General features: G+C 73.0%; 43 protein-coding genes and 1 pseudogene (1 of these 44 running past the window's edge). 34 read left to right on the top strand and 10 right to left on the bottom strand.

The window, feature by feature from the left end:
• The 10 genes from ACIG36_RS30100 to ACIG36_RS30055 form a co-directional block, all read left to right on the top strand.
• Positions 1-12: the 3' portion of a PucR family transcriptional regulator gene (locus tag ACIG36_RS30100; RefSeq protein WP_399934647.1), read on the top strand. It extends 1584 nt beyond the left edge of the window; only the last 12 of its 1596 coding nucleotides appear in the window; its start codon lies off the left edge, out of view; its stop codon occupies positions 10-12.
• Positions 13-176: 164 nt separating this feature from the next.
• A complete protein-coding gene (locus ACIG36_RS30095; protein ID WP_399934644.1) occupies positions 177-1622 on the top strand; it encodes an aldehyde dehydrogenase family protein in 1446 nt (481 codons plus the stop codon).
• A gap of 155 nt (positions 1623-1777) precedes the next feature.
• Positions 1778-2521 (top strand): response regulator, encoded by a 744-nt coding sequence (locus tag ACIG36_RS30090; protein WP_399934641.1) that lies wholly within the window; start codon positions 1778-1780, stop codon positions 2519-2521.
• A gap of 141 nt (positions 2522-2662) precedes the next feature.
• Positions 2663-4597 (top strand): acyl-CoA dehydrogenase family protein, encoded by a 1935-nt coding sequence (locus ACIG36_RS30085; RefSeq protein ID WP_399934638.1) that lies wholly within the window; start codon positions 2663-2665, stop codon positions 4595-4597.
• Positions 4598-4670: 73 nt separating this feature from the next.
• Complete coding sequence (gene dxr, locus ACIG36_RS30080) at positions 4671-5945, top strand: 1-deoxy-D-xylulose-5-phosphate reductoisomerase (protein ID WP_399934635.1); 1275 nt, start codon at positions 4671-4673, stop codon at positions 5943-5945.
• Positions 5942-7243, top strand: coding sequence for a M50 family metallopeptidase (locus ACIG36_RS30075; protein ID WP_399934632.1), 1302 nt, complete (start codon positions 5942-5944; stop codon positions 7241-7243). Before dxr ends, ACIG36_RS30075 begins: the two co-directional genes overlap by 4 nt.
• A 164-nt stretch (positions 7244-7407) precedes the next feature.
• Positions 7408-8565: a flavodoxin-dependent (E)-4-hydroxy-3-methylbut-2-enyl-diphosphate synthase gene (gene ispG / locus ACIG36_RS30070; protein ID WP_399934629.1), complete on the top strand. Its 1158-nt coding sequence runs from the start codon at positions 7408-7410 to the stop codon at positions 8563-8565.
• Between the two features lie 447 nt (positions 8566-9012).
• Complete coding sequence (locus ACIG36_RS30065; protein WP_399934626.1) at positions 9013-9858, top strand: GNAT family N-acetyltransferase; 846 nt, start codon at positions 9013-9015, stop codon at positions 9856-9858.
• Positions 9859-9894: 36 nt separating this feature from the next.
• Positions 9895-10428: a GNAT family N-acetyltransferase gene (locus ACIG36_RS30060; protein WP_399934622.1), complete on the top strand. Its 534-nt coding sequence runs from the start codon at positions 9895-9897 to the stop codon at positions 10426-10428.
• Positions 10429-10527: 99 nt separating this feature from the next.
• Positions 10528-12222, top strand: a complete 1695-nt coding sequence (locus ACIG36_RS30055; protein ID WP_399934619.1) for a proline--tRNA ligase — start codon at positions 10528-10530, stop codon at positions 12220-12222.
• 196 nt (positions 12223-12418) lie between these two features.
• Here ACIG36_RS30055 and ACIG36_RS30050 read toward each other — a convergent pair whose 3' ends face one another.
• Genes ACIG36_RS30050 through ACIG36_RS30040 form a run of 3 tightly spaced genes read right to left on the bottom strand, consistent with a single transcriptional unit; the run spans position 12419 to position 14396 of the window.
• Positions 12419-13360 (bottom strand): aminoglycoside phosphotransferase family protein, encoded by a 942-nt coding sequence (locus ACIG36_RS30050; protein WP_399934616.1) that lies wholly within the window; start codon positions 13358-13360, stop codon positions 12419-12421.
• 47 nt (positions 13361-13407) lie between these two features.
• Complete coding sequence (locus ACIG36_RS30045; protein WP_399934613.1) at positions 13408-13854, bottom strand: ferritin-like domain-containing protein; 447 nt, start codon at positions 13852-13854, stop codon at positions 13408-13410.
• Positions 13851-14396 carry a hypothetical protein gene (locus ACIG36_RS30040; protein ID WP_399934611.1) on the bottom strand — a complete coding sequence of 182 codons (546 nt, stop codon included), beginning with the start codon at positions 14394-14396 and terminating at the stop codon, positions 13851-13853. The genes ACIG36_RS30045 and ACIG36_RS30040 overlap by 4 nt, the downstream gene beginning before the upstream one ends.
• A gap of 170 nt (positions 14397-14566) precedes the next feature.
• On the opposite strand from ACIG36_RS30040, the gene rimP reads away from it, so the two are divergent.
• The 9 genes and pseudogenes from rimP (at position 14567) to ACIG36_RS29995 (ending at position 28011) form a co-directional block, all read left to right on the top strand.
• Entirely contained in the window at positions 14567-15121 is a 555-nt protein-coding gene (gene rimP, locus ACIG36_RS30035; RefSeq protein ID WP_399934608.1) for a ribosome maturation factor RimP, read from the top strand.
• A 2-nt stretch (positions 15122-15123) separates the two neighbouring features.
• Positions 15124-16113, top strand: a complete 990-nt coding sequence (nusA, locus tag ACIG36_RS30030) for a transcription termination factor NusA (protein ID WP_399934605.1) — start codon at positions 15124-15126, stop codon at positions 16111-16113.
• Positions 16114-16314: 201 nt separating this feature from the next.
• Positions 16315-16593 carry a YlxR family protein gene (locus tag ACIG36_RS30025; RefSeq protein WP_399934603.1) on the top strand — a complete coding sequence of 93 codons (279 nt, stop codon included), beginning with the start codon at positions 16315-16317 and terminating at the stop codon, positions 16591-16593.
• A gap of 173 nt (positions 16594-16766) precedes the next feature.
• Positions 16767-19826 carry a translation initiation factor IF-2 gene (gene infB / locus ACIG36_RS30020; RefSeq protein WP_399934601.1) on the top strand — a complete coding sequence of 1020 codons (3060 nt, stop codon included), beginning with the start codon at positions 16767-16769 and terminating at the stop codon, positions 19824-19826.
• A 140-nt stretch (positions 19827-19966) separates the two neighbouring features.
• Positions 19967-20263, top strand: coding sequence for a DUF503 domain-containing protein (locus tag ACIG36_RS30015; protein ID WP_399934597.1), 297 nt, complete (start codon positions 19967-19969; stop codon positions 20261-20263).
• 54 nt (positions 20264-20317) lie between these two features.
• Positions 20318-20782: a 30S ribosome-binding factor RbfA gene (gene rbfA / locus ACIG36_RS30010; protein ID WP_399934594.1), complete on the top strand. Its 465-nt coding sequence runs from the start codon at positions 20318-20320 to the stop codon at positions 20780-20782.
• Positions 20779-21681: a tRNA pseudouridine(55) synthase TruB gene (gene truB, locus ACIG36_RS30005; RefSeq protein WP_399934591.1), complete on the top strand. Its 903-nt coding sequence runs from the start codon at positions 20779-20781 to the stop codon at positions 21679-21681. Before rbfA ends, truB begins: the two co-directional genes overlap by 4 nt.
• Positions 21682-22028: 347 nt before the next feature.
• Positions 22029-24356, top strand: a pseudogene (locus tag ACIG36_RS30000) (trypsin-like peptidase domain-containing protein); the annotation flags it as partial.
• A 2689-nt stretch (positions 24357-27045) separates the two neighbouring features.
• The gene (locus ACIG36_RS29995; RefSeq protein WP_399934588.1) at positions 27046-28011 is read left to right on the top strand and encodes a bifunctional riboflavin kinase/FAD synthetase; all 966 of its coding nucleotides are present in this window, start codon (positions 27046-27048) and stop codon (positions 28009-28011) included.
• Positions 28012-28072: 61 nt separating this feature from the next.
• On the opposite strand, the gene ACIG36_RS29990 is transcribed toward ACIG36_RS29995, so the two are convergent.
• The 3 genes from ACIG36_RS29990 to eccE all read right to left on the bottom strand — a co-directional run bounded on the left by ACIG36_RS29990 (position 28073) and on the right by eccE (position 33711).
• Positions 28073-31399 carry an SCO5717 family growth-regulating ATPase gene (locus ACIG36_RS29990; protein ID WP_399934586.1) on the bottom strand — a complete coding sequence of 1109 codons (3327 nt, stop codon included), beginning with the start codon at positions 31397-31399 and terminating at the stop codon, positions 28073-28075.
• A 213-nt stretch (positions 31400-31612) separates the two neighbouring features.
• On the bottom strand, positions 31613-32347 hold the full coding sequence (locus tag ACIG36_RS29985) for a hypothetical protein (RefSeq protein ID WP_399934583.1): 735 nt from the start codon (positions 32345-32347) through the stop codon (positions 31613-31615).
• Positions 32347-33711 carry a type VII secretion protein EccE gene (eccE, locus tag ACIG36_RS29980; RefSeq protein ID WP_399934580.1) on the bottom strand — a complete coding sequence of 455 codons (1365 nt, stop codon included), beginning with the start codon at positions 33709-33711 and terminating at the stop codon, positions 32347-32349. Before eccE ends, ACIG36_RS29985 begins: the two co-directional genes overlap by 1 nt.
• A gap of 217 nt (positions 33712-33928) precedes the next feature.
• Between eccE and eccB the strand changes: the two genes are divergently transcribed.
• From eccB to ACIG36_RS29960, 4 genes are read left to right on the top strand one after another with little or no spacing between them, the layout of a single operon-like run.
• Positions 33929-35494 (top strand): type VII secretion protein EccB, encoded by a 1566-nt coding sequence (eccB, locus tag ACIG36_RS29975; protein WP_399934577.1) that lies wholly within the window; start codon positions 33929-33931, stop codon positions 35492-35494.
• 10 nt (positions 35495-35504) lie between these two features.
• Positions 35505-36770: a type VII secretion-associated serine protease mycosin gene (gene mycP / locus ACIG36_RS29970; protein WP_399934575.1), complete on the top strand. Its 1266-nt coding sequence runs from the start codon at positions 35505-35507 to the stop codon at positions 36768-36770.
• Positions 36767-38302 (top strand): PQQ-binding-like beta-propeller repeat protein, encoded by a 1536-nt coding sequence (locus ACIG36_RS29965; RefSeq protein WP_399934572.1) that lies wholly within the window; start codon positions 36767-36769, stop codon positions 38300-38302. The genes mycP and ACIG36_RS29965 overlap by 4 nt, the downstream gene beginning before the upstream one ends.
• Before the next feature lie 56 nt (positions 38303-38358).
• Positions 38359-39849 carry a PQQ-binding-like beta-propeller repeat protein gene (locus ACIG36_RS29960; protein ID WP_399934569.1) on the top strand — a complete coding sequence of 497 codons (1491 nt, stop codon included), beginning with the start codon at positions 38359-38361 and terminating at the stop codon, positions 39847-39849.
• Between the two features lie 64 nt (positions 39850-39913).
• Here ACIG36_RS29960 and ACIG36_RS29955 read toward each other — a convergent pair whose 3' ends face one another.
• Complete coding sequence (locus tag ACIG36_RS29955; RefSeq protein WP_399934566.1) at positions 39914-40189, bottom strand: DUF397 domain-containing protein; 276 nt, start codon at positions 40187-40189, stop codon at positions 39914-39916.
• Positions 40190-40394: 205 nt separating this feature from the next.
• On the opposite strand from ACIG36_RS29955, the gene ACIG36_RS29950 reads away from it, so the two are divergent.
• Positions 40395-40799, top strand: coding sequence for a WXG100 family type VII secretion target (locus tag ACIG36_RS29950; RefSeq protein WP_399934563.1), 405 nt, complete (start codon positions 40395-40397; stop codon positions 40797-40799).
• Between the two features lie 38 nt (positions 40800-40837).
• Positions 40838-41146: a WXG100 family type VII secretion target gene (locus ACIG36_RS29945; protein ID WP_399934560.1), complete on the top strand. Its 309-nt coding sequence runs from the start codon at positions 40838-40840 to the stop codon at positions 41144-41146.
• Positions 41147-41185: 39 nt separating this feature from the next.
• Here ACIG36_RS29945 and eccCa read toward each other — a convergent pair whose 3' ends face one another.
• Positions 41186-45139: a type VII secretion protein EccCa gene (gene eccCa / locus ACIG36_RS29940; protein ID WP_399934557.1), complete on the bottom strand. Its 3954-nt coding sequence runs from the start codon at positions 45137-45139 to the stop codon at positions 41186-41188.
• 174 nt (positions 45140-45313) lie between these two features.
• On the opposite strand from eccCa, the gene eccD reads away from it, so the two are divergent.
• The 6 genes from eccD to ACIG36_RS29910 all read left to right on the top strand — a co-directional run bounded on the left by eccD (position 45314) and on the right by ACIG36_RS29910 (position 52495).
• The gene (eccD, locus tag ACIG36_RS29935; protein WP_399934555.1) at positions 45314-46753 is read left to right on the top strand and encodes a type VII secretion integral membrane protein EccD; all 1440 of its coding nucleotides are present in this window, start codon (positions 45314-45316) and stop codon (positions 46751-46753) included.
• A 238-nt stretch (positions 46754-46991) separates the two neighbouring features.
• Complete coding sequence (rpsO, locus tag ACIG36_RS29930) at positions 46992-47279, top strand: 30S ribosomal protein S15 (RefSeq protein ID WP_225664194.1); 288 nt, start codon at positions 46992-46994, stop codon at positions 47277-47279.
• A 335-nt stretch (positions 47280-47614) separates the two neighbouring features.
• On the top strand, positions 47615-49834 hold the full coding sequence (locus tag ACIG36_RS29925) for a polyribonucleotide nucleotidyltransferase (RefSeq protein ID WP_399934550.1): 2220 nt from the start codon (positions 47615-47617) through the stop codon (positions 49832-49834).
• Positions 49831-51210, top strand: coding sequence for a M16 family metallopeptidase (locus ACIG36_RS29920; RefSeq protein ID WP_399934547.1), 1380 nt, complete (start codon positions 49831-49833; stop codon positions 51208-51210). Before ACIG36_RS29925 ends, ACIG36_RS29920 begins: the two co-directional genes overlap by 4 nt.
• A 59-nt stretch (positions 51211-51269) precedes the next feature.
• Positions 51270-52025: a 4-hydroxy-tetrahydrodipicolinate reductase gene (gene dapB / locus ACIG36_RS29915; protein ID WP_399934544.1), complete on the top strand. Its 756-nt coding sequence runs from the start codon at positions 51270-51272 to the stop codon at positions 52023-52025.
• A 2-nt stretch (positions 52026-52027) separates the two neighbouring features.
• A complete protein-coding gene (locus ACIG36_RS29910; protein WP_399934541.1) occupies positions 52028-52495 on the top strand; it encodes a hypothetical protein in 468 nt (155 codons plus the stop codon).
• A gap of 6 nt (positions 52496-52501) precedes the next feature.
• Here ACIG36_RS29910 and ACIG36_RS29905 read toward each other — a convergent pair whose 3' ends face one another.
• Positions 52502-53113 (bottom strand): phage holin family protein, encoded by a 612-nt coding sequence (locus ACIG36_RS29905; protein ID WP_399934538.1) that lies wholly within the window; start codon positions 53111-53113, stop codon positions 52502-52504.
• Between the two features lie 77 nt (positions 53114-53190).
• Complete coding sequence (locus ACIG36_RS29900; RefSeq protein ID WP_399934535.1) at positions 53191-53433, bottom strand: hypothetical protein; 243 nt, start codon at positions 53431-53433, stop codon at positions 53191-53193.
• Positions 53434-53661: 228 nt separating this feature from the next.
• Between ACIG36_RS29900 and thyX the strand changes: the two genes are divergently transcribed.
• The 3 genes from thyX to ACIG36_RS29885 all read left to right on the top strand — a co-directional run bounded on the left by thyX (position 53662) and on the right by ACIG36_RS29885 (position 57363).
• Positions 53662-54411, top strand: a complete 750-nt coding sequence (gene thyX, locus ACIG36_RS29895; RefSeq protein WP_399934532.1) for an FAD-dependent thymidylate synthase — start codon at positions 53662-53664, stop codon at positions 54409-54411.
• Between the two features lie 232 nt (positions 54412-54643).
• Entirely contained in the window at positions 54644-55543 is a 900-nt protein-coding gene (gene dapA, locus ACIG36_RS29890; protein ID WP_399934529.1) for a 4-hydroxy-tetrahydrodipicolinate synthase, read from the top strand.
• A gap of 134 nt (positions 55544-55677) precedes the next feature.
• Positions 55678-57363, top strand: a complete 1686-nt coding sequence (locus tag ACIG36_RS29885; protein ID WP_399934526.1) for a ribonuclease J — start codon at positions 55678-55680, stop codon at positions 57361-57363.
• Positions 57364-57671: the final 308 nt, after the last annotated feature.

Raw genomic sequence — 57671 nt, 5'->3', positions numbered from 1 at the left:
CCCGCGGAGTAACGCCGGGCGGCCTCCGGCGCGGCCACGGGCGGCGAACGGCCGACCGTCCACGCCAATGCGGTGCACCCGTGCCGTTGCCCGCTCCATGACGGATAAACAGCCGGGGGCCGCCCCGCACCTACGGTGGGGGAGCCAATTTCGTCTGCACCCCCCGGAGGGAATCCGTGACTGCTCCCCACGCGTTCTGGCTGGCCGGCCGCGAGGCCACCGGCGAGGAGACCTTCGACGTCACGAACTCCTGGGACGGCCGTCTCGTCGGCACCGTGAGCGTGCCCACCGACGCGCAGGTCGAGGAGGCCGTCACGGCCGCCCACGCCGTGCGCGAGGAGTTCGCGGCGACGCCCGCGCACGTGCGCACCGCGGCCCTCGACCACGTCGCCAAGCGGCTCACCGAGCGCACCGAGGAGATCGCCCAGCTGATCTCCGCCGAGAACGGCAAGCCCATCAAGTGGGCCCGCGGCGAGGTCGGCCGTGCCGTCTCCGTCTTCCGCTGGGCCGCCGAGGAGGCCCGCCGCTTCAACGCCGGCGACGCCCAGCGCCTGGACACCGACCCCGGCTCCACCGGCCGCCTCGCGCTGACCCGCCGCGTCCCGCGCGGCACGGTCCTCGGCATCGCGCCCTTCAACTTCCCGCTCAACCTGAGCGCCCACAAGGTCGCCCCGGCCATCGCCGTCGGCGCGCCCATCATCCTCAAGCCCGCCCCGGCTACCCCCATCTCCTCCCTGGTGCTGGGCGAGATCCTCGCCGAGACGGACCTGCCGGCCGGCTCCTGGAGCGTGCTGCCGGTGCCCAACGACCGCATGCCCGCCCTCGTGCAGGACGAGCGGCTGCCCGTCATCTCCTTCACCGGCTCCGGCCCGGTCGGCTGGTCGATCCTCGACTCCGCCCCGCGCAAGCACGTCACCCTCGAGCTCGGCGGCAACGGCGCGGCCGTCGTCCTCGCCGACTGGTCCTCCGAGGCGGACCTGGACTGGGCGGCGCAGCGCATCGCCACCTTCTCCAACTACCAGGGCGGCCAGTCCTGCATCTCGGTGCAGCGCGTCATCGCCGACGCCTCGCTGTACGAGCGGCTGCTGCCCAAGGTCGTCGCGGCCGTCGAGGCGCAGGTGACGGGCGACCCGTCCGACGCCGCCACCGACGTCGGCCCGCTGGTCAGCGAGGACGCCGCCAAGCGCGTGGAGTCCTGGGTGGACGAGGCCGTCGCGGCCGGCGCGAAGCTGCTGACCGGCGGCAAGCGCGAGGGCGCCACCTACGCGCCCACCGTGCTGGCCGACGTCCCGGCCGGCGTGACCATCGCCTGCGAGGAGGTCTTCGGCCCGGTCCTGACCATCACCAGGGCCGAGGGCGAGGAGGCGGCGTTCGCGGCCGTCAACGACTCCCCGTACGGCCTGCAGGCCGGTGTCTTCACGCACGACCTGCAGACCGCCTTCCGCGCCCACCGCGCCCTGGAGGTCGGCGGCGTGGTCATCGGCGACGTGCCGTCCTACCGCGCCGACCAGATGCCCTACGGCGGCGCCAAGCAGTCGGGCGTGGGCCGCGAGGGCGTGCGCTACGCGATGGACGACTACACCTACGAGCGGGTGCTGGTCCTGACCGGCCTGGCGCTCTAGCCCCCGGGCCGGACCCGCGGCCCGGCCGGCTCCGCCTATTGGCGCGCGCGACAATATCGCGCACGCGTGCGCTCTGGCACCGTAACGGTGCCGGAGCGCACTGCTGTCCGCCGGGGAAACGTTTCCTCCGGTGTGCCGGGGAGGGGGCCGCGACGATGACGCAAGAGGCCGGGCAGTGGGGGCCCGCCGGGCCGGGTGACGGCGGCGACGGCGGCGGCGATGGCGCCGACGTCAGGGTTCTGGTCGTCGACGACCAGATCCTCATCCGCGCGGGCGTGGCCGCCCTGCTGCGGGCCGCCCCTGGCATGACGGTCGTCGGCGAGGCCGCCGACGGCGAGGAGGCCGTCGCGCTGGCCGCCCACCTCCGCCCCGACGTGGTCCTGATGGACATCCGCATGCCCGGCCTCAGCGGCATCGACGCCACCGAACGCATCCTCGCCCAGGCGTCCGGCCCGGCCCCCCGGGTGCTGGTGCTCACCACCTTCGACCTCGACGAGTACGTCTACGCCGCCCTGCGCGCGGGCGCCGCCGGCTTCCTGCTCAAGGACGTGGACCCGCGGCGGCTGCTGGCCGCCGTCGCCGCGGTGGCGGGCGGGGACGCCCTCTTCGCGCCCAGCGTCACCCGCCGCCTCGTCGAGACCTTCACCCGGCGCCCGGACGTCCCCGCCGCCGCGCCGCCCGACAGCCTGCGGACGCTCACCTGCCGCGAGCGGGAGGTGCTGCGGCTGACCGGGCGCGGCCTGTCCAACGCCGAGATCGCCGCCGAACTCGTCATCGGCGAGGCCACCGTCAAGACCCACCTCAACCGCGCCATGACCAAACTCAACCTCTGCAGCCGCGCCCAGGCCGTCGTCGTCGCCTACGAGAGCGGCCTGGTCACCCCCGGCGCACAGCACTGAGCCCGGCTCGGCCGCAAGAGCGCGAACCCTTGCCCGGGGGCTGGTAGAGGGCGTAAGGATCGGGTAGGTACATACGGACGAGTAGCACCGGTCGGTAGTCGACCGGGACAACCGCCCCGACTTCACACGGTGAGGTGCCTCATGACCGCACCATCCGTACGGCCGGTCTCCGAGCGCGAAGCGCGCCAGGTCGCCGAAGCGGCCCGGCAGCAGGACTGGCACAAGCCCAGCTTCGCCAAGGAGCTCTTCCTCGGCCGGTTCCGGCTGGACCTGCTCCACCCCCACCCGACCCCGGCGCCCGACGACGTGCGGCGCGGCGAGGAGTTCCTCGCCAAGCTGCGCGACTTCTGCGAGACCCGGATCGACAGCGCCCGCATCGAGCGCGAGGCGAGGATCCCGGACGAGACGGTCAACGGGCTCAAGGAGCTCGGCGCCTTCGGCATGAAGATCGACATCAAGTACGGCGGGCTCGGCCTCACCCAGGTCTACTACAACAAGGCCCTCTCCCTCATCGGCTCCGCCAGCCCCGTCGTCGGCGCGCTGCTGTCCGCCCACCAGTCCATCGGCGTGCCCCAGCCGCTCAAGCTCTTCGGCACCCAGGAGCAGAAGGACCGCTTCCTGCCGCGCTGCGCGCGCACCGACATCACCGCCTTCCTGCTCACCGAGCCCGACGTCGGCTCCGACCCCGCCCGCCTCGCCACGACCGCCGTGCCCGACGGCGACGACTACGTCCTCGACGGCGTCAAGCTGTGGACCACCAACGGCGTCGTCGCCGACCTGCTCGTCGTGATGGCCCGGGTCCCCCGGAGCGAGGGCCACAAGGGCGGCATCACCGCCTTCGTCGTCGAGGCGGCCGCCGAGGGCGTCACGGTCGAGAACCGCAACGCCTTCATGGGCCTGCGCGGCATCGAGAACGGCGTCACCCGCTTCCACCAGGTCCGCGTGCCCGCCGCCAACCGCATCGGGCCCGAGGGCGCCGGCCTGAAGATCGCGCTGACCACGCTCAACACCGGCCGGCTGTCCATCCCCGCCATGTGCGTCTCCGGCGGCAAATGGGCCCTGAAGATCTCCCGCGAGTGGTCCACCGCGCGCGAGCAGTGGGGCAAGCCCATCGCCCGCCACGAGGCCGTCGGCTCGAAGATCTCCTTCATCGCCGCGACCACCTTCGCCCTGGAGGCGATCCTCGACCTCTCCAGCCAGATGGCCGACGAGGACCGCAACGACATCCGCATCGAGGCCGCCCTCGCCAAGCTCTACGCCAGCGAGATGGCCTGGCTGATGACGGACGAGCTGGTCCAGATCCGCGGCGGCCGCGGCTACGAGAGCGCGGCCTCCCTCGCCGCCCGCGGCGAGCGCGCGGTACCGGCCGAGCAGATGCTGCGCGACTCGCGCATCAACCGCATCTTCGAGGGCTCCACCGAGATCATGCACCTGCTCATCGCCCGCGAGGCGGTCGACGCCCACCTCTCCGTGGCCGGCGACCTCATCGACCCCGACAAGTCCCTCGGCGACAAGGCCAGGGCAGGCGCCCGCGCCGGCGGCTTCTACGCCCGCTGGCTGCCCAAGCTGATGGCGGGCCCCGGACAGTTGCCGCGCACCTACTCCGAGTTCCACCCGGCCGGCCACCGCGACCTCTCCGGCCACCTGCGCTACGTCGAACGCGCCTCCCGCAGGCTCGCCCGCTCCACCTTCTACGCCATGTCCCGCTGGCAGGGCCGCATGGAGACCAAGCAGGGCTTCCTCGGCCGCATCGTCGACATCGGCGCCGAGCTGTTCGCCATGAGCGCCGCCTGCGTGCGCGCCGAGCACCTGCGCATCCGCGGCGACCACGGCAGCGAGGCCTACCAGCTCGCCGACGCCTTCTGCCGGCAGTCCCGCATCCGCGTCGAGGAGCTCTTCCGGCGGCTGTGGACCAACACCGACGACCTCGACCGCAAGGTCGTCTCCGGCGTGATGTCCGGCTCCTACGAGTGGCTGGAGAGCGGCATCGTCGACCCCAGCGGCGACGGACCCTGGATCGCCGACGCCACCCCCGGCCCCTCCAAGGCCGAGAACGTCCACCGCCCGATCCGCTGAACCCCTCCCGCCCGTGGCCGCCGCGCGGGACGCCCCTGTCGGGCGGCCGCGGCGCAGCGGCCACAATGGGGGAATGACGGACTCCCTTGCTGACCCGCACCTGCGCTACTCCGCCCCCGCCACCGCCGGCGGGGGACCGCGCGAGATCGTGATCCTCGGCTCGACCGGCTCGATCGGCACCCAGGCCATCGACCTCGTGCTGCGCAACCCCGACCGCTTCACGGTGACCGCCCTGTCGGCCGCCGGTGGCCGGGTGGAGCTGCTCGCCGAGCAGGCACGGCAGCTGCGGGTGCGCACGGTCGCCGTGGCGCAGGAGGACAAGGCCCCGGCGCTGCGCGAGGCGCTGGCCGCGCGCTACGGCACCGAGCCGCTGCCGGAGATCCTGGCCGGGCCCGACGCGGCCACCGAGTTGGCCCGCAGCCAGTGCCACACGGTCCTCAACGGCATCACCGGCTCCATCGGCCTGGCGCCCACCCTCGCCGCCCTGGAGGCCGGCCGGACGCTGGCCCTGGCCAACAAGGAGTCGCTGATCGTCGGCGGTCCGCTGGTGAAGGCGGTCGCCAAGCCGGGGCAGATCATCCCCGTCGACTCCGAGCACGCGGCCCTCTTCCAGGCCCTGCTGGGTGGCACCCGCGCCGAGGTCCGCAAGCTGGTCGTCACCGCCTCCGGCGGCCCGTTCCGCGGCCGTACCAAGGCGGAGCTGTCCTCCGTCACCCCGCGGGACGCCCTGGCCCACCCCACCTGGTCCATGGGCCCGGTGATCACGATCAACTCCGCCACCCTGGTCAACAAGGGGCTGGAGGTCATCGAGGCCCACCTGCTCTACGACATCCCCTTCGACCGCATCGAGGTCGTCGTCCACCCGCAGTCCTACGTCCACTCGATGGTGGAATTCACCGACGGCTCCACGCTCGCCCAGGCCACCCCGCCGGACATGCGCGGCCCCATCGCCATCGGCCTCGGCTGGCCCGAGCGGGTGCCCGACGCGGCCCCCGCCTTCGACTGGTCCAAGGCCTCCACCTGGGAGTTCTTCCCGCTCGACGACGAGGCCTTCCCCTCCGTCGGCCTCGCCCGGCACGTCGGCACCCTCGGCGGCACCGCGCCCGCCGTCTTCAACGCCGCCAATGAGGAGTGCGTCGACGCGTTCCTGAGCGGACAGCTGCCGTTCAATGGGATCGTGGACACCGTCGCCGAGGTGGTCGCGGAACACGGCATCCCCGCCGCGGGAACCCGCCTGACCGTCTCGGACGTCCTGCAAGCGGAGACCTGGGCACGCGCTCGGGCCCGTGAACTGGCGGCCCGTACGGGCGCCCGTACGGCGAAAGCGACCTCGGAGGCCCGCGCATGACGACACTGATGACCATCCTCGGGATAGTCGTCTTCGTGGTGGGCCTGCTCTTCTCCATCGCCTGGCACGAACTGGGCCACCTCTCCACCGCCAAGCTGTTCGGCATCCGGGTGCCGCAGTACATGGTCGGCTTCGGCCCGACGCTGTTCTCCCGCACCCGGGGCGAGACCGAGTACGGCATCAAGGCCATCCCGCTCGGCGGCTACATCCGCATGATCGGCATGTTCCCGCCCGGCGAGGACGGGAAGGTGAGCGCCCGCTCCACCTCCCCCTGGCGCGGCATGATCGAGGACGCCCGCTCGGCCGCCTACGAGGAGCTGCGGCCCGGCGACGAGACCCGGATGTTCTACACGCGCAAGCCCTGGAAGCGCGTGATCGTGATGTTCGCCGGGCCGTTCATGAACCTGGTCCTGGCGGTCGCGGTCTTCCTCGGCGTGATGATGTCGTTCGGCATCAACACCCAGACCACCACCGTCTCGGCCGTCTCGGACTGTGTGGTCTCCGCCAGCGCCGCCACCGACAAGTGCCCGGCGGGCGCCAAGGACTCCCCGGCCAAGGCGGCCGGCCTCCAGCCCAAGGACCGGATCGTCGCGTTCAACGGCCACAAGGCCACCGACTGGACGACGCTCCAGAAGGAGATCCGCAGGACCACCGGCCCCGCGACGATCACGGTCGTGCGCGACGGCGAGCAGAAGACCCTCAACGCGGACCTGATCTCCAACCAGGTCCAGAAGTACGACAGCAAGGGCGCCCCCATCAAGGGCGAGTACGTCACCGCCGGCTTCCTCGGCTTCACCCCCGCCACCGGCGTCGTCCAGCAGTCCTTCGGACAGTCCGTCGACCGTATGGGCGACATGGTGCAGTCCGGCGTGGAGTCGCTGATCGCGCTGCCCGGCAAGGTCCCCGACCTGTGGAACGCGGCCTTCGACGGCGGTGAGCGCAAGCCCGACTCGCCCATGGGCGTCGTCGGCGCCGCCCGCGTCGGCGGCGAGGTCTTCAACCTCGACATCCCGCCGTCGCAGCAGATCGCGACCATGCTCTTCCTGGTCGCCGGCTTCAACCTCTCGCTGTTCCTGTTCAACATGCTGCCGCTGCTGCCGCTGGACGGCGGGCACATCGCCGGCGCCCTGTGGGAGTCGGTCCGGCGGACCTTCGCCAAGGTCTTCCGGCGCCCCGACCCGGGCCCGTTCGACGTCGCCAAGCTGATGCCGGTCGCCTACGTGGTGGCGGGGATCTTCGTCTGCTTCACCCTGCTGGTGCTCATCGCGGACGTGGTCAACCCGGTGCGCATCACCTGAGCGGCATCCGATTGTGACGGCCGGGCACGCTTTGTGCCCGGCCGTCTGTGTTTGGGTGGTGTTCAGGCCGTGATGTGCTTCGGGTGGATCGCTTGCCGTAACCTCGGAGACCGGAGCCCGCCGATCTCGGGACCATGATTTAAGACCTTGGGGTTGCTCGCCAGATGACTGCGATTTCGCTTGGAATGCCTTCCGTTCCGACCAAGCTCGCCGACCGCAGGGTCAGCCGCAAGATCCAGGTCGGGTCCGTGGCCGTCGGCGGCGACGCGCCGGTCTCGGTGCAGTCCATGACGACCACGCGCACCTCGGACATCGGCGCGACGCTGCAGCAGATCGCCGAGCTCACCGCATCCGGCTGCCAGATCGTGCGCGTCGCCTGCCCGACCCAGGACGACGCCGATGCCCTGCCGATCATCGCGAAGAAGTCCCAGATCCCCGTAATCGCGGACATCCACTTCCAGCCGAAGTACGTCTTCGCCGCCATCGACGCCGGCTGCGCCGCGGTCCGGGTCAACCCGGGCAACATCAAGCAGTTCGACGACAAGGTCAAGGAGATCGCCAAGGCCGCCGGCGACGCCGGCACCCCGATCCGCATCGGCGTCAACGCCGGCTCCCTCGACCGCCGCCTGCTGCAGAAGTACGGCAAGGCCACCCCCGAGGCCCTCGTCGAGTCCGCCCTGTGGGAGGCCTCCCTCTTCGAGGAGCACGGCTTCCGGGACATCAAGATCTCGGTCAAGCACAACGACCCCGTCGTGATGGTCAACGCCTACCGGCAGCTGGCCGCCCAGTGCGACTACCCCCTCCACCTCGGCGTCACCGAGGCGGGCCCGGCCTTCCAGGGCACCATCAAGTCGGCCGTCGCCTTCGGCGCGCTGCTCTCCGAGGGCATCGGCGACACCATCAGGGTCTCCCTCTCCGCCCCGCCGGCCGAGGAGATCAAGGTCGGCATCCAGATCCTGGAGTCCCTCAACCTCCGCCAGCGCCGGCTGGAGATCGTCTCCTGCCCGTCCTGCGGCCGCGCCCAGGTCGACGTCTACAAGCTGGCCGAGGAGGTCACGGCGGGCCTGGAGGGCATGGAGGTGCCGTTGCGCGTGGCCGTCATGGGCTGCGTCGTCAACGGCCCCGGCGAGGCCCGCGAGGCCGACCTGGGCGTCGCCTCCGGCAACGGCAAGGGCCAGATCTTCGTCAAGGGCGAGGTCATCAAGACCGTCCCCGAGTCGAAGATCGTGGAGACCCTCATCGAAGAGGCCATGAAGATCGCCGAACAGATGGAAAAGGACGGCGTCGCCTCCGGCGAGCCTTCTGTAAGCGTCGCGGGCTGACCCAGCCGGTACCCGGCGACGGACGGCCGGCCCCACCGGCGGCCCGGTGCCTGAGGCCCAGTTCCGGGTGCGGGCCGGTGGTCGGGTTGTGCCCACCCTCCCCCAGCTACCGCTGGGAGGTGCCCCCAGCCCAGCGGAACGACTGCCCACAACCCGCGGCTGACAGGCGGCGGGAGGGGCCGGGGCGGGCTGGGACGGGCCCTGGCAGGGGCGTAAGGGTTATTTGCGGCGACCTGCCGGGTGAGCTCAACACGTAACCAGAGGCCGTAAATAATCCAGCCCCAGAAGGGCCCGGCCCAGACCGCCCCGGCCCCGCCCCACAACGCACCCGCACTCGCACCCAGCACGCACCCGGCACGAGGGAGCCCCCCGCGCACAGCGGAGAGGTACAGTGCCAGGACCAGTCCCCCATGGCCCCCGGCCCGCGACGGTGAGGCAATCCCACTCGTGCTGACGACGACCACCACCAGGGTCCTGGAGCCCGGCGACCTCGACGCGGCCCTCGCCGTCCTCGACCGCGACCCTGTCGCCAACGCCTTCGTCGCCGCGCGCGTCCAGGTCGCCGGCCTCGACCCCTGGCGGCTCGGCGGCGAGATGTGGGGCTGGTACGCGGGCGGCCGCCTGGAGTCGCTGTGCTACGCGGGCGCCAACCTCGTCCCCATCTGCGCCGGCCCGGAGGCCGTACGGGCCTTCGCGGACCGCGCCCGCCGCTCCGGCCGCCGCTGCTCCTCCATCGTCGGCCCGGCCGGGCCCACCGCCGAGCTGTGGTCCCTCCTCGAGCCGCACTGGGGCCCCGCCCGCGAGGTCCGCGCCCACCAGCCGCTGATGGTCACCCGCTCGCTGCCCGCCGGCATCGAGCCCGACCCGCTCGTGCGCCGCGTCCGCAAGGACGAGATGGACGTGATCATGCCGGCGTGCGTGGCCATGTTCACCGAGGAGGTCGGCGTCTCGCCGCTCGCCGGGGACGGCGGCCTGCTCTACCAGGCCCGTGTCGCCGAGCTCGTCGGCTCCGGGCGTTCCTTCGCCCGGATCGAGGACGGCCGGGTGGTCTTCAAGGCCGAGATCGGCGCCGCCACCGACCGGGCCTGCCAGATCCAGGGCGTCTGGGTCGCCCCCGAACACCGCGGCCGCGGCCTGTCGGTGACCGGCATGGCCGCCGTCCTGCGGCACGCCCTGAGCGAGGTCTCCCCGTTGGTGAGCCTGTACGTCAACGACTACAACACCGCCGCGCGGGCCACCTACCGGCGGGTGGGGTTCGAGGAGACCGGCGCGTTCATGAGCGTGCTGTTCTGAGCGCCCTTCGATGGCACGTACGGGTAGCCTCCCCGCATGAATGACATCGCGGTCGGACCGCTCGACCTCGCCGCGCGGGTGGACGAGGCGCTGGCCGTGCAGGCGGTCGCCTTCGGGCTCACCCCGGAGGAGATCGGCGTGCGGCGCCACATCGTGCTGCGGCACCTGGAGTGCCCGGGGGCGCGGGCGCTGGGCGCCACCACGCCCGAGGGGCGGCTGGTGGGCTTCGTCTACGGCATGCCCAACGACCGTACGCACTGGTGGTCCACGGTGGTCGAACCGTATCTGCGCGCGAACGGCAACGACGGCTGGCTGGACGACTCCTTCGTCATCACCGAACTGCACGTCCACCCCGGCTATCAGAACCGGCGGATCGGACGGACCCTGATCACCGCCATCACCGCCACCGCCGACGAGCCCCGCTCCATCCTCTCCGCCATCGACAAGGAGAGCCCGGCCCGCGCCCTCTACCGGAAGCTGGGATACCGGGACCTGGCCCGCAATGTGCACTTCCCCAGCGCCACCCGGCCCTACGCGGTGATGGGGGCGCCGCTCCCGCTGCCCGACTGACAAATCGCTACGCTCTGTCAGCGGCTGCCGCTAGTCTCCTGGCCATCGCACCACGCCCGCACACCCGTCCGCAGTTACGCACGTCCGCAGGAGACCGTCATGGCCCACGTCCAGCGCATGTCCACGATGATGATCAAGACACTGCGCGACGACCCGGCCGACGCCGAGACCGCCAGCCACCGGCTGCTGGTCCGCGCCGGCTACGTCCGCCGCTCCTCGGCGGGGGTGTGGACGTGGCTGCCGCTCGGCAAGAAGGTCCTCGACAACGTCTCGCGCGTGGTGCGCGAGGAGATGGACGCCATCGGCGGCCAGGAGGTCCTGCTGCCCGCGCTGCTGCCCAAGGAGCCGTACGAGACCAGCGGGCGCTGGGAGGAGTACGGGGACCTGCTCTTCCGGCTCCGCGACCGCAAGGGCGCCGACTACCTCCTCGGGCCCACGCACGAGGAGATCTTCACCCTCACCGTCAAGGACCAGTGCACGTCCTACAAGGACCTGCCGGTGATCCTCTATCAGATCCAGACCAAGTACCGGGACGAGGCCCGCCCCCGCTCGGGCGTGCTGCGCGGCCGCGAGTTCCAGATGAAGGACTCCTACTCCTTCGACACCACGGACGAGGGCCTGGCCGAGTCCTACCGGCTGCACCGCGCCGCCTACCGGCGGATCTTCGAACGCCTGGGCCTGGACCACCGCGTCGTCTCCGCCGTCTCGGGCGCGATGGGCGGCTCGGCGTCCGAGGAGTTCCTGGCACCGGCACAGGCCGGCGAGGACACCTTCGTCGACTGCCCGGCGTGCGACTACGCCGCCAACACCGAGGCGGTGACGACGGTCGTGGCCCCCGCCGACCCCTCGGGCCACGGCCCGGTGGAGGAGCTGGACACCCCGGACACCCCCACCATCGAGACCCTCGCCGAGCACCTGGGCGTGCCCGCGTCCGCCACGCTGAAGAACCTGCTCGTCAAGGTCGACGGCAAGATCACGGCCGTCGGCGTGCCCGGCGACCGCGAGGTGGACCTGGGCAAGCTGGGGGAGCACCTGGCGCCCGCCGTGGTGGAGCTGGTGACGGCCGACGACTTCACCGGCCGCCCCGAGCTCGTCCGTGGCTACGTCGGCCCGCAGGGACTGGACATCCCTTACATCGCCGACCCGCGCGTGGCGCCCGGCACCTCCTGGATCACCGGCGCCAACAAGCCGGACACGCACGCCCGCAACGTGGTCTGCGGCCGCGACTTCACCGTGGGCCGCTACCTCGACGTCGTCGTGGTCGAGCCCGGCGACCCCTGCCCCCGCTGCGGGGCCGGCCTGGAGATCGGCCGGGCCATCGAGATCGGCCATATCTTCCAGCTCGGCCGCAAGTACGCCGACGCCTTCGCCCTCGACGTGCTCGGCCCCCAGGGCAAGCCCGTCCGCGTCACCATGGGCTCGTACGGCATCGGCGTCTCCCGTGCCGTCGCCGCCCTCGCCGAGCAGACCCACGACGAGGCGGGCCTGTGCTGGCCGCGCGAGGTGGCCCCGGCGGACGTGCACCTCGTGGCCGCGGGCAAGGCCCTGCAGACCGATCTCGCCGCCGAACTCGCCGGCCGGCTCGCCGAGGCCGGGGTCCGCGTCCTGCTGGACGACCGGGCGGGCGTCTCGCCCGGCGTGAAGTTCACCGACGCGGAGCTGATCGGGGTGCCGTCGATCCTCGTCGTCGGGCGGCGCGCCGGCGAGGGCGTCGTCGAGCTGAAGAACCGTCGGACGGGGGAGAAGGAGGAGCTGACGGTGGACGCGGCGGTGGCCCGGCTGACGGCCCGTTGACGCGCCCGGGGCGCGCCGCCTCACAGGGCACGCCCTAGGGCGTGTCCGATGGGTCGGCACGGGCCCTGCGACGCCTGGCACGGCACCTCGCCGCGTTGTCGCATCACCCGAGTACGCCCAGTACGCGAGTAATGCTCCGCCTTGCGATGCACCGCACCAGACGCCGCAGGACCCGCACCGACCCATCGGACACGCCCTAGAGCAACCCGGCGAACTCCAGCAGCAGTTCGCCCTGCCCCCGCGCGCCCAGCGACAGCTGGTGCGCCCCGGCCAGCGCGGTGCGGAAGAGCGTCCAGCCGCGCAGCCGCTCGGCGTCCACGTCCAGCGACTCCGCCAGCTTCGACACCCGCCGGCGCGCGGCGGCCGCCGCGCCCGGCGAGGCCAGCAGCGTGTCGAGCCGGTCGCGCACCAGCCAGGCGAGGTCGTAGGCCCGCTCGCCGACCAGCGGGCGCGGCGCGACGGCCAGCCAGGGCGACCGGTCGGCCGCCAGGACGTTGCCCTGGTGGTACTCGCCGTGCAGCAGCACGGCCGGCTCCCCGGCGGGGGGCTCGGCCACCAGGGCGCCCTGGAGTTCGAGCGCCTCGTCGAGCAGGGCCCGCGCGTCGGCCGCCCAGGGCTGCTCGCGGTACTCGCGCAATACCCGGGCCGACGCGGTCGTGTGGTCGGTAACGGTCGGGAACGGATGCCCGTCGGCCGGTGGCGGCACCCACAGCCGCTGCAGTGTGGCAGCGGCCTCCAGTTGAGCCTTGGCCTCCGCCAGCGAGCGCAGGCTGACGTCGCCGTGCAGTCGCTCCAGCAGCAGCGCCCCGGCCGGGGCGTCCACGTCCAGCGCGCGCACGGCACTGCGGCCGTCCCAGTGGGCGAGCGCGGCGTGCTCGAGGGCGGCCGAGCCGTCGGGCAGGCAGAGCTTGAGGGCGGCGGGAGTGCCGTCCGGGCGCCGGACGAGGACCACCATGCTGGTGCGGCCGCCGGGCGTCTGCACCCGTTCGGGTGTCAGCTCCCAGCGGGCCAGGCACTCCCGCGCGGTGTGCTGCAGTTCCGCCAGCCAGCGGTGCGCCGCTTCGCCGTAGGCGGGGTCCGAGCTCAGGGTCCGAACCAGCCGCTGCGGCGGTTCGAGGCTGTCATGAGCAGTGGCCATCCCTGAGCTGTCCCTTTCGTCGTCCGCCGGTGGGGCGCCTTCGCTGGTCAGGCCCGTTCGCCGAGCCCAGGGAAGGCTACGCTGCCGCCGCTCCAGCGCACCGCCCGCACCGCCGCTTCGCGCAGTCCGGTCGCCGCCTCGCCGCGCAGCGCGCCGGTGGAGGCCCGCACCAGGTCGGCGTACACGGCCGACAGCCGCCGCTCGAGCTCGGCCGCGAGCCGCACCGCCGACGCGCCGTCGGTCACCGGGAACGGCAGCGTGTAGGCGGCCGCGGCCGCCTCCGGCTCGGCGCCCAGGTCGCGCACCGCACGGATCATGACGTCCCGTCGGGCGCGGTGCGCCTGGTACGCCTCGCGGGCCTCGGCGGCACGGTCCTCCTCGACACGCCCGCCGACGACGCCGTAGCCGTACACGGCGGCGTGTTCCGCCGCGAGGGCGGCCTGCGCGGCCGCGACGGTCGTGCTCTTCGTGCCGGAGCCGGGGGACGCCGTCATGAGTCACCTCCGGTGAGCAGATAGGCGTGCGCCGCGCCGGCGGCCGCCACGGAGGCGAGCAGCCGGGCGAGTTCGGGGGGAGCGGAGGCGAGGTCGGCGGTACGGGCACCGGCCGCGCGGCGCTCGGCGGCGGCGAGCGCGGCGAGCGCCGCGTCCTCGTCGCCGGGCACCTTCGGCCGTTCGGGTGAGGGCGATGCAGAAGCCGAACGAGAGGGTGAGGGGGACGGTGAGGCGGCCGGGTCCGTGCCGAACGCCTCGGCGTGCCGGGCCACTTCGGCCCGCAGCGGCCGCAGCCGCCCGGCCAGCGGCGCGTGGGCGGCGATCGTCGCGTCGTAGCGCTCGAGCAGCCCGGCCGCGTCCCGTGCGGCGTTCCGGCGCAGCCGTTCGGCGGCGGAGGAACGTTCGTCCGCTCCCGCGTCCCCGGCCGAGCAGCCGCCCAGCAGCGCGGCGGCGCCACCGGCCATGAGGGCCGCCGCGGCCCCTGCCAGTACCCTGCGTCTGCGCGGGCCGCCGGTGGCCCGCGTCGTCGTCGTGAGCGGCACGATCCTCTTTCCGCGTCGTCCGGGCATGATCACCGCACGCGAGCGTACCGGCGCGCGGCCGGATGGCCGTGGACCGGGCACCGAATCGTCAGTCGGCTGCCGGAACAGATAGGCTTTGACCTGACACGCGACTTTCCCACAACAGCACACGCGGCCGAGGAGTCACCCGGATGAGCACCACCCAGAGCGAGCGGCTGCGCGAGCTGCTGGCCCCTCTCGTGAGCGCGCGGGAGCTGGACCTGGAAGAGGTCGAGGTGACGCCGGCCGGTAAGCGGCGTGTGCTGCGCATCGTGGTCGACTCCGACGAGGGTGTCCAGCTGGACACCTGCGCGGACCTGAGCCGCGACATCTCCGCGAAGCTCGACGAGACGGACGTCATGGGCGGTACCCCGTACGTCCTCGAGGTCACCTCTCCGGGCGCGGACCGCCCCCTGACCCAGCACCGGCACTACGTCCGGGCCACCGGCCGGCTGATCAAGGCACAGCTGGCCGAGGGCGGCGAGCTCGTCGCGCGGATCGTCTCCGTGGACGACGAGGGCGTGGACCTGGAGGTTCCGGGCGTCAAGGGCCGCAAGCCCACCGCCCGCAGGCTGGCCTTCGGCGAGATCGCCAAGGCGCGCGTGGAAATCGAGTTCAACCGCAAGTCCGTGCAGCAGGAAAACGAGCCGGAAAAGGCCGCGGACATTCACGACGACATTCAAGACGAGATTCAAGAGGAGGCGTAGCCGTGGACATCGACATGAGCGCCCTGCGGGGTCTGGTGCGGGAAAAGGAGATCTCCTTCGACCTGCTGGTCGAGGCGATCGAGTCGGCCCTCCTCATCGCGTACCACCGCACCGAGGGAAGCCGTCGCCGGGCCCGCGTGGAGCTGGACCGGTCGACCGGGCATGTGACGGTGTGGGCCAAGGAGGACCCGCAGGACCTCGCCGAGGGCGAGGAGCCGCGCGAGTTCGACGACACCCCGTCCGGTTTCGGCCGGATCGCCGCGACCACCGCGAAGCAGGTCATCCTCCAGCGTCTGCGCGACGCCGAGGACGAGATCACTTTCGGTGAGTTCGCCGGCCGCGAGGGCGACGTCGTCGCGGGCATCGTGCAGCAGGGCAAGGACCCCAAGAACGTCCTGGTCGACATCGGCAAGCTGGAAGCCATCCTGCCGGTCCAGGAGCAGGTGCCCGGTGAGGAGTACAAGCACGGCACGCGTCTGCGGACGTACGTCGTGCGGGTGGCGAAGGGTGTGCGCGGCCCGTCCGTGACGCTCTCGCGGACCCACCCCAACCTGGTGAAGAAGCTCTTCGCCATGGAGGTCCCGGAGATCGCGGACGGCTCGGTGGAGATCGCCGCCATCGCCCGTGAGGCCGGTCACCGCACCAAGATCGCGGTGCGTTCGACCCGTTCCGGCCTGAACGCCAAGGGCGCCTGCATCGGCCCGATGGGCGGCCGGGTGCGCGCGGTCATGGCCGAGCTGCACGGCGAGAAGATCGACATCGTCGACTGGTCGGACGACCCCGCGGAGCTCGTGGCGCACGCGCTGTCCCCCGCGCGGGTGAGCAAGGTCGAGGTCGTGGACCTCGCCGCCCGCTCCGCCCGGGTGACGGTCCCCGACTACCAGCTCTCCCTCGCCATCGGCAAGGAGGGGCAGAACGCCCGGCTCGCGGCCCGGCTGACCGGCTGGCGGATCGACATCCGCCCGGACACCGAGCAGCAGCAGGGCGAGTAAAGGCGCACGGGAGCGGCAGGGGGCGCGCGAGCGCCCTCCCCGAGCGGCCCGGATTGGTCCGTAAAACGACCATCCGAGCCGCGCCGCCCCGTGCGGGGCCCGCCCAGGGCCCGGAATCCTGGCCGATCATGGCCGAAACGCATACGCGCGCGATCAGTGCCCCGAAGGGGTGAGGTCGGCGCGGGGAGGTAGACTTAACCAGTGTCTGGCCGGACGCATGCCCGCGCATGCCCTGAACGCACCTGTGTGGGGTGCCGGGAGCGAGCGGCCAAGGGCGAACTGCTGCGGACCGTGGTGATCGAGGACTCCTGTGTTCCCGATCCTCGCGGTACGCTGCCCGGCCGGGGTGCCTCCGTGCATCCCACACTGGTCTGTCTCGATCTGGCGGTACGCCGCCGGGCGTTCCCCCGGGCCTTCAAAAGCCAGGGGGCGCTCGACACCGCGGAGCTGCGCCGATACATCGAGCGGATCGAGCAGTAGAAGAGTTCGGCCCCGCATTCGCGGGGATGTCCAAGGCACGGGAATTCCGTGCGGTCAGGTACCTCGCGAGTTGGAAGTAGGTCGAGATTGCGATGAGCACTCGATGAGTACGCGATGAGTACGCCCATGAAGTAGCGACGGTCCGGTGGACACCCGGACCTAGAAGGAGCGAAGTGGCTAAGGTCCGGGTATACGAACTCGCCAAGGAGTTCGGAGTGGAGAGCAAGGTCGTCATGGCCAAGCTCCAAGAACTTGGTGAATTCGTCCGTTCGGCGTCCTCGACGATCGAGGCGCCGGTCGTCCGCAAGTTGACTGACGCATTGCAGGGGCCCGGTGGCAACGCCGGCAAGTCCGCTGCGAAGCCCGCGGCGCCGCGCAAGGCAGCGCCCGCGAAGCCTGGTGCCCCCACTCCGGGCGCCCAGGCCCCCCGTCCCGCCGCCCCGGCCCCCAAGCCGGCCGCGGCCCCCACCCCCAAGCCCGCGGCTGCCGGCCCCGCGCCGACGCCCGGTCCGCGCCCCGGCCCGAAGCCCGGCCCGGCGGCTCCCGCCAAGCCGGCTCCGGTCACCCCGGTGCCCGCGGCGGAGTTCTCCGCCCCGGCCCCGGCCGCTCCCTCCCAGGAGCGTCCCGCCGCGCCGCGTCCCGGTGCCCCGCGCCCCGGTGGCGCCCGTCCGGGTCCCGCCGGCCAGCGTGACGGCGGCCGTCCCGAGCGCGCCCCCCGCCCCGGTGGCGGCGAGCGTGCCCCGCGCCCCGGTGGCGCCCGTCCGGCCGGTCCCCGTCCGGGCAACAACCCCTTCACCTCCGGTGGCTCCACGGGCATGGCCCGTCCGCAGGCCCCCCGTCCGGGTGGCGGCGCGCCGCGTCCCGGCCAGGCCGGCCCCGGCGGTCCCCGTCCGCAGGGCGGTCCCGGTGGCGCTCCGCGTCCGCAGGGCGGCGCTCCGCGTCCGACCCCCGGCGGCATGCCCCGTCCGCAGGGTGCCCCCGGTGGCGCGCCCCGTCCCGGCGGCGCCCCCGCCGGTAACCGCCCGAACCCGGGCATGATGCCGCAGCGTCCGGCTGCCGGCCCGCGTCCGGGCCCCGGTGGCGGCGGTCGCGGTCCCGGTGGTGCCGGTCGTCCCGGTGGCGCCGGTCGTCCCGGCGGCGGCTTCGCCGGCCGTCCGGCCGGTCCCGGTGGCGGCGGTCGTCCGGGTGGTGGCGGCGGCTTCGCCGGTCGTCCCGGTGGCGGTGGCCCCGGTGGCGGTGGCGGCGGCTTCGGTGGCGGCCGTCCCGGCTTCGGTGGCCGTCCCGGCGGTCCGGGTGCCCGTGGTGGCACGCAGGGCGCCTTCGGCCGTCCCGGCGGTCCGGCGCGTCGTGGCCGCAAGTCCAAGCGTCAGCGGCGCCAGGAGTACGAGGCCATGCAGGCCCCGTCCGTCGGCGGCGTGATGCTGCCCCGCGGCGGCGGCGAGACCATTCGCCTGTCGCGCGGTGCCTCCCTCACCGACTTCGCGGAGAAGATCGGCGCCAACCCGGCGTCGCTCGTCGCCGTGATGATGAACCTCGGCGAGATGGTCACGGCCACGCAGTCCGTCTCCGACGAGACGCTGCAGCTCCTCGGCGACGAGATGAACTACACGGTTCAGATCGTCAGCCCCGAGGAGGAGGACCGTGAGCTGCTCGAGTCCTTCGACATCGAGTTCGGCGAGAACGAGGGCGGCGAGGAGATGCTCGTCGCGCGTCCGCCGGTCGTGACCGTCATGGGTCACGTCGACCACGGTAAGACCCGACTCCTCGACGCGATCCGCAAGACCAACGTGGTCGCGGGCGAGGCCGGTGGCATCACCCAGCACATCGGTGCCTACCAGGTGACGACCGAGGTCAACGAAGAGGACCGCAGGATCACCTTCATCGACACCCCGGGTCACGAGGCGTTCACCGCCATGCGTGCCCGTGGTGCGAAGTCGACCGACATCGCGATCCTCGTGGTGGCGGCCAACGACGGTGTCATGCCGCAGACGGTCGAGGCCCTGAACCACGCCAAGGCGGCCGACGTGCCGATCGTGGTCGCGGTCAACAAGATCGACGTCGAGGGCGCGGACCCGACCAAGGTGCGCGGTCAGCTGACCGAGTTCGGCCTGGTGGCCGAGGAGTACGGCGGCGACACGATGTTCGTCGACATCTCCGCCAAGCAGGGTCTGAACATCGACAAGCTGCTCGAGGCCGTCGTCCTGACCGCCGACGCCGCGCTCGACCTGCGCGCCAACGCGGAGCAGGACGCGCAGGGCATCGCGATCGAGGCCCACCTCGACCGCGGTCGCGGCGCCGTGGCCACCGTCCTCGTCCAGCGCGGTACCCTCCGCGTCGGCGACACGATGGTCGCCGGTGACGCGTACGGCCGTGTCCGCGCGATGCTCGACGACAAGGGCCAGAACGTGGAGGAGGCGGGTCCGTCGACCCCGGTCCTCGTCCTCGGTCTGACCAACGTCCCGGGCGCCGGCGACAACTTCCTCGTCGTCGACGAGGACCGCACGGCCCGCCAGATCGCCGAGAAGCGCGCGGCGCGCGAGCGCAACGCCGCCTTCGCCAAGCGCACCCGCCGGGTGTCCCTCGAGGACCTCGACAAGGTGCTCAAGGCCGGCGAGATCCAGCAGCTCAACCTCATCATCAAGGGCGACGCGTCCGGTTCGGTCGAGGCTCTCGAGTCCTCGCTGCTCCAGCTCGATGTGGGCGAGGAGGTCGACATCCGCGTGCTGCACCGCGGCGTGGGTGCGGTCACCGAGTCCGACATCAACCTGGCGTCCGGCTCCGACGCGATCGTCATCGGCTTCAACGTCCGCGCCGAGGGCCGTGCCACGCAGATGGCCGAGCGCGAGGGCGTCGACGTCCGGTACTACTCGGTCATCTACCAGGCGATCGAGGAGATCGAGGCGGCCCTCAAGGGCATGCTGAAGCCGGAGTACGAAGAGGTCGAGCTCGGTACGGCGGAGATCCGCGAGATCTTCCGCTCGTCCAAGCTGGGCAACATCGCGGGTGTCCTCATCCGCTCCGGCGAGGTCAAGCGCAACACCAAGGCGCGCCTCATCCGCGACGGCAAGGTCGTGGCCGAGGACCTCACCATCGTCGGTCTGCGTCGCTTCAAGGACGACGTCACCGAGATCCGCGAGGGCTTCGAGGGTGGTATCAACCTCGGAAACTTCAACGACATCAAGATCGACGACGTCATCGCGACGTACGAGATGCGCGAGAAGCCGCGCGGCTGAACCGCATAGCGTCACCGGGGCCGGTCGGCGGAGTAATTTCCGTCGATCGGCCCCGGCCGTTGCGTGTACGGTGCGAAGAGCCCGTGCACCACGGGTACCCGAAAACCTCACGCCTCCCGGGTGGGCCTCACCCGTCACGCATGTACGCAGGGACACTGTCCTTCGACCTCCTCCTCGGCGACGTACGGTCGCTGAAGGAGAAGCGCTCCGTCGTCCGTCCGATCGTCGCCGAGCTGCACCGCAAGTACGCGGTGAGCGTGGCGGAGGTCGGCGACCAGGACCTCTACCGCCGGGCCACGATCGGCGTGGCGGCGGTCTCCGGGGACGCGGGGCACCTCACCGAACTGCTGGACCGCTGCGAGCGCTGGGTCGCCGCACGTCCTGAAGTGGAGCTGCTGTCGGTCCGACGGCGGTACCACGGCGACCATGACGACTGAGTGCCGTCGAAGCGCCGAACGCACAATGAAGGAAAACGAGAAGGAGACGGACCAGTGGCCGACAACGCGCGGGCGAAGAAACTGGCGGACCTCATCCGCGAGGTCATCGCCCAGAAGCTGCAGCGCGGCATCAAGGACCCGCGGCTCGGCTCGCACGTGACCATCACGGACACCCGGGTCACCGGTGACCTGCGGGAGGCCACGGTCTTCTACACGGTCTACGGCGACGACGAGGAGCGGGCCAGCGCCGCGGCCGGGCTGGAGAGCGCCAAGGGCATCCTGCGCTCCGAGGTCGGCCGTGCCGCGGGCACCAAGTTCACGCCGACGCTGACGTTCGTCGCGGACGCCCTGCCGGAGACCGCCCGGACCATCGAGGACCTCCTCGACCGGGCACGGGCCTCGGACGCCCAGGTGCGCCAGGCGTCCTCGGGCGCCACGTACGCGGGCGAGGCCGACCCCTACCGCAAGCCGGGCAGCGGCGACGAGAACGACGAGAACACGGGCGCGGCCGGCGAATGAAGCAGAAGTACAGCGGTCCGGACGGCCTGATCGTCGTGGACAAGCCGGCCGGCTTCACCTCGCACGACGTCGTGGCGAAGATGCGGGGCATCGCCCGCACCCGCCGCGTCGGCCACGCGGGGACGCTCGACCCCATGGCGACGGGCGTGCTCGTCCTGGGTGTCGAGCGCGCCACCAAACTCCTCGGCCACCTCGCGCTGACCGAGAAGGAGTACGTGGCGACCATCCGCCTCGGGCAGACCACGGTGACGGACGACGCGGAGGGGGAGATCACCTCCTCCACCGACGCCTCCGGGGTCACGCGCGAGGCGATCGACGCCGGGGTCGCCAAGCTGACCGGCGCGATCATGCAGGTGCCGTCCAAGGTCAGCGCGATCAAGATCGACGGCGTGCGCTCGTACAAGCGGGCGCGCGAGGGCGAGGACTTCGAGATCCCCGCCCGGCCGGTGACGGTCTCCTCCTTCACCGTGCACGCCGTCCACCCCGCCGAGGCGGCGGACGGCACTCCGGTGCAGGACCTGCTGGTCTCCGTCGTCTGCTCGTCCGGCACCTACGTCCGGGCCCTGGCCCGCGACCTGGGCTCGGACACCGGCGTCGGCGGCCACCTGACGGCGCTGCGGCGCACCCGGGTCGGCCCGTACGGGATCGGTGACGCCCACACGCTGGACCAGCTCCAGGAGGAGCTGACGGTGATGCCCGTCGCCGAGGCGGCCGAGGCCGCGTTCCAGCGCTGGAACGTGAACGAGGAGCAGGCGCGCCTGCTCTCCAACGGCGTCCGGATCAAGGTCCCGGCGTTCGACACCACCGGCCCGATCGCGGTCTTCGGCCCCGACGGCCGCTTCCTGGTGCTGGTGGAGAACCAGGGCGGCAAGGCCAAGAGCCTGGCGGTCTTCGCCTAGAGCCGTTTCGGCCGGGCGTCGTCTCGGCCCGGAGCCGATTCGGCCCGGAGTCGTCTCGGCCCGGAGCCGGCTTCGCCCGGAGTCGGCTTTGCCCAGCGGCATCGCGGCGTCACTCTCCGGGGCGCCGCACACCGTGGGACGGGGAACGCGTCATTCCGTGCGCTCCCCGCCCCACGATCCCCCTCCCCCTGGTCTCTATCCATCCGGGGCAGATGATTCACCCCAACGGGCAGGCGCTCGGAGTGAACCAGGGGGGTGGAAGGGGGCGCGTTCAGGATGTGATCTGGTTTCGCCGATCATCCGCTGCCTACCGTCGTGCAGACGAGCACGCCGGGAGGTTCGACGGGATGAACGGTCGGCGGACCGATGCCGAAGAGTCGCTGGTACGCATCCGCGACCTCGCCGGTCGCGCGCGGGGCACGGGATTCCTCGCCGACGACCGCGGCACACTGATCACCAGCCACGAGGCGGTCGACGGCCTCGCCCGCCTGGTCCTGCACGCCCACGGCGACCTGACCTGCGTCGTCGCCGCCGAGGACGTCACACCCCTGCCCGAGTACGACCTGGCCCTGGTGCGTACCGAGGGCCTGTGCGTGCCCCCGCTGCCGGTCGCCGCGGCCGAGCGAGTCGAGGGCGGCAAGGACGTCCGGATGCGCGCCGGCCGCTGGCACAACGCCCGCATCGTCGGCGACGTCCCGGTCACCTACACCGCCACCGACCGCTTCCACCTGCTCGGGGCCGCGCTGGAGCTCTCGCTGTCCGAGCGCGCCGGGCTGCGCCTGGGCGAGGAGGCCACGGGCGGTCCCGTGTTCGACGCCGGCAGCGGGGCGGTGATCGCCGTCCTCGGTACCGCGCTGCAGGCCGACCGGCGGGCCGCCGGCTTCGCGATCCCGCTGCGTGCCGCCGCGACGGCCGCCCCCGACGGGCCGCTGGCCCAGCTGCTGCACCGCAACTCCGCCAGCGTCCCGGCCTTCGGCCCCGACCTCAACCTCGCGGGCGCCCTGCAGCTCACCGCCACCGCCCTGGGCTCGGTCGTCACCCCGCGCGTGTGGCGCGACCCCGTGGAGCGCCCCGAGACCGAGCGGGAGTTCGCCCGCTTCCTCGACTTCCTCGACACCGAGCCCGACGACCCGCACCGCCGCGCCTACGTCCTCGGCCTGGTCGGCGACCCGGGCACGGGCCGCACCACCGAGCTCGGCGCGCTGGCCGGGCGCCGGGCGCGCGGCGCCGAGCCCGCGCCCACCCTCTGGCTGCGGGGAGCGGACCTGCGCGTGGGGGACGAGAGCGTCCGGGACGCCCTCGCGCGCGCCCTGACCGCCGCTGGGCGGATCGTCACCGCCTCGGCGGGCCCCGGCGGCACCGTCGGCGACACCGCCGCCGCCACACCCGAGGCCGTCGCCGAGCTCGCCCGCCGGATGGGCCGCCCCCTGCTCGTCCTCCTCGACGGGCCCGAGGAGATGCCGCCCGTCCTCGCCCACGCGCTGCCCGCCTGGACCACCGCCACCAGCGCGTGGCTGGAGGCCAACGCCACCCGGCTGATCGTCGCCTGCCGCCCCGAGCACTGGGAGACCGCCGGCGCGCTCTTCCCGGCGCACGCCCTCCACACCGGCGCGCACTACGGCCTGCTGCCCCCGGCCCAGGGCCCGCGCGCCCTCCCGCCCTGCTCCCGGCTGCCCCTGCTCAGCCCCGGCCAGGCCGCCGAGGTCCGCGCCTCCTACGGCATCCCCCCGGACGCCATCGACCCCGCCGACGCCGGCCACCCGCTCGCCCTGCGGCTGCTCGCCGAGGTCCGCGCCGCGCTCCCGGACGGCACCGAGGGCGCCGGAGGCACCGGCGAGGCGGCCCCCGACCGCTGGGGCGTCTTCGCCGCCCACCTCGACCTGATCTGCCTGCGCATCGCCGTCCGGCTGGCCGCCGCGCGCCGCCCGCCGCTGCGCGGCGCGGCGGTGAAGCGGCTGGCCGCGCGGGTGGCCGGACAGGTCCACGAGGCCGCCCGCCGCTGCCTGGGTCCGGGACAGGGTGAACTGGAACGGGAGTCCTTCGAGGAGCTCTTCCCCTGGCGCACCGGCTGGGCCTCCGCCGTCCTGACCGAGGGCCTGCTCGTACCGGCCGGCTCCGGCTACCGCTTCGCCCACGAGGAGTTCGCCGACTGGCTGCAGGGCACCCACCTCGACCTCGACGCCGCGCTGCACGCGCTGGTCCACCGCTGGTACGAACCGGAGGGTCCGCCCGCCGAGGCCGCCGTCCGCCTGCCCTCGCGCGCCGGCGGCGGGCCCATGCCCGCGCCCGAGGGCCACGTCCCGCCGCCGCCCGGTTCCGGTAGCGCCGCGCGCGCCGGCGCGGCCCGCCGCCGCAAACGCGGCGTCGCCCCGGCCGAGCCGCCCCGGCCCCTGCCGGTGCCCCGGCACCGCATCGGGCCGGTGCTCCAGGCGATGCTCCTGCTGGCCCGCCGGTCCGGGCCCACCGAGCTCTCCCGCCGGCTGAGCGCGCTCGTCCACGCGGTGGAGACGCTCTCCCAGCGGGCCCAGGCCGCCGAGGCCAAGGAGGAGGGCGGCAGCCGCCCCCTCGGCGACCCCTCCTGGTGGGCCGCCCACCTCCTCGGCGAGACCCTGCTGCGCGTCCCCGACGCCACGCCCTATCTCGGCGTGCTGCGCCTGCTCGCCGAGCGCGTCACCGCCCGCTCGCTCGCCGTCGGCGGCTTCGACAGCGAGGCCGCGCGCACGCTGGGCGGCCTCGCCGAGTTCGGCCCGTGGTTCTGGCGCCGGGTGCCGCTGGGGCTCGCCGACCGCCTGGAACTGCTGCGCATCCTCCTCCCGGCCGACGCCCCGCCGCCGGGCGCGAGCCCGCAGGGGGCGGGGGCCCCGGAGGCGGCTGCCGACGGGTGGGTCGACGTGGAGTGGGAGCTCGAGGGGGCGGAAGGCACAGCTCAGGGCCCGGGTGGCGAGACAGCCGTCGGCCCGGAGGGGGACGCGGGGGACGAGGGGGAGGAGAGGGCCGGCGAGCGCAACCGGACCGTGCCTGGCGCACGCCGTGCCGGTGCGGGGGGTGAGGCCGGGGCCGGACGGGTCGGTGCGGCCGGTCGTCGGGGGCCGGGTGCGGCCACGGGTGCCGGCGCTGCCGGCGGCCGGGGGGCCGAGGGGGCCGGTGGGCCCGGTACGGGCACGCCCGGTGCCCGGCCCGGCGACGGGACGGCGGTGGCCGGCCGACGCGGCACGAGGGCCGACGCCACGGGCGGGTGGGGCGTGGCCTGCGGCGGCGTCGCGGACTGGCAGGGAGGCGGCGGACCGTCGTACGGCGACGGGGCGGCGGCGGTGGCCGGTGGGCCGGACCGGGAGTGGTGGGGCGGTGGCTCGTCCGGTACGGGGGCTGGTGCTGGGCGCGGGGGAGGGCAGGGCGGCGTGCCGTCCCGAGGCGAGCCTGCCGGGGCCGGTGCGTTCGGTGGGGCAACGGGCGCTGTGGGCGGGGAAGGGCAGAGGGGCGTCCCGTCCTGGGACGAGCCTGCCGGGGCTGGTGCGTCCGGTACGGGGACGGGCGGTGCGCGCCGGGGAGGGCAGGGCGGCGTGCCGTCCCGGGGCGAGTCTGCCGGGGCCGGTGCGTCCGGTGCGGGGGTGGGTGCTGACGACGGGCAGGGGGCCAGCGGCCCGTCGTCCGGCGACGAGGCGGCGGCAGCCGGGGCGGGTCGGGCGCGGGTGCCGGGGCAGGGGCGGCACGAGGACGGGGGGCGCGGGGCGCAGGGGCCGGGGCGCGAGCCCGTGGTCGGGCGGGTGCCCAGCCGCCGGCGCGGCGGCGGGAAGCCGCGCGCCCGCGCGGCCCGGCAGCCGGAGGCCGAACACGCGCACTCCGCCACCCCGCCCGCCGGCGTCCAGCCACCCGCGCACGACCACGGCACGCCCGTGGGCGGAACCGGGCCGCGCGTTCCCGGCCAGTCCCGCGGGGCCGGGGCGCCGACCCCGGCCCCGCCGCCGGCGGACCGTTTCCTGACCGCCGCCGCCACGCTGCTCGCCGACAACCCGTGCGCCGCGCAGCCCCTGCTGTGCCGGTGGTTCGGCGACGAGCGGCCCCTGCAGACCGCCGCGGCCCCCGACGGCGCCGGCGTGCGGCCGACCGTCGCCACCGCCGCCCAGGCCCTCCTCCACACCCACCGCAAGCGGGCCGTCGACGACCTGGCCGAGGCGCTCGTCGAGGCCGGCCACCCGCGCGCCGACGAACTGCTCGCCGCCCTCGCCGAGGACGAGCCCTCCGCGCTCTGCCGCGCCGTGGACCGCTGGGCGCACGACGAGCGCGTCGAGCGCCACGTGGCGGCGGCCGCGTACGCGCTCAGGACCGCGCCCCACGTCAGCACCGACGCCGACCGCGAGCTGCTGCGCTTCTCCGCGCTCGCCCTGCTCGCCCGCCCCGCCGAGGGCGCCCTGCACGGCACCGCGCTCGCCCTGCTCGTCCGCGACCGCGACACCCGCGCCCGACACCTCCCGCAGGCCCTCAGCCGGTTCACCGCCGGCGACCCCCACCTGCCGCCCGACGTCCTCGCCCCCGCCCTGACCACCCACCCCGGCCAGGTGCTCGCCGCCTTCCGCGCCCGGCTCTACGAGCCGGGGGAGCGGCCCGCGGCCGTGCTGCGCACGCTCGCCGAGGTCTCCGCCCCCACCCTCGCCCGCCAGGCCGCCGCCCTCGTGCGTGAGCACGTCGCGCACCGCCCGGAGGGCGCCGAGAACGCCGCCGCGTTCGTCGACCGCCGCCTCGAGCACGGCCCCGTCGCCCGCGCCGTGCTCTTCCCCCTCGTCGTGGAGCTGCTGCGCACCCGCCCCGCCCATGTGCGCCGCGCCCTGGCGCCCGTCCTGGCCGACCCCGGCACGCCCGTCTCCCGCGCCCTGCGCCAGGAACTGCTCGAGGTGCTGATGGAGCGTGAGGAGTACGGGCCGCACGAGCCCGACGTCACCGTCCTCGACGCGCTGCTGCGGGCGGTGGCCGCGGGGGCCGAGCAGCGCACGGAGGGCCGTACCCGCGACCTCGTCCACCGCACGGGCCTGCTGATGGCCCGCACCCCCGAGGGAGCCGCGTGCTTCGACCGGCGGCTGACACAGCTGGCCAGGGAAGTGCCGGTCTTCGGCGACCAGGTACGCGGATGGCTGAAATCGGCGCCCGCGCAATGGGCCGTGGTCGTGGGCCCCAGCGCCCGGATCCGGCTGACGGCGGGGCGCGAGAAGGGGGGTGGAAGGGATCGAGGGGGCGCGTCGGATCCCACGCACCCAGCGGACGTGACCGGCACCGCACCGGCCGATGCGGGACGCCGACAACCGGCATGGCACTCTTAGACCTGCGTCATCAGACAGACAAAGGTTCGGGTTCGGGCGAGGAGCGGGCACAGTGCAGCGCTGGCGTGGCTTGGAGGACATCCCCCAGGACTGGGGGCGCAGCGTCGTCACCATCGGCTCGTACGACGGCGTGCACCGCGGGCATCAACTGATCATCGGCCGGGCCGTGGACCGGGCGCGTGAGCTCGGCGTGCCCTCGGTCGTGGTGACTTTCGACCCGCACCCCAGCGAGGTCGTCCGGCCCGGCAGCCATCCGCCGCTGCTGGCGCCGCACCACCGGCGTGCGGAACTCATCGAGGACCTGGGCGTCGACGCGGTGCTCATCCTGCCGTTCACGGCGGAGTTCTCGAAGCTCTCGCCCGCCGACTTCGTGGTGAAGGTGCTGGTCGACAAGCTGCACGCCAAGCTCGTCGCCGAGGGTCCCAACTTCCGCTTCGGCCACCGGGCGGCCGGCAACGTCGACTTCCTCAAGGAGCTCGGGGTCACCTACGACTTCGGCGTCGAGGTCATCGACCTGTACGTGACCGGCGCGGCCGGCGGCGGACTGCCGTTCTCCTCCACCCTGACCCGGCGCCTGGTCGCCGAGGGCGACGTCGAGGGCGCGATGGAGATCCTCGGCCGTCCGCACCGCGTCGAGGGCGTCGTGGTGCGCGGCGCGCAGCGCGGCCGCGAGCTGGGCTTCCCGACCGCCAACGTGGAGACGCTGCCGCACACCGCGATCCCGGCGGACGGCGTCTACGCGGGGTGGCTGACCGTCGGCGGCGAGGTGATGCCCGCGGCGATCTCGGTCGGCACGAACGTGCAGTTCGACGCGACCGAGCGCACGGTGGAGGCGTACGCCATCGACCGCGTCGGCCTCGAGCTGTACGGGCTGCACGCGGCCGTGGACTTCCTGGCCTACCTGCGCGGCATGGAGAAGTTCGAGTCCATCGAGGCGCTGCTGGAGTGCATGGCGGACGACGTGAAGCGGGCGCGCGAGCTGGTGGCGGCGCACGAGGCGGCGGTCGTCGCCGGCTGACCGGTACGGATGCGAGGAGGGCCCCGGGCGTTTTCGCGCCCGGGGCCCTCCTGCCGTTCCGCTACTGCTGCGGAGGCTGGGGAGACTGCGGCTGGGGCCAGCCGCCCTGCTCGGGGTACTGCGGGGGCTGGGGCTGCTGGTACGGGCCCGGTTGGCCGGGCGCGCCGTACGGGTAGGGCGCCGGCTCCGGCGCGTACCCGCCCGGCAGCGGCTGGGCCGGCTGGACCGGCTGCGCCTGCTGGGGCGCGGGGCCGCCGTACAGGCCCTGTTGCTGCTGGGCCCGCACGAAGTCCTCGGCGACCATGGCGGACAGGGTGAAGTACGCCTCGCGGGTCTTGGGCCGCATCATCTCGAGGTCGACCTCCGCGCCCGTCGCCAGGTGCTCGTCGAACGGCACGACGACGACGCCCCGGCACCGGGTCTCGAAGTGCGACACGATGTCCTCGACCTTGATCATCTTTCCGGTCTCCCGGACCCCCGAGATCACCGTGATGCTGCGCGAGACCAGCTCGCCGTAGCCGTGCGCGGCCAGCCAGTCGAGGGTGGTGCTCGCGCTGCTCGCGCCGTCCACGGACGGCGTGGAGATGATGATCAACTGGTCGGCGAGGTCGAGCACGCCGCGCATCGCGCTGTAGAGGAGGCCGGTGCCCGAGTCCGTGAGGATGATCGGGTACTGCCTGCCCAGCACGTCTATGGCGCGCCGGTAGTCCTCGTCGTTGAAGGTCGTGGAGACGGCCGGGTCCACGTCGTTGGCGATGATCTCCAGCCCGGAGGGCGCCTGCGAGGTGTAGCGGCGGATGTCCATGTAGCTGTTGAGGTGCGGGATCGCCTGCACCAGGTCGCGGATGGTCGCGCCCGTCTCGCGGCGCACGCGACGGCCGAGCGTGCCGGCGTCGGGGTTGGCGTCGATCGCGAGGATCTTGTCCTGGCGCTCGCTGGCGAGCGTGGAGCCCAGGGCGGTGGTGGTCGTCGTCTTGCCGACGCCGCCCTTGAGGCTGATGACCGCGATCCGGTAGCAGGAGAGCACGGGCGTGCGGATCAGCTCGAGCTTGCGCTGCCGCTCGGCCTCCTCCTTCTTGCCGCCGAACTTGAACCGGTTGCTCGGCTGCTTGCGCGGCTTCGGCTTGCCCTTGAGCAGCCGCTCCGAGGACAGCTCCACCGCGGCGGTGAACCCGAGCGGCGCACCGTGCACGGAACGCTGCCGCTGCTCCGGCGTCACGGTCGGCCACCCGCCGGCACGGGGATCGACGGGCGCACCGTCCGGCGCCGGGTACGCCGACGGGGCGGCGCCGGTTGCCGGGGGCGTGGACGGGTGGCCGTGCCCGTGCCCATGCCCGTGCTCGGGGGCGGCGGGCTGTGGCTCGGGCTGGGCCTGGGCCTGGGCCGGCGCCTGTGACTGCGCCGGCGGCGCGTACGGGCCGGCGGCAGGCTGTCCGGGCACCACGGCGGGTGGCATCGCGCCGGGCAGGGGCGCGCCCGGCTGGGGGTAACCGGCGGGCGGCGGTACGGGCGTTCCGTAGCCGGCCTGCGGGTACGCCTGCGGCGTGGGTGCCGGGTACGTCTGCGGCGCGGGTGCGTCGGATGCCGGTGCGGCAGGCTCGGGGTAGCCGTAACCGCCTGCGGGCGCCGGGTGGCCGCCGGCCTGCGGCTGTGCGTCGGCGGCCGTCGGCGCCGCAGGTGCGGCAGTTGCGTCGGTGGCCGGCACGGGGCCGTAACCGCCTTGCGGTGCAGGGGCGTTCGCGAGCGGCGCGGCCGGCATGGCCGGGCCGGGGTGGCCGTAACCAGCCTGCGGCGCGGGTTCGTCGGTGGCCGGGGCGGCCGGCGCGGGGTGGCCGTAACCGCCCTGCGGCGCGCTTGCGGCCGTGGGCGCTGCTGCCGGTGCGGGGTAGCCGTAACCGCCGGTCGGCGCGGGCGGCGCCGAGGGCGCGGCGGTTGCGTCCGTGGCCGACGTGGCGTGCGCGGCCGGGGCGGGGAGGCCGTACTCACCGGCAGGCGCGTCCGCTGCCGACGCTGCCGGTACGGCAGTTGCGTCGGTGGCCGGCGTGGCGTGCGCCGCAGGTGCGGGGTAGCCGTAGCCACCTGCCTGCGCGGGCGTTCCGGCGGGGGCACTGGTCGGCGTTGCTGGTGAGGTGGTTCCGTCGGTTGTCGGCGTGGCGGGTGCCGACGGCGCGGGGTAGCCGTAGCCACCTGCCTGCGCGGGCGTTCCGGCCGGGGCAGTGGTCGGCGTTGCCGGTGCGGCGGTTGCGTCGGTGGTCGGCGTGGCGGGTGCCGTCTGTGCGGCCGCTACGGGCGGTGCTGCCGGTACGGCGGGGTAGCCGTACCCACCCTGCGGCGCGGGCGCGCCCGCGGGAGGTGCCGACGGTGCCGCCGGTGCCGCCGGACCGGGGTAGCCGTAACCGCCCGCCGGTGCGTCCGCTGCCGACGCGGCAGTCGCATCGGTGGCCGGCGTAGCGGGGAGACCGTAACCGCCCGCCGGCGCCGCCGGGTCGGCAGTCGCGTCGGTGGTCGGCGTAGAGGGAAGGCCGTGGCCGCCGCCCTGCGCCGGTGCGTCCGCTGCCGGCGCCGCCGGGGCGGCAGTTGCGTCGGGGGACGGGCTAGCGGAGAGGCTGTAGTCGCCGGCCGGCGCCTTGTGGGGGTCCTCGGGCGATGCGGCCGGGCTCGCCTTGTCGGCCTTCTGAGCCGCCTCCGGCGCCTCCTCCGGAGCCGTGTAGGCGTGCGCGGCCGGCGGGGCCGCCGGGGGGAACTCGGGCGGCAGCGGCGGCAGGTCGATGCTCGGCATCGGCGGCGGCGTCCACGCCGCCAGGGGTTCGGCGGCCGGTGCCGGGTCGGAAGTAACCGGGCTCGCCGCAGGCGACGACGGCGTCGCCGGCTCGGCGACCGGTGCCGCCTCGTCCGGGCCCGCCGCAGGCGCCGACGGCGTCCAAGCCGCGACCGGCTCGGCGGCCGGTGCCGCCTCCGGAGCTGCATCGTCCTGGCCCGTCGCAGGCGAGGACGGCGTCCACGTCGTCACGGGCTCGGCAGCCGGTGCCGGGGCGGAAGTCGCGGTGCCCTGGCCCGCCGCAGGCGCCGACGGCGTCCAGGTCGCGACCGGCTCGACAGCCGGTGCCGGGGCCGAAGCCCCGGTGTCCTGGCCCGCCGCAGGCGAAGACGGCGGCCACGCCGTCGCCGGCTCGGCAGCCATTGCCGCCTCCGCACTCACCTCGCCCTGGCCCGCCGCAGGCGATGACGCAGGCGATGACGCAGGCGAACCGGCGCTCTGCGTGTACCACGCCGGCGGCGTGTAATCGATGGTGAACTCGCCCGTGTGCTCGGGTTCGTGCTCGGCGTCGGGCCGGTCCTCGCCGGCTGTCCTTCCGGCCGCGCGGATCTCGTCCCGATCGCTGCTCACAATGCCTCCTGCTGGTGTGGTCCGGCGCCCATGGATGCCAACTGGCGGGGCCGACCGTTCCTGTCGCCCCGAACGACCGGTTTACGTGGACTGTCACGCGACAGGCCGGTCGTCGGTTCTCCAGTGCGTACGTTCATACAGACTAATCGTCATCCGCATCACCGCGGCAGGGCTGCCCCGTGGCTCCCGCCCGCCCCTCGGCGGAGCCGCACGTCACTCCATGCGCCGCGGGGCGCCCAGGAGTCCCGTCTCCGGTTCGGTCGGTCGGGTCGTCACATAGGTCCGTGCCGAACGCGTGCACCACAGCGTGACGCCGTCCGGGAGGGTGGGCAGCGTCTCGACGTCGTCCGGCGGCAGGTTCATCGTCCGGCCGATCCGGCGGGCCTCGTCGGGGGCGACGCGCTGGACGCCCACGAGGTCCGCCCGGTCCATCAGGCGGGGCGTGACCGGGCTGAGGTAGGGGAGCAGGGTGAGGACGGACTGCCAGGGTGCCGCGGCGGCCCGGCCGCGAGGCGGGCGCGCCCCGCAGTCGCGGACGACGAGCACCGGGCTGTGCACCGACGGCCCCTGCGGCGGTACCCGTCCGACGTCGTGCAGCGTGACGCACTGCTGACCACCGTTCGCCGACTGCGCGAACGCCGTCCACAGCTGCCGCCGGCCCGTCTCGACCGCGACCCGCGCACCCGTGCCGACCGCGCGCAGGGCGATGACCTGTGCCGTCCAGGCGCCGCCCACCAGGACGACGTCGAACGCCGTGGGGCGGGCCAGGGCGAGCACGGCGGGTGCCCCGCGGTCGTCCGAGCCGATGACCACCCCGTCGTCACCGATGGGCAGTTCCAGCGCGTCGAACCGGTCCGGTGACAGCTCGTGGCGGCCGCGCCGGGGCCCGAGCAGCCCGAACCCGAACCGGGCCCGGAGGGTGGGCGCTTGCGGGGTGCCTGTGGTCATCAGCGCGTCCCTCCCAGCGGCAGCGTGGCGAGGACCCCGGGCACCTGTTCCTGGTCCAGCCGCACCAGCCCGGCCTTCACGGCCCTGGCCATCCGCTCCAACTCGCGCCCGAGCCCCGTCAATTCATCCGCGCTGCGCCCGCATATCCGTACATGTCCCGTCAATGTCGGTGCGTGCCGGCCGTTCAGCGTCCGTCCCCGGCCGAGCGTCAGGCTCAGCGTCGTCGACAGCGCGGGCAGCGACGTCAGCAGTGCGGCGAGCTGCGGCAGGGGCGCCCCGCCCGCGCCCAGCCGGGGCCAGCGGCTCACCCAGTACGTGGTGTGCCAGCGGTCGTCGCAGCGCCAGGCCCGCGCGGTCTCGGCGGTACGCCGCGCCGGTGTGCTCGCCAGGGCGGCCTGGGCCGTGGCCGCCGGATTGACGTCGGCGGCGGCCGCGAGGGCGGCCACCACCTCGTCCTCGCTCAGCGGCGCGGCCGTGAACCCGGCACCGCGCAGCCGGCTCGCCAGCTGGTCCGCCGCGCGCAGCAGGCAGCGCTGTGCCCCCGCCACGCCCCCGCCGCGCGCCTCGACGGCCCGCGGGCACAGCTCGGGGTCGAACTTCAGCGCCACCCAGGTCTGCCGCACGGCCGGGGCGCCCGTCAGTGCCTGCAGGGGCGCGTAGTTGGCGGCCGCGAGCGCCTGGGCGGGCAGGTGCGGGGCGGGCGCGGGCAGAGCGGTCTGCACGACTTGTACGGACTCCAGCCGGATGTCGTCGATGTCCATGACGTCCCGCAGCAGCCCCAGCGGCATCGATCCCGCGACCCGGTCCGCGCGCAGCGGTCTGTCCACGGCCTCGACCCGCAGCACCGCCGTCAGGAACGTGCCGTCGCCGACCACCCCGACCGTCCGCTGCCCGCCGTCGGTGGCGGAACCGGCAGGGGCGGAACCGGCAGTGGCGGAGCCGGGGCCGACAGTTCCGGGGCCGGCGGACCCGGCCGCGCTGAAGGAGCCCGTGCGCAGCGCCGGTTCGCACTCGACGAACGGCGCCAGGCGCGGGTCCGTGCCCACCGCCACCGGCTCCGCCGCCGCGCGCCGGGCGCGCTCGCGCAGCGCGGCCGCCGCGGTCAGCCACTCCGTCACCGGCCGCCGCCCCTTCCGGGCGAGCGCCAACAGCACCAGCACCGCGGCCAGTACAGCCGCCGGCACCAGCAGCGGGCGCGCGGCGACCCACGCGGTGAACACCACGGCAGCCGCCACCTCGGCCAGCACCAGCTGCTGCAGCCGCACCGGGCCCAGTGACCCGCGCCCGGGAGCCGGCCGGGGGACGACGGCGTCCGCACCGGCCACCGGGCCGTTCGCGGCCCGTACGCGCGTCGCGGCAGCCATGGCCGTCAAGCCCCCTCACCTGTCCCGGAATACACCCTCGGGAACCGGCCGCCCCCATCGCCCGTACCGCACCGGTACCGTCCCCCGGCGGCGTGTGCCGATCACCTACGGGCATAGTAGAGGCTCGGTCCGACAACGGGGCCGACAGGACGGCGGCGGCCTGCCGCGGCCGGGACACAGCGAAGCCGCAGGGAAAACGGGGGAGAAACGGCTCGACATGGCATCTCGGCGGGACGAACTCAACGCCTACACCTTCGCGAAGAAACGGACAGTTGCCGCCTTTCTCCAGCCCTCGCCCAGCGGTTCGGACGAGGGCGCGCCGCGCCCCCTGCGCACGGTCCTGCCCGGCGTCGTCGCAGGCGCCCTGCTGGTGGCGGGCTTCGGCGCGTGGGGCGTGTTCAAGCCCGTGGCCCCCAAGGGCTGGGACGACGTGGCGGCGCACGTCATCGTCGGCAGCGACTCCACCACCCGCTACGTCGTGCTCGAGACGGAGGGCAGGAAACAGCTGCACCCCGTCCTCAATCTCGCCTCCGCCAGGCTCCTCATCAAGCCCGGCAAGCCCGGAGTGATCAAGGTCCGGGAATCCGAGCTCGACAACGGCCGCATTTCCCGCGGCCCCACCCTCGGAATTCCGTACGCACCGGACCGAATGCCCTCCGCCGCACAGGCGGGCAAACAGAAACAATGGGCGGTCTGCCAACAACCCGGCGGCAACGGTAAAACCACTCAAAAGGCGGTCTTCCTTTTCTCCGCGGGAGATCCCAAGGCCAAGCGGCTGTCCGGCTCCCAGCGCCTGCGCGGCGACCAGGCCCTCTACGTCCAGGGCCCCGACGACGCCCGCTACCTCGTCGACCCCAGGGGCACCCGCTACCTCATCGGCGGACCCGGCCGGTCCGGCGACGAGGCCGACCACAACCTCCTGCTGCGCGCCCTCTTCCACGACGGGGCCCAGCCGCAGCGCGTCACCAAGGAATGGCTCGCCACCCTCGGCGAAGGCACGCCCATCACCTTCCCCGAGGTCGACGGCGTCGGCGACCGGGCGGGGGTGCCCACGCTCGGCAGGGCCGACCGCGTCGGCACGATCCTCCAGGCCCCCACCGGCACCGGCACCCAGCACTACGTCGTGCTGCCCGGCAAGGTCGCGCGCGTCTCGGAGTTCACCGCCAAGCTCCTCCTCAGCAGCCGCGCCCTCAGCTCCCTCGGCCAGGCCGGCACCCCGCAGCGGGTGAGCGCCGCCGACTTCACCCCGGACGCCGAGGAGTTCTACGGCGGCAGCCACTGGCCCGACCGGGTGCCGCGCCAGGCCAACGACACGGCCGCCGGCGCCGACACCGTCTGCAGCCTCTTCGGCGGCCTCGACGACGACGGCACCCCCGACCTGGGCGTCTGGGCGGGCCGGGACTACCCCGCCACCATCCCCGACGGCGCCACCAGCGCGTACGTCACCCCCGGATCCGGCCTGCTCTACCGCCAGGTCACCGGGCGCCAGACGCGCAGCGGCGCGGTCTTCCTCGTCACCGACACCGGGCTGCGCTACGCCGTGCAGTCCAACAGCGACAGCGCCACCACCAAATCGAGGATCGGCGAGGAGCCCGCGGCGGGGGAGCCGGGCACCGGCACACCCGGTGTCGCGCCCTCCGCCGTGAGCGAGGCGGACCAGGCGCGCGTCAGGCTCGGCTACCAGAACGTCACACCGGTCGCCGTGCCCGCCAACTGGTCCCAGTTCCTGCCCACCGGCCCCCGCCTGGACGCCAACAGCGCCCGGCAGCCGCAGGGTTCGTAGGCGGTCCCGGATGCGCATCGCAGTGACGTCCGGCCTCGCGGCCGCGCTCCTCGCCCTCACGCCGCCCGCCGCCGCGCCCGCCTCCGCGGCGTCCGCCGCGGACCCCGTGCCCATGACCCCGGCCGGCAGCGGGGAGTGCACGTACCCCGCCAAACCCATCAAGGGCACCCCCTGGTCGCTCCAGCGTGTGCTGCTCGACCAGCTCTGGCAGGACACCCGGGGCAAGGACGCCGACGGCCGCCCGGTCCGCGTCGCCGTCATCGACACCGGCGTGGACGTACGCAACCCGCAACTGGCCGACGCCGTCGACGTCAAGAGCGGCACCGACCTGCTCTCCGGCCCCAAGGACCCCGGCCGCGGCCCCGCCCTCGACCCCGTCGGCCACGGCACCAAGGTCGCCGGCATCATCGCCGCGCGGCCGTCCCCCGCCAGTGGGTTCGTCGGCATCGCCCCGGAGTCGGTCATCATCCCGATCCGGCAGAACGACGAGAAGGGGACCGGAACCTCCCGGTCCCTCGCCGTCGGCATCCGGCAGGCCGTCGACGCCGGAGCCCGCGTCATCAACATCTCGCAGGACACCACCACGCCGCTGCGCCCCGACTCCGACCTGGAGCTCGCCGTCGGCCACGCCCTCGCGCGCGACGTCGTGGTCGTCGCGGCGGCGGGCAACGACGGCGCGGACGGCACGGCCAAGCCCACCTACCCGGCCGCCTACCCGGGCGTGCTGGCCGTCGGCGCCTCCGACCGCAACAACGAACGCGCCCCCTTCTCCCAGTCCGGCGACTTCATCGGGGTCGCCGCGCCCGGCGTCGACATGGTCTCCACCGTCCCCGGCGGCGGCCAGTGCGTCGACCACGGCACCAGCTTCGCCGCGCCCTACGTCGCCGGAGTCGCCGCCCTCATCCGCGCCAAGCACCCCGACTGGAAGCAGCACCAGGTCGTCGCCCAGATCGAGCAGACCGCGGAACGCGTCGCCGAAGGCCGCGACCGCCACATCGGCTGGGGCGTCGTCGACCCCGCCCGCGCCCTCGCCGAGGACGACCGTCCCATCGACCGCGTCACCACGCCCGAAGGCCCGGCGCACGCACTCGCCGCCCCCCAGCCCGCGGCCCTCCCCACCGGGGAGAGCACGCAGGAGCGAGAGGTGCGCCTGGCCACGTACACCCTGGGCGGCACAGCCGTCCTGGTCGCCGTGATCGCGGGATCGGCCGTGGTCGCACGCGACCGTAACCGCCGCAGCCGGCCCGGATCCGGCACCGCACGAAGGAACCCATGAGTCAGTCACCATCCGTCCCCCCGCACGACGGGCAGCGCCCGCCGCAGGTATGGGACACCCGCATCGAGGACCGCACGCCGTCGTCCCCGCCGCCTCCGCCGACCCCCGGGGCGCCCGCGGCGCCGGGGGGACGGCCCTTCGCGGACGCCCCGACGGCCCCGCCCGGCTTCGGCCCGGCGCCCGTGTTCGGCCCGCCCGAGTCCTCCGGCCCGGCGCCCGGCGGAGCCGGCAAGCGCCGCAAGGCCCTGGTCATCGGGCTGGGACTGCTACTGGTGGCCGGTGCGGGCACGGGCGGCTGGCTGCTGTGGGGGCGGGGAGGAAACGATCCCGCACCCAAGAAGGAGACCGTCGCCCGGCCCGTCGACGCCAAGCTCTCCTGGATGGCGCCGGTGCCCACCGCGGACCGGGACCGGGCGGACCGGATGAACACGCCCTGGTTCACCAAGGACAGCATCGTCATCACCACGCGCAAGGAGGTGACGGCGTTCGGGCTGGACGACGGAAAGCGGAAGTGGACTGTCCAGATTCCGGGGCGGGCATGTGCCTCCTCCCCCCGTTCCGACGGCGGTGTCGCAGCGGTGATCTTCGGGACGCAGGACTTCGACTGCGACAAGGTCATGGCGATCGACCTCGAGCGCGGCCGTGAGCTGTGGTCGAAGCCCGTGGTCGACGCCAAGGGGCGGACGCAGTCGCGCGACATGGCCAACCTCCACATCGAGGGCGGCAAGGTCGCCGTGGTGGACATCGTGGGCGACCCCTACCTCTATGCGGCCGCCGACGGGAAGCAGAGCAAGGCCCCCGACTACGGCTGCCAGCAGCAGGGATCGGTCGTCGACCGCGGCCGGCAGCTCACGCTCGCCCAGTGCGAGCTGATCAGCGGCCGGCAGTTCATCATGAACGTCGACCCGAAGACCGGCCTGGAGAAGTGGACCTGGAAGGTCCTCGACGGCATCGCGGTGAAGAACGTCCTCTCCGTCAACCCCCCGGTGCTGGCGCTGGGCCGGGAGAACAGCATCCACACCACGGAACTCGTCTCCCTGGACGACAAGGGCCGCATGCGGCCGCTGATCTCCATGTCCGCGGGCCCCTACGACGTCTCCGACTGCAAACCGCGGCTGCTGGACTCCTGCCGCAAGATCGTCGTCGACAGCGACACGGTCTACCTGCCCACGCTCAACGAGAAGGTCGCGGGCGACGGCGCCACCCCCAACGAGATCGCCGCCATCGACCTCACCACGGGCAAGCCGCGCTGGACCGTCCCGCTCGGCGGCAGCCGGACCAACCGCCCCCTGGCCATGCACGAGGGCCGTCTGCTCGTCTATCAGCTGGCCACCCGGCAGGAGAGCGGACGCGTGCTCTCCCTCGACCCGAGGACCGGCGACTCCAAGGTCTTCATGAAGATGCCGCAGGAGTCCGCCGAGCGGGAGTACAAGCTTGCGCGCAGCGGCACCGCCTACTTCCGCGACGGGCGCCTCCACCTGGTCACGGACCTCGGCATGACCGACACCACGATGATCATGACCTTCCAGTGACCGGCCCCCGCCGAGAGCCACCGAACGAGAACGCAGAGAACGCAGGAGCCCCGTCCGTGTCGCAACCGCCGCAGTACGGTCCCCCGCCCCAGCCGGGGGACCGCTCCCCACAGCAGCCCTCGGCCCCCCTGCCGCCGCTGGCACCCCCGCCCCCGCCGCCGTCCCCGGCGATGCCGTCCCGCACCCCGACCGTCCTGTCCGCCGCCGTCACCCGCCGCCCGGCGTGGCGCAGGCCGGCCCTCATCGGCCTGGTGCTCGCCCTCCTCCTCGCCGGGGGCGGCTGGGCGCTGTGGTCCTTCACCGGCAAGGCGTCGTCCGGGCCGAAGAAGCCGGACGACAGTGTGAAGGGCCCCGCCCCCGGCTCGGTCGCATGGATGGCGGAGTCCCGTACGAAGCCGGACGAGAAGGGGATGAAGTCGGCGCTCGGCACCTGGTTCACCTCCTCGCTCGTCGTCAAGGCCGAGCCGGACATGGTCACGGCCTATGACATCAAGTCCGGTCAGAAGAAGTGGTCGTTCCTGCTGCAGGGCTCGCTCTGCGCGGCGTCCCGCGAGTCCGAGGGGGACATCGCGGTCGTCTCCGTCGAGTACGCCGGCGTCTGCACCCACCTCATCGCCTTCGACCTGCGCGACGGGCACCGGACGTGGGAGGAGCTGCTGATCGACGAGAAGGACGCGGCCGCCGCCCTGACCCCCGCGAAGTGGGGCAAGGCCGCCCTCGAGATTGCGCTGCACGACGGCCACGCCTATATGACGTGGGGCAAGGGCGAGCAGACGCGCCGCCTGGCCGACGGCAAGCTCGTCGAGGAACAGAAGCGCGACGACGCGTGCGAGAAGGTCGACAGCGCGGGCGGCGCCCGGCTGATCTCCATCACCTACTGCGGCAAGGACAAGGTGAGGATCAGCTCCCTCGACCCCAAGAAGCTCGACAAGCCCCGGTGGAGCACGTCCGTCGACCGCAACGACGGCTACTTCACCATCGTCTCCACCGACCCGCTGGTCCTCTCGCAGGCACCGGGCAAGAGCGGCCGGGACGCCCGCTACGACTTCGTCGTCCTGGACCCGGAATCCGGCAAGGAGAAGTCCCGCGTCGCCTTCAACAGCTTCTGGCTGCTGGGGACCTGCTTCCTCACCACGTCCGGCTGCACCGGGCCCATGACCGACAAGGACAGCCTCTACGTCTCGGGCAAGGGCGTCACCATGGCGTACGACCTGGCCACCGGCAAGGAACGCTGGACGTACAAGGCCGACGCCAACCGCTTCACCCAGCCGGTGGCCGTCGGCGACGGCCAGCTCGTCGCCTATACGGTCGCCACCCCCGACCGCCCCGGCCGGCTCGCCTACCTCGACGCGCGAACGGGCAAGGCCCTGCGCACGGTCGACCACTCCGACCGCGAGCGGGACCGCAAGAACGAGGCCATGATGTCGCGGATCGAGGGCTTCCCGCGGCTGAGGAACGACCGCCTGATGCTGATCAACGACGGCGGCTTCGAGGACGCCCAGGCAGGCATGATCTTCGCGATCAGCGCCCCGGCGAAGTCCGGCTGAGGCGCCCGGGACGGCGGGGGAGCGGCCGTACGCCCCTCGCCGTCCCGGCGTTCCCGTCGGCCCGTCAAGAAGCCGTCGCCGTCCCCGGATTGCCGTCGCCCTCGTCCTCGACCTCGATGTCGAACTCCCCGTCCCGCACACCCAGGACGAACGCGTGCCACTCGCTCGCGGTGTAGCGCAGCACCGTGTCCGGATCCGCGGACGAGCGCATTCCCACGGCGCCGCCCTCGAGGTAGGCGATCTCCACCCGCTCCTCGGACGTGTCCCCCGGCGCGCTGAGCCACTCGGCGCCCGAGATGTCCATGGCGTACAGCGCCGCCGTCTCTTCTTCAGTAGCCACCGACCGGGCTCCTCTTCCGACTCTTCCGTCTCTGCCGTCTTGCCGTCCCGCCGTCTCTGCGGCGTACGGACCTGCGAGGCACCGACGCTAGCAACGCCCGGGGCCACCGGGACAGGCTTTCGGCCGTTCCGCACAGGTCAGTTGGGGCGCGTGCAGGGAGTGACTAGAGTTGCGGTTTACGCAATCTCATGGGGGAAGGCGGACCATGTCCGGACAGTCAATCAACTACGAGACCTTCACCAGGTTCGAGAACACCATCGGAGAGGTGACCGGCCACCTCTCCAAGAACCTGCAGAACCTGGCCGGCCTGCTCGAAACCGTACGGGCCGGCTGGCAGGGCGAGGGCGCCAACGCCTTCGTCACCGCCCAGCGCGCGCTCAACGACGACCACGACGCGCTGCGCCGCCTGATCGACGGCATTCACCAGGCCGCGATCGCCACCCGGCGGTCGACGAGCGCCAACGACCACGACATCGTCGCCAGCTTCAAGGGAATCGACGTCAACGGCGCCGCCGCCGGCGGCCACCTGGGCGGCATGAGCCAGGCGGACACCCGCAGCGCCGACGTGAGCGCCGGCCTCACCAGCAAGATCGACGGCTACTCCCTGTAGGCCGTTCCACATTCCTTCGATTCCCGGGAGCAACACAGATGTCCGGCAACGACGTCGACCTGAAGGTCAGCTACGCGCACGTCAGCGAACTGGCCGCGGCCATCGACCAGGCAGCGGGCGTGGTCCAGAAGAACCTCGACGACATCTGGGCCGCGGTGCGGACCATCTCCGGCAGCTGGACCGGTGAGGCGCGCGAGATGTTCAACGCCGCCGACACCCAGTTCCACGCGCGCGGCAACCACATCCACGCCACGCTCACCAAGGTGGCCGAGACGATCCGGACCGGCAGCTCGCACTACGCCGAGACCGACCGCAAGGCCTCCCGCCTGTTCGACATCAGCTACTGAGACCGGCAGCACCCGGCGGTGAGCCCACGCGCGCGTGGCTCACCGCTCCGGCAGCCACCCCAGCTGGACCAGCGGCGTGCCCCGCTTGCGCGAGACGAACCAGCCGCGCCCCGGCGGCATCCGGCGCGGCCGGACGCCGCCGAGCAGATCGCCCTCGGCGGGATCGCCGGACAGCACGACGCCCTGGGCGCCCAACTCCTTCACACGCTGCATGAAGGACTCGAACATCGAGCGGGACGCGCCCGCCGCACTGCGCGCGACGATGAAGCGGACGCCCACGTCCCGTGCGAAGGGCAGGTTCTCGGTCAGCACCGCCAGCGGATTGCCGCTGCCGGTGGCCACCAGCTCGTAGTCGTCGACGATGACGAAGAAGCGCGGGCCGCTCCACCAGCTGCGCTCCCGCAGCTGCTGGGGCGTGATGCCCGGCTGCGGGGCCCGGCGGTCCATCAGGCCCTTGAGGGCGTTGGCGTGAACGGTCAGCGCCGAGGCGACCGGGGCGTACTCGAGCAGGTGCGTGTCGGGGATGACATCCAGCAGCGCGCGCCGGTAGTCGCCGACCACGATCTTCGCCTCGTCCGGTCCGTACCGCTCGGTGATCTGCTTGGCCAGCAGGCGCAGCAGGGCCGTCTTGCCGGATTCGCTCTCGCCGAGGACGAGGAAGAACGGGTCGGTCTCGAAGTCGACGAAGACCGGCTCGAGGCTGGTCTCGTCGATGCCGATGGCGACACCCAGCTCCGGGTGCTCGCCGCCCTTGGGCAGCTCGTCGGCGTGCAGCATGCGCGGCAGCAGGCGCACGGGCGGGGCGGGCGGGCCGGGCCAGGCCCGCTGGACCCGTTCCACCAGGGCCGCCGTGGCCTCCGTCATCGTCGCCGGGTCGCCGCCGGAGTCGATGCGCGGCTGGCCGGCCATGAAGTGCAGCTTCTCCGGCAGCTGGCCCCGGCCGGGGACGCCGGCGGGGACGTTCGCGGCGACCTTGCGGTCGAACTCGGAGTCCATGGTGTCGCCGAGCCGCAGCTCGAGGCGGTTCAGGAGCTGGTCCTTGAGCGCCGCCCGGACCTCCATGTTGCGCGAGGCGGTGACCACGACGTGGACGCCGTAGCCCAGGCCGCGCCCCGCGATGTCGGCGACGACGCCCTCGAGCATGTCGTACTCCTGGCGGAAGCCGGCCCAGCCGTCGATGACGAGGAAGACGTCGCCCCAGGGCTGGTCGGCGAAGCGGTCCGCGGCCCGCTGCCGGCGGTAGGTGCTCATCGAGTCGATGCCGTTCGCCCGGAAGAACTCCTCGCGGCGGGCCAGGATGCCCGCCACCTCGGCGACCGTGCGGCGCACCCGCTCCGGGTCGAGCCGTGAGGCGACGCCGCCGACGTGCGGCAGCCCGGCGACGGCGCTCATGCCGCCGCCACCGAAGTCCAGGCCGTAGAACTGCACCTCCGCCGGGGTGTGGGTCAGGGCGAAGGACGCGATCAGCGTCCGCATCAGCGTCGACTTGCCGGACTGGGGGCCGCCGACGACTAGCATGTGGCCGGCCGCGCCGGAGAAGTCGCGGTGGAGCACGTCACGCCGCTGCTCGAAGGGCTTGTCGATCAGGCCCAGGGGCACCACGAGCCGGCCGGGGCGCGGGTGGCCGCCGGGCGCGAGCCCGCGGCCCTCCACCACGGAGAGTGGCGGCAGCAGCTGGTCCAGGGACGGCGCCCGGTCCAGCGGCGGCAGCCAGACCTGGTGGGCCGGCGGGCCCTGGCCCGCCAGCCGGCGCACCACGACGTCAAGGACCGTGTCCGCCGTCGCCTCGTCCTCGTCCCGGGCCGGCTCCGGCGACGGCACGGGGGTGGGCGCGGCGTACGTGACCGGGACGGGCGCGGCGGTGAACAGCACGGGCCGGCGCTCGACGGGCAGCACGCCACCGCCCGCGCCCGCGGACGCCCCCGCCCGGTAGGGGCCCGAGACGTACGCCGCCTTGAACCGCGTCATCTCGTCCGTACCGAACTTCAGGTACCCCGAACCCGGCACCGTCGGCAGGTGGTAGGCGTCCGGCACGCCCAGGGCCGTGCGCGACTCCGCCGCCGAGAAGGTGCGCAGGCCGATGCGGTACGACAGGTACGTCTCCAGGCCGCGCAGCCGGCCCTCCTCCAGGCGCTGCGAGGCCAGCAGCAGATGGACGCCCAGGGAGCGGCCGATGCGGCCGATCTGGATGAACATGTCGATGAAGTCGGGCTTGGCCGTCAACAGCTCGCTGAATTCGTCGATCACCAGGACGAGTGAAGCCAGCGGCTCCAGCGGGGCGCCCGCGGCCCGCGCCTTCTCGTAGTCGTGCACGTTGGCGTAGTTGCCCGCCGACCGCAGCAGTTCCTGGCGGCGCTGCAGCTCGCCCGTGATCGAGTCGCGCATGCGGTCGACCAGCGTCAGGTCGTCCGCGAGGTTGGTGATGACGGCCGCGACGTGCGGCAGGGACGACATCCCGGCGAACGTCGCGCCGCCCTTGAAGTCCGCCAGGACGAAGTTCAGCGTCTCCGACGAGTGCGTCACCGCCAGCCCCAGCACCAGCGTGCGCAGCAGCTCGGACTTGCCCGAGCCGGTCGCGCCGACGCACAGCCCGTGCGGGCCCATGCCGTCCTGCGCGGCCTCCTTGAGGTCGAGCATGACGGGCGAGCCGTCCTCGCCCACGCCGATCGGCACCCGCAGCCGCTCGGCGGTGCTCCGCGGCCGCCAGCTGCGGGCCACGTCCACCGCGGCGGAGTTGCCGAGCCCCAGCAGATCGGTGAAGTCCCAGTCGGCCAGCAGCGGCTCGTCATCGTCGCCGCCGCCCACGCGCAGCGGCGCGAGCCGACGTGCCAGCGCCTCCGCCGCCTCCGGCGAGAGCGTGTCCGGCACTCCGTCGTAGGCCGCGACGCGCGACCGCAGCCGCAGCCGGCCCGGCCGCACGCTGATCGCCAGCCCGCCGCGCAGTTCGTCCAGCTCACCGGGGACGATCTCGACGACTGTCACGCCCTGCAGGCCCTCGGGCGCCGCGAGGACCGAGTCCGGCGGCACCGCGCCGCCCTCCAGCAGCAGCACCACGTGCGGCTGGTCGTGCGGGGGCCGGCCGTCGCGGCTGAAGCGCGGACGGCTCTCCAGGCGCGGCCCCAGCAATTCCTCGAGCTCGCCGAGGTCGTCACCGATCAGCCGCCGCGTGCCCGCCCCGTCGAGCGAGCCCGCCAGCTGCACGTGCGGCAGCCACTTCGCCCACTCCCAGCGCGGGGCGGCACCCCTCCCCGCGACCACCGCGAGCACCAGGTCCTCGGGGGAGTGCAGGGTGGCCAGCTGCGCGACGAGCGCCCGCGCCACGCCGTGCACCGTCTCCGGGTCGCCCGAGAGCGTCACGTGGTAGAAGGCGCGCAGCGACACCGCCATCGGCAGGCCGTCCAGCGAACCGTGCACGGCCAGGAAGCGCTGCATCGCCCCGGCCGTCAGCGGCTCCAGCTCGTCCATGGGCGCTGTCTCCGGTGCCACCAGCGGCGTCGCGAGCCGCTGCGCGCCGAGCCCGATCCGCGGCTGCGCGAAGTCGTCGTCGGACGGGCGCCGCTCCCAGACCCGGCCGCCCTCGGCCACCACCGACCACAGCTGGTCGGGCGCCGGGTGCAGGTACAACTGCGCGTCGCGCTGCGCCCGCGCCGTGCGCTGGACGGTGCGCCGGGTCTGCGCCAGGTACCTGAGGTAGTCGCGGCGCATGTCGGCCAGCTGCCCCTGCGAGCCCTGCCGGTGGCGCACCACCATGGCGATGGTCATGCCGAGCGTCGAGACCATCATCAGGACGCCCATGACCTTCATCATCGGGTGGGCGCCCGGCATGAAGAAGTAGACCATCGACGAGGCCATGCCGAGCGTGGGCAGCAGCTGCATCAGGATGCCCTCCTGACGGCCGCGCGGCAGCTCCGGAGGCCCCTCCAGCCGCAGTTCCGCGCCCGGCACCTCGGGCGGCAGCACCCGCGGCTGGCGCTTGACGACGACCTGGCTCACGAAACGGCTCAACCCCTCGGCGCGAAGGGCCAGTTCCCGTCCGGCACCCCTGTGGCCCGGCCTGCCCCCGCGAGACGGTGATCCTATCGGCGTACGGGCGTTCGCCCCGGGTAGGGTGACGAGCCGCGCTTCGCAGCACAGGCTTCGGAGCAGAGAGAACAGGGGGCAATCCGGGTGAGCACGTCCGCCACGACCGGCTTCTGCAGGGTGACCGTCGTCGCGCCGGACAGCCGCGTCGACGTGGCCCTCCCCGAGGACCTGCCCGTCGCCGACGTCCAGCCCGAGATCCTCCGGCTCACCGGCGGCGCCCGTCCCGCCGGCACCCCCACCGGCTATCACCTGGTGCGCCGCGACGGCACCGTCCTCGACGGCGCCCGCACCCTCGCCGCCCAGCACGTCCTCGACGGCGAGATCCTCTCCCTGCGCCCCTTCGCCGAGTCCCTGCCGCCCGCCGTCCACGACGACGTCTCCGACGCGGTCGCCACCGCGGTCGCCCGCGACCGCGCCCTGTGGGACGGCCGGCTGCTGCGCGGCTGCGGCCTGGCCGCCGGCGCCCTGCTGCTCGTCCTCATGGGCCTCGTGCTCTGGTACGCCGACCCCGTCCGCCACGACATGCACGGGACGCCGGGCATCGCCGCCGGTGCCGTCGCCGTCCTGCTGACCGCCTTCGCGGGCGTACGGGCCCGCGTCTACGACGACCGGACCTCCGCCGTCGCGCTGGGCCTGGCCGCCGTGCCGCACCTGATGATCGCCGGGTCCGGGCTGCTGCCGCCCGCCGCCGGGGAGGGGGCCGGACGCCTGCAGTTCCTGCTCGGCTGCTCGGCCGTGCTGGTCGCCTCCGTCGTGCTGGTGGCCCTCGTGCCCGCGGGCGACGCGCCCTTCGTGTCGGTGCTCGTGGCCTCCGCCACCGGCATCCTCGCCACCTTCGCCACCATCCTCGCCGGGGCCCGCCCCGCCGCCGCGGCCGCTGTCTGCGCCGTCACTGCCATCGCGGCCGTCGCCTTCCTGCCCGCGCTCTCGGCCCGCGTCGCCCGGCTGCCCGTCGGCTACGCCGCGCCCCGCACCGCCACGGCCGACGACGACCTCGACGCGCCCCTGGACGGCTCGGCCGCCGAGCCCGTGGACGCCGAGCGCATTGCCCTGCAGGCCCGGCGTGGCCATGAGCTGCTGCTCGGCCTGGTCGGCGGCTGCGCGGCCGTCGTCACCGGCTCCGCCGCCGTGCTGGCCTTCTCCGCCGGACCCTGGGCCCAGGCCCTCGCGCTCACCACCGCCCTCGCGGCCCTGTTGCGCGCCCGGCTCTTCCGCTACGCCGCCCAGGTCGCCGTCCTGCTCGCCGCCGGCCTGGCCGGGCTCGCCCTGCTCGTCCTGGGGCTCGCCCTGAACCCGCCCGCGGGCGATCCCTCCGACATCCGCACGCTGTGGCTCGCCGCAGCCGTCACCGCCGTCGCCGCCCTGCTCACAGGCATCGCGCTGATCGTCCCCGGCAAGGGCCTGTCACCCTTCTGGGGGAGAGTGTCCGACGTGGCGGAGAGCGCCTTCCTCCTCGCGCTCGTGCCGATGTGCCTCGCCGTGCTCGACGTGTACTCGACAGCACGCGGCCTGACCAGCGGCTGAGCCCGCCGCCCCGGCCCCCGGCCGCCCCGCACGGGCCCTGACCTGCGGCCCGGCGGCAGGAGGCGGCCCGGGGGCTGGTACTGTGTCCAGTGGCCGTTTGTGTACGCGCCTCCGGAACGCCCCGCAGGGCTTCTGGGGACAGCGCCCAGCGGACCCCGCCTCCCGAGTAACGGAAGCTCCCCTGAGACAGAGACCAGGGGCACTCGGTGGCCAAAACGAGACTCAGAAGGAGTACCGCGTGTCGCTCGACGCCGCTACGAAGAAGCAGATCATGGCCGAGTTCGCCACCAAGGAGGGCGACACCGGTTCCCCCGAGGTCCAGGTCGCGCTGCTCACCCGCCGCATCTCGGACCTGACCGAGCACCTCAAGCAGCACAAGCACGACCACCACTCCCGTCGTGGTCTGCTGCTCCTGGTCGGTCAGCGCCGCCGCCTGCTGCAGTACCTGGCCAAGAAGGACATCACGCGCTTCCGCGCCCTGGTCGAGCGCCTCGGCATCCGCCGCGGTGCCGCCGGCGCCAAGTAAGACGCCATGAAGGGAGCGGTTCCCACCCCAGGGAGCCGCTCCCTTCGCGTATGCCGCGGCGTCCCGCGCGCACGCCGGAGCGCCCCGAACGCTCACGCGGCGCATCCCATGGGAAGCAGAGACGAGCAGAAGCTTTGTAGTCTGGTCCCACAACGGCATACAGAACGAGACATCTGACGAGGAGGAGCGCCGGGCTCATCGCCGGTCCTCGGTAGTGGCCCCCGGAACAGGGAATTCCGGGTGCTTCGATCGAAGACCGGCCCGCACGAGCAGGCGGCGCCCTCCACCACCGTCCCCGCCACACGGGCAGGGACGCACAAGAGGAGATATCCCTGGTGGAGAACGAGACCCACTACGCCGAGGCCGTCATCGACAACGGCGCCTTCGGCACCCGCACCATCCGCTTCGAGACGGGCCGCCTGGCCAAGCAGGCCGCCGGTTCCGCCGTGGCGTACCTGGACGACGACACCATGGTGCTGTCGGCCACGACCGCTTCCAAGAAGCCCAAGGACCAGCTCGACTTCTTCCCCCTGACGGTGGACGTCGAGGAGCGGATGTACGCGGCCGGCAAGATCCCCGGCTCCTTCTTCCGCCGTGAGGGCCGGCCTTCCGAGGACGCGGTCCTCACCTGCCGCCTGATCGACCGGCCGCTGCGCCCCTCCTTCAAGAAGGGCCTGCGCAACGAGATCCAGATCGTCGAGACGGTCATGGCGCTCAACCCCGACCACCTGTACGACGTGGTCGCGATCAACGCCGCCTCCTGCTCCACGCAGCTCGCGGGCCTGCCCTTCTCCGGTCCGATCGGCGCCACCCGCGTCGCTCTGATCAAGGGCCAGTGGGTGGCCTTCCCGACCCACACCGAGCTCGAGGACGCCGTCTTCGACATGGTCGTGGCCGGCCGCGTCCTGCCGGACGGCGACGTCGCGATCATGATGGTCGAGGCCGAGGCCACCGAGAAGACCATCCAGCTCGTCAAGGACGGCGCCGACGCCCCCACCGAGGAGGTCGTCGCCGCCGGTCTCGAGGCCGCGAAGCCCTTCATCAAGGTGCTGTGCCGCGCCCAGTCCGAGCTCGCCGCCAAGGCCGCCAAGCCCGAGGGCGAGTTCCCGGTCTTCCTGGACTACCAGGACGACGTCCTGGAGGCCCTGACCGCCGCCGTCCGCAGCGAGCTCGCCCAGGCGCTCACCATCGCCGGCAAGCAGGAGCGCGAGAACGAGATCGACCGCGTCAAGGAGATCGCCGCCGAGAAGCTGCTCCCGCAGTTCGAGGGCCGCGAGAAGGAGATCTCCGCCGCGTACCGCTCGCTGACCAAGACCCTGGTCCGTGAGCGCGTCATCAAGGAGCGCAAGCGCATCGACGGCCGTGGCGTCACGGACATCCGTACGCTCGCCGCCGAGGTCGAGGCCATCCCGCGCGTCCACGGCTCCGCCCTGTTCGAGCGTGGCGAGACCCAGATCCTGGGCGTCACCACCCTCAACATGCTCCGCATGGAGCAGCAGCTGGACACCCTCTCCCCGGTGACCCGCAAGCGCTACATGCACAACTACAACTTCCCGCCGTACTCCGTCGGTGAGACCGGCCGCGTCGGTTCGCCGAAGCGCCGCGAGATCGGCCACGGCGCCCTGGCCGAGCGGGCCATCATGCCCGTGCTGCCGTCGCGCGAGGAGTTCCCGTACGCCATCCGCCAGGTCTCCGAGGCGCTCGGCTCCAACGGCTCGACCTCCATGGGCTCGGTCTGCGCCTCCACCATGTCGCTGCTGAACGCCGGTGTGCCGCTCAAGGCCCCCGTCGCCGGTATCGCCATGGGCCTGATCTCCCAGGAGATCGACGGCAAGACCCACTACGTCGCCCTCACCGACATCCTCGGTGCGGAGGACGCGTTCGGCGACATGGACTTCAAGGTCGCCGGTACGAAGGAGTTCGTGACCGCGCTCCAGCTGGACACCAAGCTGGACGGCATCCCGGCCTCCGTCCTGGCCGCGGCCCTCAAGCAGGCCCGCGACGCCCGTCTGCACATCCTCGACGTGATGATGGAGGCGATCGACACCCCGGACGAGATGTCCCCGAACGCCCCGCGGATCATCACCGTCAAGATCCCGGTGGACAAGATCGGTGAGGTCATCGGCCCCAAGGGCAAGATGATCAACCAGATCCAGGAGGACACCGGCGCCGAGATCACGATCGAGGACGACGGCACCATCTACATCGGTGCCGCCGACGGCCCGGCCGCCGAGGCCGCCCGCGCCACGATCAACGGCATCGCCAACCCGACCATGCCGGAGGTCGGCGAGCGCTACCTGGGCACGGTCGTCAAGACCACCACCTTCGGTGCGTTCGTCTCCCTGCTCCCGGGCAAGGACGGCCTGCTGCACATCTCGCAGATCCGCAAGCTCGCCGGCGGCAAGCGCGTGGAGAACGTCGAGGACGTGCTCGGCGTGGGCCACAAGGTCCAGGTCGAGATCGCCGAGATCGACCAGCGCGGCAAGCTCTCCCTCATCCCCGTGATCGAGGGCGAGGACGGCGACGAGGCTGCTAAGGACGAGTCCGCCAAGTGACGTCCCGTAGTACACGGAAGACGGCCCGCACCTCCTCGGAGGGGCGGGCCGTCGCCCGTACCCAAACGCTTCTCAAGGGCGAGAACGGCATCGGCACGGTCCGCAGGACCACCCTCCCCGGCGGCCTGCGCGTCGTCACCGAGACCCTGCCCTCCGTGCGCTCCGCGACCTTCGGCATCTGGGCCAACGTCGGCTCCCGCGACGAGACCCCGGCCCTCAACGGCGCCACCCACTACCTGGAGCACCTGCTCTTCAAGGGCACGGCCAAGCGCAGCGCGCTGGACATCTCGGCCGCCATCGACGCGGTCGGCGGCGAGATGAACGCCTTCACGGCGAAGGAGTACACGTGCTACTACGCGCGCGTGCTCGACACCGACCTGCCGCTGGCCATCGACGTGGTCTGCGACATGCTCACCGGCTCGCTGATCGAGGCCTCCGACGTCGACGCCGAGCGCGGCGTGATCCTCGAAGAGATCGCGATGACCGAGGACGACCCCGGCGACTGCGTGCACGACCTGTTCGCGCACACCATGCTGGGCGACACCCCCCTCGGCCGTCCGGTCCTGGGCACGGTCGACACGATCAACGCCCTCACCCGCGACCAGATCGCCCGCTTCTACAAGAAGCACTACGACCCGACCCACCTGGTCGTGGCCGCCGCGGGCAACGTCGACCACGCCAAGGTCGTCCGCCAGGTGCGGGCCGCCTTCGAGAAGGCCGGTGCCCTGGGCCGTACGGACGCCGTCCCGGTCGCCCCGCGCTCCGGCAGCAAGACGATCCGCACCGCGGGCCGGGTGGAGCTGCTGGGCCGCAGGACCGAGCAGGCGCACGTCGTCCTCGGCATGCCGGGCCTGTCCCGCACCGACGAGCGCCGCTGGGCGCTCGGCGTGCTCAACACCGCCCTCGGCGGCGGCATGAGCTCGCGGCTGTTCCAGGAGGTCCGGGAGAAGCGCGGACTGGCCTACTCGGTCTACTCCTACACCTCGGGCTTCGCCGACTGCGGCCTCTTCGGCGTCTACGCCGGCTGCCGCCCGAGCCAGGTCCACGACGTGCTGCGGATCTGCCGCGACGAGCTGGACCGGGTCGCCGCCGAGGGCCTGTCGGACGAGGAGATCGGCCGCGCCATCGGCCAGCTCTCCGGCTCCACGGTGCTGGGCCTGGAGGACACCGGCGCGCTGATGAACCGGATCGGCAAGAGCGAGCTGTGCTGGGGCGACCAGATGTCGGTCAGCGACATGCTGGCCCGCATCGCGGCCGTCACCCCGGACGAGATCCGCGAGGTGGCCCGCGATGTACTGGGGCAGCGTCCCTCGCTCTCCGTCATCGGACCGCTGAAGGACAAGCAGGCCGGACGCCTGCACGAGGCCGTTTCTTAATCGATTTCTTAATCGATCGGTTCAACCGCTCAGTCGATTTTTCGAAGGAAGCAGGGACGATGAGCAAGCTGCGCGTCGCGGTCATCGGCGCCAAGGGCCGCATCGGCTCCGAGGCCGTACGGGCCGTGGAGGCCGCCGAGGACATGGAACTGGTGGCCGCGCTGGGCCGGGGCGACGACCTCGAGGCCCTCACCGAGGCCGGAGCCCAGGTGGCGGTCGAGCTGACGCACCCCGACTCGGTGATGGACAACCTGGACTTCTGTGTCCGCAACGGGATCCACGCCGTCGTCGGCACCACCGGCTGGACCGAGGACCGCCTCGAGCAGCTGAAGTCCTGGCTGGCGGCCGCGCCGTCCACCGGCGTGCTCATCGCCCCGAACTTCTCCATCGGCGCGGTCCTGACCATGTCCTTCGCCCAGCAGGCGGCCCGCTTCTTCGAGTCCGTCGAGGTCGTCGAGCTGCACCACCCGAACAAGGCGGACGCCCCCTCCGGCACCGCCACCCGCACCGCGCAGCTCATCGCGGCCGCCCGGCGCGAGGCCGGCTGCGCCCCGCAGCCCGACGCCACGACCACGGCCCTCGAGGGCGCGCGGGGCGCGGACGTGGACGGGGTGCCGGTGCACTCCGTCCGGCTGCGGGGCCTGCTCGCGCACCAGGAGGTGCTGCTGGGCGACACCGGTGAGACGCTCACCATCCGGCACGACTCGCTGCACCACAGCTGCTTCATGCCGGGCATCCTGCTCGGCGCGCGGCGCGTGGTGAGCACCCCGGGCCTGACCTTCGGGCTCGAGCACTTCCTGGACCTGGGCCGGTAGTGATGCGCGCGAAGGTCGTCTATTTCGCCCTGGCCGCCGTCCTGGTCGTCTATTTCGTCCTGGTCGGCAGCCGCGGCGTGATGCTGATCCAGCAGGGCACGGCGATCACCGTCGTCTTCGGGGCGGCGGTGCTGGTCCTGCCGTTCATCGGCGCCTGGTTCCTGTACAAGACCACCAAGTTCGCGCGCGACGCCAACCGGCTGGCGCGCGAACTGGAGGCCGAGGGCGGGCTGCCGGTGGACGAGCTCGTCCGCACCCCCGGCGGCCGCATCGACCGCGACTCGGCGGACGCCGTCTTCGCCAAGCGCCGGGCCGAGACCGAGCGGACCCCCGGCGACTGGCGCTCCTGGTTCCGGCTGGCGGTCGCCTACCACGACGCCCGCGACACCCCGCGGGCGCGCAAGGCGATGCAGCGCGCGATCGCGCTGCACAAGGCCGGGCCGGTCGGTGCCGGCCCGGCCGGCGCCTGAGGGACGTCAGCGCTTCAGCTCCGCCACCCACTCCTCGGTGGCGTCGGCCGCCGCGGCGAAGGCCTGCGGGCGGCCGAGGAAGTCGGCACCCTGGTCGGTGACCAGCGCGCGCAGCGGTGTGCCGTCGGCGCGGTGGACGACCAGGGCCTGGCCCTGCACCGTGCCGAGCACACCCAGCCGGCGAACGGGCTGCTGGACGATCCGCACCTGACCGACGGCGGACCAGGGCAGCGTGGTGGCGGACAGCAGCCCGGTCTGCCGCAGCCCGTGCTCGTCGACCCAGATGCCGGTACGCACCGACCGCCACGCGGTCGTGATCAGCAGGACGGCGACGACGAGACAGACGCCCGCGACCGGCAGCGCCCCCGCGACGCCGATGATCACGGCGGCGACGAGCACGTACGACGCGAGCAGAAGCAGCACCGCCGCGCCACCCACCCGCAGCGGACCCGGGCGGTAAGGACGCCGCCTGCGGCGGGGGTCCTCGTACAGATCTCCGTAGGAATCTCCGTACGGGTCCGGTACCGGGTTCTGCTGGGGCGAGGGCGCGGCGGTCGCCGTCGCATTCGCTGTCGCGAGATCGTCGTCGCGTTCGACTGTCGGAAAGGGCAGGGGCACGACGGTTCCTCACTCACACACAAGCACGCTCGAATGGCTGTGCGGGGTGAGGGTACCCGCTGGTCAGGGGCCGTGGATCAGCGGCCCGCGTTGGCTTCGGACTGCTGGCTGTGGTGGCTGTTCTGCGGACCCGTCTTCAGGGCCGGCATGCCGAACAGCAGCGCTCCGACGAGCCCTGCCGTGACGGTCAGACCCACCAGGGCCCGCCCCACTATCTGCGAGCGGTCGACGCGTTCTCGGGGCGGCGGAGTGACGTTGCTGCGGTAACGCTCGGCTTCGGCGACGAAGGCGAACGGTACGGGCTCTCGCCGGCGGAACATGGTTGGGCTCTCCTAGGAACCTCGAGGGGTGCTGGTGTCACAGGTAAAGACGTTCGAACTGCCCGAAGGGTGCCCGTTTTCCGTAACGTCTGTGAAAAATATCAACTGGCGTCCCTCCGCTTCGTGTGGTGGGCGGAACCGGCGGTCCCGGCCCGGTGCGGGGCCGGGTGTCAGTGGCGGCCCGTAGGCTTTACGGCGCCAAGCAAGCAACTGGGAAGGACCCCGCCGGTGACCGACACCCCCACCGAGGACGCCAAGGACGCGAAGCCGACGTTTCGCAGCGATGTGACCGTCGAGCTGGTCAAGCACAGCGCGGCCGACACCGACGTGCTGTGGGCGGCTCGCGTCTCGACGGCCGGCGAGCAGTCCCTCGAAGAGATCACCAAGGACCCCGAGCGGTCCAAGGGGCTCATCAACTACCTGATGCGCGACCGCCACGGCAGCCCCTTCGAGCACAACTCGATGACCTTCTTCATCAGTGCCCCGATCTTCGTCTTCCGCGAGTTCATGCGGCACCGCGTGGGCTGGTCGTACAACGAGGAGTCCGGCCGCTACCGGGAGCTCGAGCCCGTCTTCTACGTGCCGGGGGAGTCCCGCAAGCTGGTCCAGGAGGGCCGTCCGGGCAAGTACGTCTTCGTCGAGGGCACCCAGGCCCAGCACGAGCTGACCGGCCGCGTGATGGAGGACAGCTACCGCCAGGCGTACGAGGCCTACCAGGAGATGCTGGCCGCCGGCGTCGCCCGCGAGGTCGCCCGCTCGGTCCTCCCGGTCGGTCTGTACTCCTCGATGTACGCCACCTGCAACGCCCGCTCGCTGATGCACTTCCTCGGCCTGCGCACCCAGCACGAGCTGGCGGCCGTCCCCTCCTTCCCGCAGCGCGAGATCGAGATGGTCGGCGAGAAGATGGAGGCCGAGTGGGCCAAGCTCATGCCGCTCACCTACGCGGCCTTCAACAAGAACGGCCGCGTCGCGCCGTGACCCGGGGCCGCGCCGTGACGCCGGGCGGTGCACTGACGCCGGGCGGTGGCCGGTGACGCGCTGCTACCCGGGGCACTGATCAAGGTGTCCGTATTGCGGCATTTCAATACCTTCATCTAGGCTGAAAAAACGGACCCGGCACTGCTTGAACCCCCGAGCAGGCAGTGCCGGGATCCCTTTTCGCACTCCCCGAGGGAGCACCTCACGGTGAGCAACGAGTAGCGTGGCCCTCATGGCTCCGACCTCCACACCGCAGACGCCCTTCGGGCGGGTCCTGACCGCCATGGTCACGCCCTTCACCGCCGACGGCGCCCTCGACCTCGACGGCGCGCAGCGCCTGGCCGCCCACCTGGTCGACGCAGGCAACGACGGCCTCGTCGTCAACGGCACCACCGGTGAGTCCCCCACCACCAGCGATGCGGAGAAAGCCCAGCTCGTACGCGCCGTCGTCGAGGCGGTCGGGGACCGCGCCCACGTCGTCGCCGGAGCCGGCACCAACGACACCCGTCACAGCATCGAGCTGGCCCGCGCCGCCGAGCAGGCGGGCGCCCACGGCCTCCTCGTCGTGACGCCGTACTACAACAAGCCCCCGCAGGAGGGCCTGCGCCGCCACTTCACGGCGGTCGCCGATGCCACCGGCCTCCCGGTGATGCTCTACGACATCCCCGGCCGCAGCGGTGTCCAGATCGAGACCGAGACCATGGTCCGGCTCGCCGAGCACCCGCGCATCGTCGCCAACAAGGACGCCAAGGGCGACCTCGCTGCTGCTGGCTGGGCCATGGCCCGCTCGGGCCTGGCCTGGTACTCCGGCGACGACATGCTCAACCTGCCGCTGCTGTCCATCGGCGCCACCGGCTTCGTCTCCGTCGTCGGCCACGTCGTCGCCTCCGAGCTGCGCGCGCTGGTGGAGGCGTACCGGTCCGGCGACGTCGACAAGGCGGCCGAAATCCACCGCCGCCTGCTGCCCGTCTACACCGGCATGTTCCGCACCCAGGGCGTGATGACCACCAAGGCCGCCCTCGCCCTGCAGGGCCTGCCCGCCGGCCCCCTGCGGCTGCCGCTCATCGGGCTCACGCCGGAGGAGACCGAGCAGCTCAAGAGCGATCTCGCCGCGGGCGGGGTACAGCTCTAGCACACAGACTTCACAACCGAATACCGAGCAACTGCATACCGGACAACTGCATACCGACAACAACTGCAAGTGCACGAATGTCACGCGCGCCATGTGTCCACGGGGCATGTGGCGCGTGTGGTGAGGAGAGTCTTTTGAGCCACCCGCACCCCGAACTCGGTTCGCCGCCGAAGCTCCCCAAGGGCGGCCTCCGCGTCACCCCGCTCGGCGGCCTCGGCGAGATCGGCCGCAACATGACGGTCTTCGAGTACGACGGCCGTCTGCTGATCGTCGACTGCGGAGTGCTCTTCCCCGAGGAGGAGCAGCCCGGAGTCGATCTGATCCTGCCGGATTTCACGTCCATCCGTGACCGGCTCGACGACATCGACGGCATCGTGCTCACGCACGGTCACGAGGACCACATCGGCGGCGTCCCGTACCTGCTCCGCGAGAAGCCGGACATCCCGCTGATCGGCTCCAAGCTGACCCTCGCCCTGATCGAGGCCAAGCTCCAGGAGCACCGCATCCGCCCGTACACCCTCGAGGTCGTCGAGGGCCACCGCGAACGCATCGGCCCCTTCGAGTGCGAGTTCATCGCGGTCAACCACTCCATCCCGGACGCCCTGGCCGTCGCCATCCGCACCCCGGCCGGCATGGCCGTGCACACCGGCGACTTCAAGATGGACCAGCTCCCGCTGGACCGCCGCCTCACCGACCTCCCCGCCTTCGCCAAGCTCGGCGAGGAGGGCATCGACCTGCTGCTCGTGGACTCCACGAACGCCGAGGTCCCCGGCTTCGTGCCGCCCGAGCGGGACATCTCCGGCGTGCTGCGCCAGGTCTTCGCCAACGCCCAGAAGCGCATCATCGTGGCCAGCTTCGCCAGCCACGTCCACCGCATCCAGCAGATCCTGGACGCAGCGCACGAGTACGGACGCCGGGTCGCCTTCGTCGGCCGCTCGATGGTCCGCAACATGGGCATCGCCCGCGACCTGGGCTACCTGCGCGTGCCGGCCGGCCTCGTCGTGGACGTCAAGACCCTCGACGACCTGCCGGACGACGAGGTCGTGCTCGTCTGCACGGGCTCCCAGGGCGAGCCGATGGCCGCGCTCTCGCGCATGGCCAACCGGGACCACCAGATCCGGATCGTCCAGGGCGACACCGTCATCCTGGCCTCGTCCCTCATCCCGGGCAACGAGAACGCGGTCTACCGCGTGATCAACGGCCTGACCCGCTGGGGCGCCAACGTCGTCCACAAGGGCAACGCCCGGGTCCACGTCTCGGGCCACGCCTCGGCCGGCGAGCTGCTGTACTTCTACAACATCTGCAAGCCGAAGAACCTGATGCCGGTACACGGCGAATGGCGCCACCTGCGGGCGAACGCCGAGCTCGGCGCGCTCACCGGCATCCCCAAGGACCACATCGTCATCGCTGAGGACGGCGTGGTGGTGGACCTGGTGGACGGCAAGGCGAAGATCGTCGGCAAGGTCCAGGCGGGATACGTGTACGTGGACGGCCTCTCGGTCGGCGACGTCACCGAGGCCTCGCTCAAGGACCGCCGCATCCTCGGCGACGAGGGCATCATCTCCGTCTTCGTGGTCGTCGACAGCACGACGGGCAAGGTTGTCAGCGGCCCGCAGATCCAGGCCCGCGGCTCCGGCATCGAGGACTCCGCGTTCAACGCGGTGGCCCCGAAGATCGAGGAAGCCATCGCCAAGGCCGCGGCGGACGGCATCGCCGAGCCCCACCAGCTCCAGCAGCTGGTGCGCCGCACGGTGGGCAAGTGGGTGTCCGACAGCTACCGCCGGCGCCCGATGATCCTCCCTGTGGTCGTCGAGGTCTGACGCCACGTCAGCCGTACGGGACGGCCGCCCCGGCCCGATTTGCATCCGGGCGCGGCCGTCCAGTACGTTTACGGCTCCACCGCAGCGGGAACGCCCAGGGCCTTGTGCACGGGGCGGAACCGGAAAGCGAATGGAAATCCGACTCAGAGAAAATCTGATAAAGTCGGAAGCCCCCGCCAACGGGGACCGGAAAACGGAATTCGGACCGGAAACGGAACGGAAAACGGATCTGGTAAGGTTGGAAACAACGAAGGGAAGCGCCCGGAGGAAAGCCCGAGAGGGTGAGTACAAAGGAAGCGTCCGTTCCT

This window comes from Streptomyces sp. NPDC053048 (assembly GCF_044547045.1).
Lineage (GTDB): Bacteria > Actinomycetota > Actinomycetes > Streptomycetales > Streptomycetaceae > Streptomyces.
The sequence above is the reverse complement of the archived record's forward strand: the minus strand, read 5'-3'. Positions and strand labels throughout refer to the sequence as shown.

Excerpts from the sequence above, each read along its gene's own strand:
- ACIG36_RS30090 (WP_399934641.1), top strand. The coding sequence starts at position 1,778 with ATGACGCAAGAGGCCGGGCAGTGGGGGCCCGCCGGGCCGGGTGACGGC.
- ACIG36_RS30085 (WP_399934638.1), top strand. The coding sequence starts at position 2,663 with ATGACCGCACCATCCGTACGGCCGGTCTCCGAGCGCGAAGCGCGCCAG.
- dxr (WP_399934635.1), top strand. The coding sequence starts at position 4,671 with ATGACGGACTCCCTTGCTGACCCGCACCTGCGCTACTCCGCCCCCGCC.
- ACIG36_RS30075 (WP_399934632.1), top strand. The coding sequence starts at position 5,942 with ATGACGACACTGATGACCATCCTCGGGATAGTCGTCTTCGTGGTGGGC.
- ispG (WP_399934629.1), top strand. The coding sequence starts at position 7,408 with ATGACTGCGATTTCGCTTGGAATGCCTTCCGTTCCGACCAAGCTCGCC.
- ACIG36_RS30060 (WP_399934622.1), top strand. The coding sequence starts at position 9,895 with ATGAATGACATCGCGGTCGGACCGCTCGACCTCGCCGCGCGGGTGGAC.
- ACIG36_RS30055 (WP_399934619.1), top strand. The coding sequence starts at position 10,528 with ATGGCCCACGTCCAGCGCATGTCCACGATGATGATCAAGACACTGCGC.
- ACIG36_RS30050 (WP_399934616.1), bottom strand. The coding sequence starts at position 13,360 with ATGGCCACTGCTCATGACAGCCTCGAACCGCCGCAGCGGCTGGTTCGG.
- ACIG36_RS30045 (WP_399934613.1), bottom strand. The coding sequence starts at position 13,854 with ATGACGGCGTCCCCCGGCTCCGGCACGAAGAGCACGACCGTCGCGGCC.
- rimP (WP_399934608.1), top strand. The coding sequence starts at position 14,567 with ATGAGCACCACCCAGAGCGAGCGGCTGCGCGAGCTGCTGGCCCCTCTC.
- ACIG36_RS30015 (WP_399934597.1), top strand. The coding sequence starts at position 19,967 with ATGTACGCAGGGACACTGTCCTTCGACCTCCTCCTCGGCGACGTACGG.
- truB (WP_399934591.1), top strand. The coding sequence starts at position 20,779 with ATGAAGCAGAAGTACAGCGGTCCGGACGGCCTGATCGTCGTGGACAAG.
- ACIG36_RS29985 (WP_399934583.1), bottom strand. The coding sequence starts at position 32,347 with ATGACCACAGGCACCCCGCAAGCGCCCACCCTCCGGGCCCGGTTCGGG.
- eccE (WP_399934580.1), bottom strand. The coding sequence starts at position 33,711 with ATGGCTGCCGCGACGCGCGTACGGGCCGCGAACGGCCCGGTGGCCGGT.
- eccB (WP_399934577.1), top strand. The coding sequence starts at position 33,929 with ATGGCATCTCGGCGGGACGAACTCAACGCCTACACCTTCGCGAAGAAA.
- mycP (WP_399934575.1), top strand. The coding sequence starts at position 35,505 with ATGCGCATCGCAGTGACGTCCGGCCTCGCGGCCGCGCTCCTCGCCCTC.
- ACIG36_RS29965 (WP_399934572.1), top strand. The coding sequence starts at position 36,767 with ATGAGTCAGTCACCATCCGTCCCCCCGCACGACGGGCAGCGCCCGCCG.
- ACIG36_RS29950 (WP_399934563.1), top strand. The coding sequence starts at position 40,395 with ATGTCCGGACAGTCAATCAACTACGAGACCTTCACCAGGTTCGAGAAC.
- ACIG36_RS29945 (WP_399934560.1), top strand. The coding sequence starts at position 40,838 with ATGTCCGGCAACGACGTCGACCTGAAGGTCAGCTACGCGCACGTCAGC.
- dapB (WP_399934544.1), top strand. The coding sequence starts at position 51,270 with ATGAGCAAGCTGCGCGTCGCGGTCATCGGCGCCAAGGGCCGCATCGGC.
- ACIG36_RS29910 (WP_399934541.1), top strand. The coding sequence starts at position 52,028 with ATGCGCGCGAAGGTCGTCTATTTCGCCCTGGCCGCCGTCCTGGTCGTC.
- ACIG36_RS29900 (WP_399934535.1), bottom strand. The coding sequence starts at position 53,433 with ATGTTCCGCCGGCGAGAGCCCGTACCGTTCGCCTTCGTCGCCGAAGCC.
- dapA (WP_399934529.1), top strand. The coding sequence starts at position 54,644 with ATGGCTCCGACCTCCACACCGCAGACGCCCTTCGGGCGGGTCCTGACC.